The 56,163-nt window shown below is 70.7% G+C and carries 55 protein-coding genes and 3 tRNA genes (2 of these 58 only partly in view); 28 read left to right on the top strand and 30 right to left on the bottom strand.

The features are described 5' to 3' along the window. A protein-coding gene (gene purL, locus ABZT18_RS16370; protein WP_355251547.1) for a phosphoribosylformylglycinamidine synthase subunit PurL crosses the window boundary here: on the top strand, nt 1–764 show its 3' end. The gene continues 1,921 nt to the left of window position 1, outside the view; only the last 764 of its 2,685 coding nucleotides appear in the window; the start codon falls outside the window, past its left edge; the stop codon is at nt 762–764. Nucleotides 765–768: 4 nt separating this feature from the next. Further along, nucleotides 769–1,524 carry a 2-phosphosulfolactate phosphatase gene (locus tag ABZT18_RS16365; RefSeq protein WP_355251601.1) on the top strand — a complete coding sequence of 252 codons (756 nt, stop codon included), beginning with the start codon at nt 769–771 and terminating at the stop codon, nt 1,522–1,524. A gap of 124 nt (nt 1,525–1,648) precedes the next feature. On the opposite strand, the gene ABZT18_RS16360 is transcribed toward ABZT18_RS16365, so the two are convergent. Beyond that, entirely contained in the window at nt 1,649–3,658 is a 2,010-nt protein-coding gene (locus ABZT18_RS16360; RefSeq protein ID WP_354992833.1) for a hypothetical protein, read from the bottom strand. A gap of 161 nt (nt 3,659–3,819) precedes the next feature. Between ABZT18_RS16360 and ABZT18_RS16355 the strand changes: the two genes are divergently transcribed. The 5 genes from ABZT18_RS16355 to amcA all read left to right on the top strand — a co-directional run bounded on the left by ABZT18_RS16355 (nt 3,820) and on the right by amcA (nt 8,524). Next, complete coding sequence (locus tag ABZT18_RS16355) at nt 3,820–4,173, top strand: sterol carrier family protein (RefSeq protein ID WP_354992832.1); 354 nt, start codon at nt 3,820–3,822, stop codon at nt 4,171–4,173. Between the two features lie 167 nt (nt 4,174–4,340). Then, a complete protein-coding gene (gene purF / locus ABZT18_RS16350) occupies nt 4,341–5,879 on the top strand; it encodes an amidophosphoribosyltransferase (RefSeq protein ID WP_354992831.1) in 1,539 nt (512 codons plus the stop codon). A 59-nt stretch (nt 5,880–5,938) separates the two neighbouring features. After that, on the top strand, nt 5,939–7,093 hold the full coding sequence (gene purM / locus ABZT18_RS16345) for a phosphoribosylformylglycinamidine cyclo-ligase (RefSeq protein WP_354992830.1): 1,155 nt from the start codon (nt 5,939–5,941) through the stop codon (nt 7,091–7,093). 131 nt (nt 7,094–7,224) lie between these two features. Next, nucleotides 7,225–8,328 (top strand): cyclophane-forming radical SAM peptide maturase AmcB, encoded by a 1,104-nt coding sequence (gene amcB, locus ABZT18_RS16340; RefSeq protein WP_354993124.1) that lies wholly within the window; start codon nt 7,225–7,227, stop codon nt 8,326–8,328. Next, on the top strand, nt 8,297–8,524 hold the full coding sequence (amcA, locus tag ABZT18_RS16335; protein ID WP_354992829.1) for a multiple cyclophane-containing RiPP AmcA: 228 nt from the start codon (nt 8,297–8,299) through the stop codon (nt 8,522–8,524). Before amcB ends, amcA begins: the two co-directional genes overlap by 32 nt. Before the next feature lie 137 nt (nt 8,525–8,661). Here amcA and ABZT18_RS16330 read toward each other — a convergent pair whose 3' ends face one another. Then, a complete protein-coding gene (locus ABZT18_RS16330; RefSeq protein WP_354992828.1) occupies nt 8,662–8,874 on the bottom strand; it encodes a DUF3073 domain-containing protein in 213 nt (70 codons plus the stop codon). Nucleotides 8,875–9,174: 300 nt separating this feature from the next. Continuing rightward, nucleotides 9,175–10,257, bottom strand: coding sequence for a Glu/Leu/Phe/Val dehydrogenase (locus tag ABZT18_RS16325; protein ID WP_354992827.1), 1,083 nt, complete (start codon nt 10,255–10,257; stop codon nt 9,175–9,177). 192 nt (nt 10,258–10,449) lie between these two features. On the opposite strand from ABZT18_RS16325, the gene ABZT18_RS16320 reads away from it, so the two are divergent. Further along, nucleotides 10,450–11,289, top strand: a complete 840-nt coding sequence (locus ABZT18_RS16320) for a hypothetical protein (protein WP_354993123.1) — start codon at nt 10,450–10,452, stop codon at nt 11,287–11,289. A gap of 251 nt (nt 11,290–11,540) precedes the next feature. Continuing rightward, complete coding sequence (locus ABZT18_RS16315; protein WP_007073996.1) at nt 11,541–11,750, top strand: BldC family transcriptional regulator; 210 nt, start codon at nt 11,541–11,543, stop codon at nt 11,748–11,750. Nucleotides 11,751–11,836: 86 nt separating this feature from the next. On the opposite strand, the gene ABZT18_RS16310 is transcribed toward ABZT18_RS16315, so the two are convergent. Further along, nucleotides 11,837–12,226, bottom strand: a complete 390-nt coding sequence (locus ABZT18_RS16310) for a PPOX class F420-dependent oxidoreductase (RefSeq protein ID WP_354992826.1) — start codon at nt 12,224–12,226, stop codon at nt 11,837–11,839. Between the two features lie 54 nt (nt 12,227–12,280). On the opposite strand from ABZT18_RS16310, the gene ABZT18_RS16305 reads away from it, so the two are divergent. Further along, nucleotides 12,281–13,066, top strand: a complete 786-nt coding sequence (locus ABZT18_RS16305) for a class I SAM-dependent methyltransferase (protein WP_354992825.1) — start codon at nt 12,281–12,283, stop codon at nt 13,064–13,066. A 53-nt stretch (nt 13,067–13,119) separates the two neighbouring features. Here the strand turns inward: ABZT18_RS16305 and ABZT18_RS16300 are convergent, their stop codons facing one another. Next, complete coding sequence (locus ABZT18_RS16300) at nt 13,120–13,407, bottom strand: hypothetical protein (protein ID WP_354992824.1); 288 nt, start codon at nt 13,405–13,407, stop codon at nt 13,120–13,122. Between the two features lie 177 nt (nt 13,408–13,584). Between ABZT18_RS16300 and ABZT18_RS16295 the strand changes: the two genes are divergently transcribed. Then, on the top strand, nt 13,585–14,442 hold the full coding sequence (locus tag ABZT18_RS16295) for a 3-hydroxyacyl-CoA dehydrogenase family protein (protein WP_354992823.1): 858 nt from the start codon (nt 13,585–13,587) through the stop codon (nt 14,440–14,442). Between the two features lie 52 nt (nt 14,443–14,494). Further along, nucleotides 14,495–15,238: an enoyl-CoA hydratase/isomerase family protein gene (locus ABZT18_RS16290; RefSeq protein WP_354992822.1), complete on the top strand. Its 744-nt coding sequence runs from the start codon at nt 14,495–14,497 to the stop codon at nt 15,236–15,238. Between the two features lie 61 nt (nt 15,239–15,299). On the opposite strand, the gene ABZT18_RS16285 is transcribed toward ABZT18_RS16290, so the two are convergent. Next, on the bottom strand, nt 15,300–16,643 hold the full coding sequence (locus tag ABZT18_RS16285; RefSeq protein WP_354992821.1) for an ABC transporter substrate-binding protein: 1,344 nt from the start codon (nt 16,641–16,643) through the stop codon (nt 15,300–15,302). Between the two features lie 156 nt (nt 16,644–16,799). On the opposite strand from ABZT18_RS16285, the gene ABZT18_RS16280 reads away from it, so the two are divergent. Beyond that, nucleotides 16,800–17,189 carry a hypothetical protein gene (locus ABZT18_RS16280; RefSeq protein WP_354992820.1) on the top strand — a complete coding sequence of 130 codons (390 nt, stop codon included), beginning with the start codon at nt 16,800–16,802 and terminating at the stop codon, nt 17,187–17,189. A gap of 57 nt (nt 17,190–17,246) precedes the next feature. Here the strand turns inward: ABZT18_RS16280 and ABZT18_RS16275 are convergent, their stop codons facing one another. Next, a complete protein-coding gene (locus ABZT18_RS16275) occupies nt 17,247–17,687 on the bottom strand; it encodes a hypothetical protein (RefSeq protein ID WP_354992819.1) in 441 nt (146 codons plus the stop codon). Between the two features lie 127 nt (nt 17,688–17,814). Between ABZT18_RS16275 and ABZT18_RS16270 the strand changes: the two genes are divergently transcribed. Further along, nucleotides 17,815–18,519, top strand: coding sequence for a DUF2786 domain-containing protein (locus tag ABZT18_RS16270; protein WP_354992818.1), 705 nt, complete (start codon nt 17,815–17,817; stop codon nt 18,517–18,519). A gap of 14 nt (nt 18,520–18,533) precedes the next feature. Here ABZT18_RS16270 and ABZT18_RS16265 read toward each other — a convergent pair whose 3' ends face one another. Beyond that, nucleotides 18,534–19,061: an SRPBCC family protein gene (locus ABZT18_RS16265; RefSeq protein WP_354992817.1), complete on the bottom strand. Its 528-nt coding sequence runs from the start codon at nt 19,059–19,061 to the stop codon at nt 18,534–18,536. Nucleotides 19,062–19,227: 166 nt separating this feature from the next. Between ABZT18_RS16265 and ABZT18_RS16260 the strand changes: the two genes are divergently transcribed. Next, complete coding sequence (locus tag ABZT18_RS16260) at nt 19,228–20,103, top strand: hypothetical protein (protein ID WP_354992816.1); 876 nt, start codon at nt 19,228–19,230, stop codon at nt 20,101–20,103. A gap of 18 nt (nt 20,104–20,121) precedes the next feature. On the opposite strand, the gene ABZT18_RS16255 is transcribed toward ABZT18_RS16260, so the two are convergent. Beyond that, complete coding sequence (locus tag ABZT18_RS16255; protein WP_354992815.1) at nt 20,122–20,511, bottom strand: CrcB family protein; 390 nt, start codon at nt 20,509–20,511, stop codon at nt 20,122–20,124. A 5-nt stretch (nt 20,512–20,516) separates the two neighbouring features. Next, on the bottom strand, nt 20,517–20,915 hold the full coding sequence (locus ABZT18_RS16250; protein WP_354992814.1) for a CrcB family protein: 399 nt from the start codon (nt 20,913–20,915) through the stop codon (nt 20,517–20,519). Between the two features lie 179 nt (nt 20,916–21,094). Here ABZT18_RS16250 and ABZT18_RS16245 point away from each other — a divergent pair, with 179 nt between their 5' ends. Then, nucleotides 21,095–21,421 (top strand): hypothetical protein, encoded by a 327-nt coding sequence (locus ABZT18_RS16245; protein ID WP_354992813.1) that lies wholly within the window; start codon nt 21,095–21,097, stop codon nt 21,419–21,421. A gap of 183 nt (nt 21,422–21,604) precedes the next feature. On the opposite strand, the gene ABZT18_RS16240 is transcribed toward ABZT18_RS16245, so the two are convergent. From ABZT18_RS16240 to ABZT18_RS16205, 8 genes are all read right to left on the bottom strand, one after another. Continuing rightward, nucleotides 21,605–21,678 (bottom strand) — tRNA-Phe (locus ABZT18_RS16240). Between the two features lie 98 nt (nt 21,679–21,776). Beyond that, nucleotides 21,777–21,850 (bottom strand) — tRNA-Asp (locus ABZT18_RS16235). A gap of 31 nt (nt 21,851–21,881) precedes the next feature. Then, a tRNA-Glu gene (locus ABZT18_RS16230) sits at nt 21,882–21,954 on the bottom strand. Between the two features lie 154 nt (nt 21,955–22,108). Next, a complete protein-coding gene (locus tag ABZT18_RS16225; RefSeq protein WP_354992812.1) occupies nt 22,109–22,891 on the bottom strand; it encodes a polysaccharide deacetylase family protein in 783 nt (260 codons plus the stop codon). Nucleotides 22,892–22,966: 75 nt separating this feature from the next. After that, nucleotides 22,967–23,911, bottom strand: coding sequence for a MerR family transcriptional regulator (locus tag ABZT18_RS16220; RefSeq protein WP_354993122.1), 945 nt, complete (start codon nt 23,909–23,911; stop codon nt 22,967–22,969). Beyond that, nucleotides 23,901–24,521 (bottom strand): isopentenyl-diphosphate Delta-isomerase, encoded by a 621-nt coding sequence (gene idi, locus ABZT18_RS16215; protein ID WP_354992811.1) that lies wholly within the window; start codon nt 24,519–24,521, stop codon nt 23,901–23,903. The genes ABZT18_RS16220 and idi overlap by 11 nt, the downstream gene beginning before the upstream one ends. Continuing rightward, nucleotides 24,518–25,999, bottom strand: a complete 1,482-nt coding sequence (gene crtI, locus ABZT18_RS16210; RefSeq protein ID WP_354992810.1) for a phytoene desaturase family protein — start codon at nt 25,997–25,999, stop codon at nt 24,518–24,520. Before crtI ends, idi begins: the two co-directional genes overlap by 4 nt. A 28-nt stretch (nt 26,000–26,027) precedes the next feature. Then, nucleotides 26,028–27,170: a polyprenyl synthetase family protein gene (locus tag ABZT18_RS16205; RefSeq protein WP_354992809.1), complete on the bottom strand. Its 1,143-nt coding sequence runs from the start codon at nt 27,168–27,170 to the stop codon at nt 26,028–26,030. A gap of 65 nt (nt 27,171–27,235) precedes the next feature. Between ABZT18_RS16205 and ABZT18_RS16200 the strand changes: the two genes are divergently transcribed. Together ABZT18_RS16200 and ABZT18_RS16195 are read left to right on the top strand one after the other, a co-directional pair. Then, nucleotides 27,236–28,159 (top strand): phytoene/squalene synthase family protein, encoded by a 924-nt coding sequence (locus tag ABZT18_RS16200; protein ID WP_354992808.1) that lies wholly within the window; start codon nt 27,236–27,238, stop codon nt 28,157–28,159. Continuing rightward, on the top strand, nt 28,156–29,481 hold the full coding sequence (locus tag ABZT18_RS16195; protein ID WP_354992807.1) for a deoxyribodipyrimidine photo-lyase: 1,326 nt from the start codon (nt 28,156–28,158) through the stop codon (nt 29,479–29,481). The genes ABZT18_RS16200 and ABZT18_RS16195 overlap by 4 nt, the downstream gene beginning before the upstream one ends. An 11-nt stretch (nt 29,482–29,492) precedes the next feature. On the opposite strand, the gene ABZT18_RS16190 is transcribed toward ABZT18_RS16195, so the two are convergent. Continuing rightward, nucleotides 29,493–30,569 carry a serine hydrolase domain-containing protein gene (locus ABZT18_RS16190; protein ID WP_354992806.1) on the bottom strand — a complete coding sequence of 359 codons (1,077 nt, stop codon included), beginning with the start codon at nt 30,567–30,569 and terminating at the stop codon, nt 29,493–29,495. Nucleotides 30,570–30,660: 91 nt separating this feature from the next. On the opposite strand from ABZT18_RS16190, the gene ABZT18_RS16185 reads away from it, so the two are divergent. The 8 genes from ABZT18_RS16185 (at nt 30,661) to ABZT18_RS16150 (ending at nt 45,776) form a co-directional block, all read left to right on the top strand. Then, complete coding sequence (locus ABZT18_RS16185; protein ID WP_354992805.1) at nt 30,661–32,136, top strand: NAD(P)/FAD-dependent oxidoreductase; 1,476 nt, start codon at nt 30,661–30,663, stop codon at nt 32,134–32,136. A gap of 284 nt (nt 32,137–32,420) precedes the next feature. Continuing rightward, nucleotides 32,421–33,425, top strand: a complete 1,005-nt coding sequence (locus ABZT18_RS16180; RefSeq protein WP_354992804.1) for a LacI family DNA-binding transcriptional regulator — start codon at nt 32,421–32,423, stop codon at nt 33,423–33,425. A gap of 333 nt (nt 33,426–33,758) precedes the next feature. Continuing rightward, nucleotides 33,759–35,138 (top strand): extracellular solute-binding protein, encoded by a 1,380-nt coding sequence (locus ABZT18_RS16175; protein ID WP_354992803.1) that lies wholly within the window; start codon nt 33,759–33,761, stop codon nt 35,136–35,138. Nucleotides 35,139–35,225: 87 nt separating this feature from the next. Next, entirely contained in the window at nt 35,226–36,182 is a 957-nt protein-coding gene (locus ABZT18_RS16170) for a sugar ABC transporter permease (protein WP_354992802.1), read from the top strand. An 11-nt stretch (nt 36,183–36,193) separates the two neighbouring features. Next, entirely contained in the window at nt 36,194–37,081 is an 888-nt protein-coding gene (locus ABZT18_RS16165; RefSeq protein WP_354992801.1) for a carbohydrate ABC transporter permease, read from the top strand. Between the two features lie 101 nt (nt 37,082–37,182). Next, on the top strand, nt 37,183–38,847 hold the full coding sequence (locus ABZT18_RS16160) for a glycoside hydrolase family 13 protein (RefSeq protein WP_354992800.1): 1,665 nt from the start codon (nt 37,183–37,185) through the stop codon (nt 38,845–38,847). A 141-nt stretch (nt 38,848–38,988) separates the two neighbouring features. Beyond that, a complete protein-coding gene (locus tag ABZT18_RS16155; protein WP_354992799.1) occupies nt 38,989–41,871 on the top strand; it encodes a discoidin domain-containing protein in 2,883 nt (960 codons plus the stop codon). Nucleotides 41,872–42,062: 191 nt separating this feature from the next. Next, nucleotides 42,063–45,776 carry a discoidin domain-containing protein gene (locus ABZT18_RS16150; protein ID WP_354992798.1) on the top strand — a complete coding sequence of 1,238 codons (3,714 nt, stop codon included), beginning with the start codon at nt 42,063–42,065 and terminating at the stop codon, nt 45,774–45,776. A 30-nt stretch (nt 45,777–45,806) separates the two neighbouring features. Here the strand turns inward: ABZT18_RS16150 and ABZT18_RS16145 are convergent, their stop codons facing one another. Next, nucleotides 45,807–46,577, bottom strand: coding sequence for a crotonase/enoyl-CoA hydratase family protein (locus ABZT18_RS16145; protein ID WP_354992797.1), 771 nt, complete (start codon nt 46,575–46,577; stop codon nt 45,807–45,809). 190 nt (nt 46,578–46,767) lie between these two features. Here ABZT18_RS16145 and ABZT18_RS16140 point away from each other — a divergent pair, with 190 nt between their 5' ends. Continuing rightward, a complete protein-coding gene (locus ABZT18_RS16140; RefSeq protein WP_354992796.1) occupies nt 46,768–47,622 on the top strand; it encodes a Rieske 2Fe-2S domain-containing protein in 855 nt (284 codons plus the stop codon). A 439-nt stretch (nt 47,623–48,061) separates the two neighbouring features. On the opposite strand, the gene ABZT18_RS16135 is transcribed toward ABZT18_RS16140, so the two are convergent. Continuing rightward, nucleotides 48,062–49,735 carry a LysM domain-containing protein gene (locus tag ABZT18_RS16135; protein WP_354992795.1) on the bottom strand — a complete coding sequence of 558 codons (1,674 nt, stop codon included), beginning with the start codon at nt 49,733–49,735 and terminating at the stop codon, nt 48,062–48,064. A 14-nt stretch (nt 49,736–49,749) separates the two neighbouring features. Next, nucleotides 49,750–50,121 (bottom strand): hypothetical protein, encoded by a 372-nt coding sequence (locus ABZT18_RS16130; protein ID WP_354993121.1) that lies wholly within the window; start codon nt 50,119–50,121, stop codon nt 49,750–49,752. Nucleotides 50,122–50,240: 119 nt separating this feature from the next. On the opposite strand from ABZT18_RS16130, the gene ABZT18_RS16125 reads away from it, so the two are divergent. Then, nucleotides 50,241–50,693 (top strand): HIT family protein, encoded by a 453-nt coding sequence (locus tag ABZT18_RS16125; RefSeq protein WP_354992794.1) that lies wholly within the window; start codon nt 50,241–50,243, stop codon nt 50,691–50,693. Nucleotides 50,694–50,761: 68 nt separating this feature from the next. On the opposite strand, the gene ABZT18_RS16120 is transcribed toward ABZT18_RS16125, so the two are convergent. The 8 genes in view from ABZT18_RS16120 to ABZT18_RS16085 are tightly spaced (at most 24 nt apart) and all read right to left on the bottom strand, a layout consistent with a single transcriptional unit that may run on beyond the window. Continuing rightward, nucleotides 50,762–51,286: a pilus assembly protein gene (locus ABZT18_RS16120; protein ID WP_354992793.1), complete on the bottom strand. Its 525-nt coding sequence runs from the start codon at nt 51,284–51,286 to the stop codon at nt 50,762–50,764. After that, a complete protein-coding gene (locus ABZT18_RS16115; protein ID WP_354992792.1) occupies nt 51,283–51,729 on the bottom strand; it encodes a TadE family protein in 447 nt (148 codons plus the stop codon). The genes ABZT18_RS16120 and ABZT18_RS16115 overlap by 4 nt, the downstream gene beginning before the upstream one ends. A gap of 8 nt (nt 51,730–51,737) precedes the next feature. Next, a complete protein-coding gene (locus ABZT18_RS16110) occupies nt 51,738–51,947 on the bottom strand; it encodes a hypothetical protein (RefSeq protein WP_354992791.1) in 210 nt (69 codons plus the stop codon). Between the two features lie 24 nt (nt 51,948–51,971). Continuing rightward, on the bottom strand, nt 51,972–52,844 hold the full coding sequence (locus ABZT18_RS16105; protein WP_354993120.1) for a type II secretion system F family protein: 873 nt from the start codon (nt 52,842–52,844) through the stop codon (nt 51,972–51,974). 2 nt (nt 52,845–52,846) lie between these two features. Further along, nucleotides 52,847–53,749 (bottom strand): type II secretion system F family protein, encoded by a 903-nt coding sequence (locus ABZT18_RS16100; RefSeq protein ID WP_354992790.1) that lies wholly within the window; start codon nt 53,747–53,749, stop codon nt 52,847–52,849. Between the two features lie 4 nt (nt 53,750–53,753). Next, nucleotides 53,754–55,295, bottom strand: coding sequence for an ATPase, T2SS/T4P/T4SS family (locus tag ABZT18_RS16095; protein ID WP_354992789.1), 1,542 nt, complete (start codon nt 55,293–55,295; stop codon nt 53,754–53,756). Beyond that, nucleotides 55,285–56,085, bottom strand: a complete 801-nt coding sequence (locus tag ABZT18_RS16090) for a ParA family protein (protein WP_354992788.1) — start codon at nt 56,083–56,085, stop codon at nt 55,285–55,287. The genes ABZT18_RS16095 and ABZT18_RS16090 overlap by 11 nt, the downstream gene beginning before the upstream one ends. 2 nt (nt 56,086–56,087) lie before the next feature. Further along, nucleotides 56,088–56,163 carry the end of an SAF domain-containing protein gene (locus ABZT18_RS16085; protein ID WP_354992787.1) on the bottom strand. 590 nt of this gene lie beyond the right edge of the window, so 76 of the gene's 666 nt are visible here — the last part of the coding sequence; its start codon lies beyond the right edge, outside the window; it ends in the stop codon at nt 56,088–56,090.

The raw sequence follows: 56,163 nt of genomic DNA, 5'->3' as shown, positions 1-56,163 counted from the left end.
ACCACGACCAGCTCTACCTACTCGGCGAGACGAACGTGGAGCTGTCCGGCTCGGAGTGGGCCTGGGTGACGCACGAGCACCTGGGCGGCATCCCGCCGCAGGTCGACCTCTCCCGGGAGAAGGCGCTCGCCGACCTGCTGGCCGAGGCGGCCCGGGTCGGTCACCTGACCTCCGCGCACGACCTCTCCGACGGTGGCCTCGCCCAGAGTCTGGTCGAGTCCTGCCTGCGTCGCGGCGTCGGCGCCCGGATCGCGGTGCCGGAGCACTTCGCCGGCGGCTCGATGCCGTTCGTCTACCTGTTCAGTGAGTCCGCCGCGCGGGTGCTGGTGTCGGTGCCGCGTGGCCACGACAAGGCGTTCGCGGCGCTCTGCGCCGAGCGTGGGGTGCCGTTCGAGCTGATCGGCGTCACCGACCCGTCCGGCGGAGCACTTGAGGTGCACGGTCAGTTCCGGATCGGCCTGGACGAGCTGCGCACCGCGCACACCGAGACGTTGCCGCGCCTCTTCGGGGGCGCTGCCGCCGTCGAGGTGCCCGCGCCGGCCGCCGGCGTGGCGGGGGCGGTCGAGGCAGTGCCGCTGCCGGTCGCACAGGCCGAGCCGCTCGACCCGGCCGAGGTGGTCTCGGAGCCCATCGCTTCTTCAGGCCCTTCCCCGGAGACCGGCGCGGTCGAGCCGATCGGGTCGGAGCAGCCGAGCGTCACCGACCAGGACGGGTCGTCCGAGTCTGACACCGGTGTCACCGAGCCGTCGCCTGACGAGCGCTGAGGCGTTGGCGGCCGCCGTCTACGGCCAACCCGGTTCCGGTGCCCGATTCGACTGGGGCCTGACCGGGGCGGCCGAGCTCGGTCGGGTCTGCGCTGCGCTGGTGGTGGTGGACGTGCTGTCGTTCACCACCGCCGTGGAGGTGGCCGTCGCCCGTGGCATGCGGGTGCACCCGTTCCCCTGGGGTGAGCAGGCCGCCGAGTACGCCGTACGTGTCGGTGCGGTCGCGGCGGTGGGCCGACGGCGGACGACCACGGAGCATCCGTGGTCGCTCTCGCCCGCCGCACTGAGCACGGCCCCGGTGGTGGCGGACCTGGTTCTGCCCTCGCCGAACGGCTCCGCCATCAGCGCCGCCGCCAGCGCCACGGGCCTGCCGGTGGTCGCGGCGTGCCTGCGGAACGCGGACGCCGTCGGGCGTTGGCTGCGCCGCCAGGGGTACGGCACGACGGACGCTCCAATCGGTGTGATCGCCTCGGGGGAGCGGTGGCCGGACGGGTCGCTGCGACCGTCGGTGGAGGACCAGCTCGGCGCCGCTTCGGTGCTGGACTCCCTGTCCGGTGTGCCGGGCGGGCTCTCGGTGGAGGCGGCCATGGCGCTCGCCGCGCTGGCAAGCACTCCGGATGTGCCCGCCGCGGTGCGCGGGAGCATCTCCGGTCGGGAGCTGACCGAAAGTGGCTTCGCCAGCGACGTGGACATCGCCGTCCGGATCAGCGTGTCGGACGTCGTGCCGGTGCTCCACCAGGGCGTCTTCTCCGCGGCCTGACCGCGCCCCTGATCATCTCGGCTTCCGTGAAGTCACGACATCCACGCGTGGACCTTGCGACAGCGAAACGGCCACCCGCAGATCCGGATGGCCGTTTCGCCGTTGCTGAAGGCGCTGTGGTCGGTCAGTCGTCCAGCCAGTCGAGGCGTCGACCGCCCCGCTCGGTCGGCGGCGGGGTGTCCGGCCGGGTGCGGCCGGCGGCGGGCTGACCGTAACCGCTCTGGTCGTAGCCCCGGTCGTCGTAGCCTGCGCGCTGCTGTGGGGGCTCCTGGCCGTAGTTGGCCTGGTCGTACCCACCGGCGGCGGGCTGACCGTAGCCACCCTGGTCGTAGCCCCGGTCGTCGTAGCCTGCGCGCTGCTGCGGGGGCTCCTGGCCGTAGTTGGCCTGGTCGTACCCACCGGCGGCAGGCTGACCGTAGCCGGACTGGTCGTAGCCGCCGGCCTCCTGACCGCCGTACCCCGCGGTCGGCTCGGCAGCCCGACCGCCGTACGGGGCCGGGTCGGACTGGCCGTACCCGTGCCCCTGCTCCGGCTGGTAGACGCCGGTGGCGTACGGATCGGCCGGAGCCGGGTACTGGGTGCTGTCGCCGGTGTAACGGCCGGTCGGTTCGTCGTACCGCTCGCCGTAGGCCGCTCCGCCAGCGGGAGCCGGCGGGTAGGCGGCGGTCCCGGCCGGGGCGGTGTAGTCACGGCTGCCGTAGCCACCGCCGGAGGCCGGAGCGTTGCCGTAGCTGCCACCGGAGGCCGGTCCGGCGCCGTAGCCGGCGCCGGAACCGGGCGCGGCGCCGTAGCCGTCACCGGCCGCGCCAGCGCCGTAGCCGCTTGCAGGAGCGCCGTAGCCGCCGCCAGAGGCGGGGGCGTTGCCATAGCCGCCGGCGCCGTACCCGCCGGGTGCCGGCTCCTCGCCGTAGCCGGCGCCGCCCCAGCTCTGCTGGCCCGCACCGCCGTACGGCTGTGCAGGCGCGGCGTACGGGTCCGGTGGGACGTCATCGACCACTGGGCGGTGCATCATCGTCGGCGCCTCGCTCAGCGCCGCACCGCCGACCATGGTCGGGTCCGCGCCGCCGCCAGGACGGCCGCCGACCACCCGGGTCTGATCGTCGGGGCCACGGAACCCGCCCCGCGCCGGCGGGACGACACCGCCGCCACCACCGGTCGCCGGGTCGTCATCGTCGTCGCCGCTCTCCTTGCGCTTCATCCAGAGCAGCACGATCGTGCCGACACCGGCGGCCACCAGAAGACCACCGAGCAGAATGATCAGGTACGAGCTGAAACCGCCGCCGTCCTCGTTGTTCGCGGCGTTCGCCGGGGCACCGGCGGTGGCCTCCGCGGTGGGCTCCTCTTCGGTGCCCTCCTCGGTCGCCTCCTCGGTGGGGACGGCCTCGGCGGTGGCGGACGGCGTCGCGCTCGGCGTCACCTCGACCTTGATCGCGAGGGTGATCCGTTGGCCGGTGACGGACTGCCCGGCGTTGGCGTTGATGGTCTTCCGGCCAACGACGTTGTCGGAGCTGGCGCCCAGTTCGAGGCGGCCGGGGGCGATCGGGTTGTCGGTGGTGCCGGTGAAGCGGAAGTTGCCGCTGCCGTCGCTGATGGCGTCGTGGCGTTTACCACCGCTGTCCAGCAGCATCACCACGGCGTTCGGCACCGCATCGCCATTGGCCTGTACGACGACCTTGCCGGCGACTGACTTCACGGTCTGGTTCTGCGGCGGTGGCGGCGCTGCCTTGCCCTTGACCGTCAGCGAGAAGGTGGCGGTGCTCGGGCCCGATTCGGCCTCGACGGCCACGGTGACCGTGGCGGTGGCATCGCCCGCGTTGTCGTTGGCAGCGATCCGGACCAGTTGCGCCCTCGGCTGGTTGCTCAGAGCCGGAAAGTTGACGGTCCCGCACCCGCTGGCGCAGCTGACGCCCGACGGCAGCCCGGAGAGGCTGATCTTCGCTTCTCGGTCGCCATCACCGGGAGTGACACGCACCGTGACCGTGGCATCGCTGCCAGCGTTCACGGAGACTGAGTTCGGGGACACCTCGACCGTTGCGGCCATTGCTGGTGTGGCGGGGACGGCGAGCAGAGCGCCGGCGACCAGCGCTACGACCACACCGGCCCGCTGCTTCCAGGCACGTCGGTGTGTTGACACGTCCACCGCCTTCCGGGCTGACTTCCCTCTGACCGGCGGGGCGCCGGGCCGGGGATCATCACGGTTCGAATACGCCGTCGGCAACTATGCCTTGTCCGACTGGCTTGGCGCGACCCAGGGCCAACGTCGGATGCTCGGCCTGCGGGTCGTATCGTCCCGTCGTGTCCTCTCCGCACAGTAAGTCCGCTGCCGTAACGGCGGCGTTGTCGGCGCTCGACGAGGGGCGTACGCCCGAAAGGCCGGTGTTCCGGGAGGCGGTCCGGTCGTTGTTGGCCGTCCTCGCGGAGCGCGCCCCCGGCCGATCGGTGGAGGTGCGCGTCCCACCATACGGGGCCATCCAGTGCGTACCCGGACCTCGACACACCAGGGGAAACCCACCAAACGTGGTCGAGATGGGTCCCGACACCTGGTTGGAACTGGCAACCGGGAGAGTCGGCTGGGCGGAGGCGGTAGCCGAGGGTCGCGTCCAGATGAGCGGTGTTCGGGCGGACCTCTCGGCGTATCTGCCCCTCTAGTTGTCCCGATGTCCCACTCACCGTGACGCTGAGCGCAGAAATCGTGACTATCTGTGTCGACGGCGATTCGCGTACACTGTCAGGCGATGACAGTGGTCCCGGCAGAGGAGTGTGGATCCGTCCGTGATCCCGCCCGGCCGGTCCAGACCAGCATGAGGGAGCGGTAGGTGCCCCGAGGCGACGGCCGGCTGAGCCACGACCTTGACCCCCAACGACCTGGCCCCCAGGATGCCTGTGGCGTCTTCGGCGTCTGGGCCCCCGGCGAAGAGGTTGCCAATCTGACCTACTTCGGCCTCTACGCCCTGCAGCACCGCGGCCAGGAGGCGGCGGGCATCGCGGTGAGCGACGGCTCCGGTGTGGTGGTCTACAAGGACCTTGGCCTGGTGGCCCAGGTCTTCGACGAGCCCACCCTGGCGAGCCTGCGTGGCCACCTGGCGATCGGGCACGCCCGTTACTCGACGACCGGCGCGTCCAACTGGGAGAACGCCCAGCCGACGATCCGGTCGACCACCTCCGGCACGACCATCGCGCTGGCCCACAACGGCAACCTCGTCAACACGGCCGAGCTGGAGAAGGAGGTCGCCGAGCGCGGCCTCGTCGCGGACGGCTCGACCAACGACACCTCTCTGGTGACGATGCTGCTCGCCAGCCGACCGGATCTGTCGGTCGAGGCGGCCGCACTGGAGGTGCTGCCCCAGCTGCGCGGTGCGTTCAGCTTCGTCTTCATGGACGAGGCGACCCTCTATGCGGCGCGCGACCCGCACGGCGTCCGCCCGCTGGTGCTCGGCCGCCTGGAGCGCGGCTGGGTGGTGGCCAGTGAGACCGCCGCACTGGACATCGTCGGTGCCAGCGTGGTGCGTGAGGTCGAGCCGGGCGAGCTGATCGCGATCGACGAGAACGGGCTGCGCTCCACCCGGTTCGCCGCGGCGGAGCCGAAGGGCTGCCTCTTCGAGTACGTCTACATCGCCCGGCCGGATGCCACGATCGCCGGGCGTAACGTCCACGCGGCGCGGGTGCAGATCGGTCGGCAGTTGGCCAAGGAGCACCCGGTCGAGGCCGACCTGGTGATCCCGGTGCCCGAGTCGGGCACCCCGGCCGCGATCGGCTACGCGGAGGCGTCCGGCATCACCTACGGCGCCGGCCTCATGAAGAACACGTACGTGGGGCGCACCTTCATCCAGCCGTCGCAGACCCTGCGTCAGCTCGGCATCCGGCTCAAGCTCAACCCGCTGCGGGAGAACGTCCGGGGCAAGCGGCTGGTGGTCGTGGACGACTCGATCGTGCGCGGCAACACCCAGCGCGCCATCGTGCGGATGCTGCGGGAGGCGGGGGCGCTGGAGGTGCACGTCCGGATCTCCTCCCCGCCGGTCAGCTGGCCGTGCTTCTACGGCATCGACTTCGCCACCCGGGCGGAGCTGCTGGCCAACGGGTTGGACAACGACGGCATCCGGCGCTCCATCGGCGCCGACACGTTGGGTTACGTTTCGCTTCCTGGCCTGATCGCCGCGACCGAGCAGCCGAAGACCCGGCTGTGTCGGGCGTGTTTCGATGGGGAGTACCCGATCGAGCTGCCGGACGGCGACCTGATCGGAAAGCACGTGCTGGAAGGGGTGGGCCGACGGGTCGCCAACTCGGCGCCGGAAGCCCCGCACACCAACGGCTCGTTCGTCGCCACTCCGGGTGGCGTGACCGCAAACCGCCCGTAGCACCAACCGGCGCGGCCCGGCCATCGCCGGCGCGGCACCGAGAACCAAAGGGGAGAACCGTGACGCACGTGTCCGAGCGCAGCGGCGCAGGAAGCAGCCCGACCGGCGCCGGTGGCGACCGCCAGCCCTGGACGGCCGGCGCTGGCCGTCAGGCGCGCAAACGCTCGGTCTCGTACGCCGACGCCGGGGTCTCGATCGACGCGGGCGACCGCGCGGTGGAGATGCTCAAGTCGAAGGTGCGCCAGACCCGCCGCCCTGAGGTGCTGGGTGACCTCGGTGGCTTCGCCGGTCTGTTCCGGCTGGACACGAAGAAGTACAAGAGCCCGATCCTGGCGTCCTCCACCGATGGGGTGGGCACCAAGCTGGTGATCGCTCAGCAGATGGACATCCACGACACGGTCGGCATCGACCTGGTCGCGATGGTCGTGGACGACCTGGTGGCCTGCGGTGCCGAGCCGCTTTTCCTGCTCGACTACATCGCCACCGGCGAGGTCGTGCCGGACAAGGTCGCCGAGATCGGCGCGGGCATCGCCGACGGCTGCCGCTACGCCGGCTGCGCCCTGCTGGGCGGGGAGACCGCCGAGCACCCCGGCGTGCTCCGCCCGGACGAGTACGACATCTCCGCGACCGGTGTCGGCGTGGTCGAGGAGGCCGACATCCTCAGCCCCGACCGGGTCGAGGTGGGCGACGTGGTGATCGCCATGCGCTCCTCCGGTCTGCACTCCAACGGCTATTCGCTGGTCCGGCACGTGCTGTTGGGCGCGGCCCGGATGCGACTGGACATCGTGATCGACGACTTCGGTCGGCAGCGGACCCTGGGTGAGGAGCTGCTCACCCCGACCAAGATCTACGCCAAGGACTGCCTCAAGCTGATCGCCGAGGCCGAGGTGCGCGCGCTGGCCCACGTCACCGGTGGCGGTATCCCCGGCAACCTGGTCCGGGTGCTGCCCGAGAACGTCGACGCGGTGGTCAACCGGTCCACCTGGAAGCCGCAGCCGGTCTTCGACCTGATCCAGACGAAGGGTCGGATCGACGACCAGGACATGGAGTCGACCTTCAACATGGGCGTCGGCATGTTCGCGATCGTCTCGGCCGAGGACGCCGACCGGGCGCTGGCCACGCTGACCGGCCGTGGGGTCGAGGCCTGGCAGGCCGGCGAGATCATCGAAGGCACCGGCAACGTGCAGATGGTTGGTCAGCACACCCGGGGATGATCACGCTCTGGTGATCGTACGGGCACCTGATCAGGGCTTCACCCGAGTGGCCAATGCCGCTTAGCCTGAAGGGCACCCCTCAGGCTAAATGGAGGAGGGCGATGGCTGCTCGGGGACAGTCGTTCAGCGGGATGCGCGGTCTTGCCGCCGTCCCGTCGTACGTCGTCATGCAGCCCACCACCCTCTGCAACCTCGACTGCGCGTACTGCTATCTGCCGTTCCGTGCGGCCGACCGGCGGATGCCGGTGGCAGTGGCCGAGGCGGTGGCGGCAGCGGTCAACCCCTGGGCGGCGGCTGGCCGGTTCTCCGTGGTGTGGCATGGCGGCGAGCCGTTGGCGGCCGGCCGGGAGCACCTGGCCGACCTGATCGCGCCGTTCGGGCCTGAGGTCGAGCACCACGTGCAGACCAACGCCACCCTGATCGACGACGACTGGTGCGACTTCTTCGCCCGGCACGAGATGCGGGTGAGCGTGAGCGTGGACGGGCCCCGGGCGCGCAACGGCGACCGGGTCAACCGGGGCGGCCAGCCGGCGTACGACCGGATCCTGCGCGGCGTCACCGTGCTGCGCCGTCGGGGCCTGCCCTTCTCCGCGCTGGCCGTGGTGTCCCGGCCGGAGTCGGGGCTCGCCACCGAGCTGTACGACTACTTCCTTGAGCTTGGCTGCGACGTGTTGGGCATCAACATCGAGGAGACCGAGGGGGTCAACACCCGCGACAACCGCCACGACTCGTCGGCGGTGACCGCGTTCTGGGCGGAGTTGGTCGCGGCGTGGCGCCGTGAGCCGCGGATTCACCTACGCGAGATCGAGTGGTCGCTGCGCTACGCCGCGGCGGTGCTCGACAACTCGGCGGACGGGGTGCTGCCCCGCCAACTGGACCCGATCCCGACGATCGGACACGACGGCTCGGTGACCGTGCTCTCCCCGGAGCTGGCGGGCTTCACCGACCCTCGCTACGGCGACTTCAGCAGCGGCAACGTGCTGACGACCCCACTGGCGGAGATCCTGACCGGTGCGGCGGCGACGCCGTGGGTGGGTGAGTTTCTGGCTGGGGTGGAGGCGTGCCGGGCGTCCTGCCCGTACTTCGGCTTCTGCGGCGGTGGCCATGCGGCCAACCGCTACTTCGAGCTGGGGCGTTTTGACGGTACGGAGACCGAGCACTGCCGCAACAGCAAGATCCGCCTATTGGAGGGAGTGTTGGAGCATGCCCGAGACCACGAGTCACCGGCGGCCTGAGCGCGAAGTGGATGACGGAGTCACCGAGCGGGTGCGGGAGGCGGCTCCCGCGCTCGTCGCGTTGCTGCAGGAGGCCGAGGATGCGCGGCGACTGCGCTCGGAGGTGTCGGGCGGGGACGGCGCCAGCGCGGTCTGCGCCTGGAACCACTTCGAGAACATCCCGACGTTCTACAACTGGAACAATCGCCCGCGCTGAAGATAGCCGGGATCAGGGGCCTGTCGAGCGGCCAGAGTGTCTCCGGTCGCGCCAGGCCCCTGATCGTCGGCACCTGTATCGGTACCAGACGTGCGTGAGCACGCGGGGATCACCGCGTGCTCAACTGCATCGAGGGGTCAGCGGGTCGGACGAACCCAGGGATCCGGGTCGTCGTCCGCGTGATCCTCATCATCGTCGACGAACTCTTTGGAGTCGTCGTCGAAGTGGTGCTCAGACTTTCCAGCACCACCCAGTTCCCGCTGCAAGGCAGTGAGGTCGGTGTTCGGGGAGTGGTACTTCAACTCCCGGGCCACCTTTGTCTGCTTGGCCTTAGCACGGCCGCGCCCCATGGCTCGACCCCCTCGCACAGAATGCGGGGCAGCCCGAAGGCGGGCCCCGATGACGTCAGGCATCTCTCGTGGCTCTTACGGTACATGGGGATGCCACCGTTCGGCACCTCGGGTTACCGTCAGCCGGCTCTGCGCGTCGCGTCGATCCGGCCGTCACCCAGTGTACCGGGTAAGGAGCGGAACGGTTAGCGCCCGTGACACCGGACAAACTGCATCAAACTTGACCCGGCCTCAGCTTACCGAGCCAGGCCGGCACAGGAGGCCCGGAGGCGGATCCCGTCGATCCGCCTCCGGAAACGCTCAGCGCAGGTGGATCGCGCGCAGACGGCCGACATCCGCCATCCGCCGCTCCGCCAGCCGGTCCGCGGCCACCGCCGGCGGTACGCCCTCGGTGTCGGCCAGGCGCAGGATCTCGCGGGTGGTGTCGTAGATCCGGGTCGCCCGCAGCTTCGCCCGGTCGAAGTTGAAGCCCTCGATCTCGTCGGCCACCTGGATCACACCACCGGCATTGACCACGTAGTCCGGGGTGTAGAGGATGCCCCGGTCGGCCAGCAGCTTCTCGATGCCCGGGTGGGCGAGCTGGTTGTTCGCCGCACCGGTCACCACCTTCGCGCGCAGCGCCGGCACGGTGTCGTCGTTCAGCGCGCCGCCGAGCGCGCACGGGGCGTACACGTCGATGTCCGCGGCGATCAGCGCGCTGGCGTCGTCCACCAGGGTGACCTCGGGGTGGTTGGCGCGCGCCCAGGCCAGCGCCTTCGGGTTGACGTCGGTGGCGACCACCTCGGCGCCATCCTCCAGCAGATGCCCGGTGAGGTACTTGCCGACCTTGCCCAGGCCGGCCACACCGACCCGCCGGCCCCGCAGGCTCGGGGTGCCCCACGTGTGCTCGGCGGCGGCCCGCATGCCCTGGAAGACACCCCAGGCGGTCAGGATCGACGAGTCGCCGGCGCCGCCGTGCTCCACGCTGCGGCCGGTCACGTACCGGGTCTCGCGGGCCACGACGTCCATGTCCGCCACGTACGTGCCGACGTCGCAGGCGGTGTAGTAGCGACCGCCCAGCGACTCCACGAAGCGACCGTATGCGCGCAGCAACGACTCGCTCTTGATCTGCTCCGGGTCACCCCAGATGACAGCCTTGCCACCGCCCAGGTCCAGCCCGGCGAGCGCGTTCTTGTACGCCATCCCGCGGGACAGGTCGAGCACGTCGGCGAGCGCGTCGTCCTCGCTGGCGTACGGGTAGAAGCGGGTGCCGCCGAGCGCCGGCCCCAGCGCGGTGGAGTAGATCCCGATGATCGCCTTCAGGCCGCTCTGCTTGTCCTGGCAGAACACGACCTGTTCGTGACCGGTCGATACCGGGTCGTCGGTGCTCGCGAATACGCCCATGACTGCTCCTGGAGTGGTGTGCGTCCTTGTGGAACGCGGACCTGGTGGACCCCGGCGGGGATGCTGCCGGTGTGATCGAGCCTAGTATCGGCCGCCGTGCAGGCGCTCGACGCGCCGCCGCCGTCCCACGTGGCGGCGCGCGTGGTCCGGCCGCTGACCGCGTACGGGTGCGGTTCGTGGGAGGATCGCGCCGTGCCGTCGCTCTTCGCTTCTTACCTGCGCGTGTACGAACCGCTGCCCGCCTTCGATCGAGACCGGCAGAGCTATTGGCGCCGCTACGTCTCGGAGGGTCGGGCCGTGGCCCCGGTCGAGGGGCCGGGCCGGCAGCGGACGGCAGTGATCGAGGCACTGGGCGCTGGCTGGACCCGCCTACCGGACCTGCCGGAGGAGGCGTACGTCCTGGAGACGGACGACAGTCTGCTGGTCTGCCCCTGGAATCTGCGGATCCGGGTCGCTGAGGCGGCGCTCAGCGCCCGCGACGGGGTGCCCTCGGTGCTCGCCGACGCCTTCGTGCCGCCGGTGCTCGCCGGGCAGGCCAGGGCGGTGATCGACGATTGGCGCAGCGGCGCCCGGGTGCTGGAGCACGGAGTGCCCAGGGTGCACGAGCAGATCGCCACCTGGGGCGTGCCGCTGCGCTGGTTCGTACTCTTCGACCCCTCCGAGCGGGACCTGGTCACCGCGCCGGACCGACGGGCGTTGCGCTACCGGACGGAGATCTCCAAGGCCCGCCGCCGTTCGTCGCGCGCGCTGTCGGTGCTGCGCAAGTCGGTGGGCGAGGCGCCGATCACCGAAGCGGTGGAGGAGGCGGCCCGCTGGCTGGAGGAGTTCCATCCGCGCTCGGTGGTGGAGCTGGACTACGGCGGCCTGGTCGACCTGCTCTCCGACGAGACCCTCGCTGCGGACGACTCGCCTGAGTTGGTCGCCAGTGGTCTCGCGGGGCTGTCACGCGGTGAGGCCGAGGAGGCGTCGACCGCGTACGACAAGCTGGTGGCCCGATGGCGCGCGGTGCAGTTGCTGGAGCGGTGCAATTAGGGGCATTTCACCCCAGGAGCGCTCCCAAGGCGAGCGGTGCTCGTAGTTGACGCATCACGAACCGTGATCATGAGTCCGAATAAGGTACTTTCTGCCGTGTAAAAGTCGTAAAAATCGGGCATGGTTCATCCGTCCGTCTAGGGACCTTCATCCGTTCGGCCCATGTCGGACATCGGGGACTAGCCGGACCATGGGAGGCGCGTCGGCCGGCGGGACCCCGGCCGATGTCTATACACGTGGAGGAGTGACCGATGGCATCGCGAACGCACGAACCAGAGCCGCTACTCACACCGGCCGAGGTGGCGTCGATGTTCCGTGTCGACCCGAAGACGGTGACCCGGTGGGCCAAGGCTGGCAAGCTCAGTGCCATCCGCACCCTGGGTGGCCACCGTCGGTACCGCGAGTCGGAGGTCAGGGCGCTGTTGCAGGGCCAGATCCCGCAGCAGCGGCAGGGCGACTGAGCGGCAGCATATTTTCCGGTCAGGGGCGGTGGATCTCGATCCGCCGCCCCTTTCCATGTCCCGCCGGGCCCGACGTCAGCCCCGTCTCAGCGCTGTGCCTCGGCCAACGTCACCCGGATACCGACCGTGCCGCCCTCGCCGCGCCGCAGCCGGCTGCCCAGCAGGCTCAGCCGACCGAGCAGGCGGTACTTGTGCTTGAGCAGGTCGCGGACCCGGCCGATGTCACCGTTTTCGTAAAGCGTCGCGTGGGCTGACACCTCCGCCCCGTGTGGCCGGCCCCGCACGTCGCACGGCGCCACGGTCACCTCGCCGTTGCGGCGGATCCGCTTCACCTTGCCCGAGTCGGCCCGGGTCCAGACCGCCAACGCCTCGCCGTCGCGTACCGCCCAAACCGGGGTCGGCACCGCCCGACCGTCCTTGCGGAAGGTCGTGAGCAGGATGTATTTCTCGGCCGACAGCCGGTCCAACGTGGTCACGCCGCCAGGATACGGCTGCTGCGGGCCACTGAGTGGCCGGATAGCGTGAACGTCGTGATGGGCGAGCCTCAAATCGGTGACGTGATCGGTGAACTGCTGCGTGACACGCTCGCCGTGGCCACCGGAGTGGGCCCTCGACCGCTGGTCGGCGGGCGACTGCCTCGGCCGGTCATCGAGATCATCGAACGGGACGACGGTCTGATCAATGGCGCGCCGGCCGCGCACTACCTGGACGGGCCGGCGGACTGGCAGCCGTACGACCACCGGGCCGTGGACCGGGTCCGCGGCGAGACGCTGGACATCGGCACCGGCGCAGGCCGGATCGCGCTGCTGCTCCAGGAGCGCGGCGTACCGGTCACCGGGCTGGACACCTCAGCGGGCGCGCTGGCGGTGAGCCGACGTCGCGGTGTCCGGCGGCTGGTGCACGGCACCGTCGACACGCACGTCGCCGACGGCCAGCGGTACGACACGTTCCTGCTGCTCGGCAACAACCTCGGACTGTTCGAGGGCCGGGAGCGTGCACCCGGGTTCCTGGCGGCGCTCGCCGCGCTGGCCCGACCGGGAGCGCAGATCATCGCGCACGGCACCGACCCGTACGGCACCCGCGACCCGCTGCACACCGGCTACCACGAGCGCAACCGCCGTCGGGGCCGGCTCGGCGGCCAGCTCCGGCTCCGGCTGCGCTACCGGGAGCTGGGCACCGAGTGGTTCGACTACCTGGTCTGCTCGGCGGACGAGTTCGCCGCGTTGGTGCACGGCACCGGGTGGCGGCTGACCGATGTGGACGACCGGGACGCCCCCTACTACCTGGCCACCCTGCGCCTCGCCGACTCACCCTGATATCGGCGGAAGGGCCCCCGATCAACGCCAGGGGCCCTTCCGCAACCCAATTCTCAGACCTGGACGGTCGGGGGAAGCTGCTCGGGCGGGAAACCGCCGTCGCCGTCGACCACCTCGTCCGGGGTGCCGTCCTCGTCGATGTCGACCATGGTGATGTCCACCTTGCCGTCACCGTCGGTGTCGAACTGGAACAGGTCGGCCTTACCGTCGCCGTCGGTGTCCACCACCCACACGTCGGTCTTGCCGTCGTTGTTGGTGTCGGCGCGCAGCAGCTCGACCCGCTCGTCGCCCCGGGTCTCCACGATCTCCCCGCCGGTGACGCTCTCCGGTGCCTGGCTCATGTCGACTGGTTCCTTCCCTCGGTTGACGGGCCGTCATTACCCGATCCCGCGCTCCCCCACGCATGGGGCGGGTCGTGGTGCTGAATAGGGTCGCACCATGAGCGAGCGGAGCGGGCGGAACACCCGGGCCGGTGTGGCGGGAACCCCGCGCGTCGGCGGGTGGGACAGGGAGGCGTGATGAGCGATCGTTTCGTGGTCGTCGGTGCCGGCACGATGGGGCTTGGCATCGCGTACGTGGCGGCCGGAGCCGGGCACGCCGTCGAGTTGGTCGAGGTGGACCCCGAGCGGGGTGCGGCCGCGCTGAACCGGCTCGCCGAGCTGTGGGAGCGGGCGGTGCAGCGCGGGAAGCTGAGTGCCGACGAGGCCGCCGTGAACCGGCAGCGGGTGACGCTGCGCCCAACACTCGCCGAGGTCGCTCCCGCCCCCGAGGTGATCGTGGAGGCGGTGCCGGAGCGACTCGACCTGAAGCGGGCGGTGCTGCGTGACGCCGCAGCGCTGCACCCGGCCCTGCTGGGCAGCAACACCTCCAGCATCGCCATCGGCGAGCTGGCAGCCGGGCTGGACGCGCCCGAGCGCTTCCTCGGCCTGCACTTCTTCAACCCGGTCTGGGCGATGGCGCTGCTGGAGATCGTGGTCGGACCGGCCACCGCCGAGGAGACCACGGCCGCGGCCGTTGCGCTCGCCGGCCGGTTGGGCAAGGACCCCGTCGTCGTACGCGACCTGCCCGGCTTCGCCACCTCCCGGCTCGGGGTCACCCTCGGGCTGGAGGCGATCCGGATGGTCGCCGACGGGGTGGCCAGCCCTGCCGACATCGACAAGGCGATGGTGCTGGGCTACCGGCATCCGATCGGGCCGCTGGAGCTCACCGACCTGGTCGGCCTCGACGTGCGGCTGGACATCGCCCGCACCCTCCAGGCCGCGTACGGGGACCGCTTCGCGCCGCCCCCGCTGCTACTGGAGATGGTGGCCGAGGGGCGGTTGGGCAAGAAGTCGGGGCACGGCTTCTACCGGTGGGACGGCGGTGCGAAGCAGTGAGCGCGAGGAGTGAGCTTGCGAGCCCCGCAGTCGTGAACGGAAGGTGGGCACAGTGACCGGGCTTCGGATCGACGAGCGGCCGGATCGACTGGTCGTCACCCTGGACCGGCCGGAGAAGCGCAACGCCATCGACGCCGACCTGATCACCGAGCTGCACCAGGTCTGCGCCGAGCTGGAGGCGCGCCCCCGGCTGCTGCTGCTCACCGGTGGCGCGGCGGGCATCTTCGCCGGTGGCGCCGATATCGGCCAGCTCCGCGAACGGGGCCGCACGGACGCCCTCGCCGCGATCAACTCCGCCGCCTTCGCCCGGATCCGCGCACTGCCGATGCCGACCGTGGCCGCCGTCGACGGCCCGGCGTTGGGCGGTGGCGCGGAGCTGGCGTACGCCTGCGATCTGCGGGTGTGCACGGCACGGGCGGTCTTCGGCCAGCCGGAGGTGCGGTTGGGCATCCTGGCCGGCGCCGGCGCGACCCACCGGCTGCCCGCGTTGATCGGCGAGGGTCGGGCGAAGGAGTTGCTGTTCACCGGCCGGCGGGTGGACGCCGCAGAGGCGCTGCGGATCGGTCTGGTGAACCGGGTGGTGGACGAGCCCGGCGAGCTGCTGACGGTGGCGCACGGGCTGCTGGACGAGATCGCCCTGGGCTCGCCGCTGGCGGTCCGGCTGACCAAGCTGGCGGTGGACGCGCCCGCCGCCGCGCACCCGCAGCTCGATCTGGTCAGCCAGGCGGTGCTCTTCGAGGACGAGGAGAAGCAGCGGCGGATGACGGATTTCCTGGAACGCCGCCGGACGCGGTGATCCCACGAAACGAACGGCCGCACCGGATGCCGGTGCGGCCGTCGTGGGTCTGCGGTCGTACCTACTGCCGGATCGGCACCCCGGCGTCGGCCAATCCGCGGATCACCTGGGCGGACTCACCGAAGCCGATGATCAGCACGGCGTCCGCACCGAAGTCCTTGATCTCCTTCGCGCCGCCGCTGAAGTCGACCGGGGCTGCCTTGGCATCAGCCGGCGGCTCGTAGTTCATCAGCTTGAGGCGGTCACCGGCGATGCCGGCCTTCTCCAACTCCTCGCGGACGGTGGCCTGGAGGCCCTCGCCGTAGGAGTCCTTGCGGGCGACGATGACGATCTTCTGCGACCCGTCGCGGAGGATCACGTCGGCCAGCGCCCGGCCCTGCAGGCTGTCCGGCGGGGCGGTGCGGAAGTAGAAGCCGTTGTCCTCCACGTCGGTCAGGCCCGCATCGGTGTTGGACGGCGAGAAGAGAATCTTCCCGGCCTGCACCACGTCCGGCAGGACCGCCCGGGAGATGCCCGAGCCGCCGGCACCGATGATCACGCTGACGCTGTCGGTCACGTGCTTGGCCACGGTCGCCTTGGCCACTGCCGGGTTGGTGCCGTCGTCGCCATCCAGCCAGGTCACCGGCTTGCCCAGCGCGCCGCCAGCGGCGTTGACCTCCTTGATCGCCAACGCGGCACCGGCCGCCATCGGCGGGTAGGCGATCGACAGGTCACCGGTCTTCGGCAGCAGGCCGCCCAGGATCAGCGGCTGCTGGTCGGGGTCTCCGCCCGGGCGCTGCTTCTTCGGCTTCGGTGGAGTCTTGGTGCTCGCCGCCGACTCGATGCCAGCCCCGACGAACTCGGTCTTTCCGTCGTTGATCTGCTGCCCGTCGAAGGTCAGCGTGGCGTAGCTCGCGGTGGCCGGCTCACCCTTGTCGGTGAAGCCCGCCCGGGTCAGCGAGACGCCGCGGTACTCGATGTCCTGCCCGTTACGGGCCAGCGCGAGGCAACTCGCCGGGTCCTCGCAGCGCTGCCCGTCGTTGGTCACACCGACGATCTGCTTCGCGATGGCAGCGGGGTCGGTGCTCCCGGCCAACTGGGCGGCGAGCACGGCGATCACCGTCGCGTCGTACGACTCGGCGGAGTACACGAAGTCCGTCAGCGCCGGATCGACGGCCCTCAGTCGGCTCTTGAAGTCCTCGGGCAGCGGTACGAGTGGCGTGGTGCCCTTCATCCCGTCGACGAGACTCGCGCGTTCCTTCAACTCCGCAGGATAGGAGTTGAGCATGTTGCCGTCCGTGCCGTAGAGGCGCACCTGTTGAGTGCTTGCCTCTTCGGCCTTGTCATCCCCGCAAGCGCTTGTGGCGAGCAGGATCGTCGCGCAGGCAGCCAATGAGGCCACCCGCGAGCGGCGTGATACGAGCATGGTCGTCCTTCCTCCGGCGAAGGTCCGCTGCGCACATTAGCGTGCCTAGGCTGACGGCGGGACCGTGGAGGTGGCGTAAAGCGCAGGTAGCTCGCGTTGAACACGGACAGTGATGGTCGCTGAGAGGCCTTGACCGCCCGTCCTACTGTGCGCTGCGTGACGGACCTACCACAGCAGACGTTCGACGACGCGGCCGCCGTGCTCCACTCGGCGCTGAGCGGGGATGGAGACGCGGTGGTGGGAGCATTCGACGCGGTCGTCGACCGGGCCGGCCTGAGCGGCGCGTACGGGGTCGCCTGGTGCCTGGCCGCGACGATGCTCGGTGACGCGCCGGCGGCCAGCGGAGCGGCGCTGGACTTCCCGGGGATCGATCAGGCCGGTTACGACACCCGCTGGGTGGCCCGCTTCGTCAGCGCGTACGCCAACCGGGACGAACCGACAGGGGAGGCCCTGTTCGGCGCCGCGGCGGCCGATGGGCTGCTCCCCGACTGCCTGCTCACGCTCGCGGGCTCGACGATCGCCACCCTGCGCAGCCGCGCCGCGTGACACGCCGCCGGGTCGCGGCGTCCGTCGGGGGGCGGACGCCGCGACCGCGCCGGACACTCAGAACGCGTGGTACGCGATCAGCGGCTCGTACTCGTACCGCAGGTTCTCGAAGCGGACCCGGAAGTTGACCCCGTCCCGGACGTTGGTCGCCACCGTGATCCAGCCCGAGTTGGCCGGTAGGTAGGTCCAGTAGTTACAGGCGCTTGTCTTGTCGACGAAGATCACGCACGCCTCGGTGGCGTACACGCTCGCGTTGCGGACGTTGATGTCGCGGCAGCGGGTCGTGGTGCGGAACTGGCCGGCCTCGCCGCCGTAGCGGCCGGCCGCGAAGTACGACCGGACGGCCCCGCCGTAGCAGGTGGCGAGCGGGGCGAAGACGTTCGTCCCGGGGGTGGTCGGTGCGGCTGGGGCGGCCTGAGCGGCCTGCGTGGGCGTGCCGGCGAAGAGCAGTGCGGTGGCCGTGGCGACGGCGAGCAGGCGAGCGGTCGGGGATGACATGCGTGCCTCCGGAAACAGGTGATTGACCGTCCGTATCGAATTGATCATCCGACCGTGACGATGATACTGATCGATCAATGGCGGCGCGGCCCCTGTTGTGTCCGGCCCATGTGGTAGCTCTGTAGGCATGTCCGAGGCCATGCTCAGCAAGGTTCGCAAGCTGCTGGCCCAGGCCGAGGACCCGGCCTGCACGCCCGCCGAGTCGGCCGCGTTCACCGCCAAGGCGACCGAGTTGATCGCCCGCTACGGCGTCGACCGGGCGCTGCTCGCCGCCCGCGACCCGACCACCGACCCGGTCGGCGACCGGGTGCTGGACATCGTCGCCCCGTACGCCCGCGACAAGGTCGGTCTGCTCGCCGCGGTCGCCGAACCACTGCGCTGCCGCTGCGTACGCCGCCGGCAGGGCAACGGCTTCGCGCTGCACCTGTTCGGCTTCGCCAGTGACCTGGAACGGGTCGACCTGCTCTTCACCTCACTGCTCGTGCAGGCGGCGCACGGCCTGGCCGCCACCGCGGTGCCTGCGGACGACCATCCCGCCGCCTTCCGCCGCTCCTGGTTGGCCGGGTTCGCGCAGGTCATCGGGGGCCGGCTCTGGGCGGCGGAGACAGCGGCGGCCAGCGAGTCGGGCACGGCATCGGTGGAGCTGGTGCTGGCCGACCGGTCCGACCGGGTGCAGCGACGGCTCGTCGAGGAGTACCCGCGGCTGCGCACCGCACCGCCACGGCGGCTGGGCGGCACCGGCTTCGGCTCGGGAGCGGAGGCCGGTCGGCACGCGAACCTGGGCGGTCGGGACCTTGGCGGCTCCGCTGTTGATCGGCGGATCGGCCGCTGATTCGGTGTGGTCGGTCAGGCTGGACTGGTGGGGCGGTGCCGCGACACCGTGGCGACGTAGCGGGTGAGCAGCTCGTGCCAGCCGGCGGTGAGCGCCTTGCGGTATCCCTCGGCAGCCTCGCCGTGCCGGTCGAAGTGCCGGTGCTCCAGCTTGACCGCAGTGCGCTCAGGCCCCTCGGGAAGGAACAGCACCTCGACCTCGCTCGCGCGGGCCGGGTCCGGCACCGGCATCCGGTCCGGGCCGATCTGCCAGACGAAGACCAGTCGGCGCGGCGGGTCCCAGGTGAGCACCCGACCCCAGTCGGCGCGGAAGCCGTACGGGCCGAGTTCGTAGAGCATTCCGCCAGCCCGTGGCTCCATGCCCAGCTCCGCGAGAGCATCGGGGCCGGACCAGGTGTACTCGGCTACCCACCAGTCGGTCAGCTCGTCGGTGAAGACCGCGAACGCGTGCTCGGCGGAGGCGGGGACGAGGAGGCTGCACCGTAAGGAGAACCGGTCGATGTCCTGCCGGATGTTGGCCGGATCGATCATCTCCTGTCCCATAGGCCCGGACCATACCGGCTGATGCCCGGGTGTGCAGCTTCGCGCGGTGCCCGGTTCCGGACAGTGGGTTGCCGAGCTGTTACGGACGGGATGCCCCGCCGGAAAGCGGGTAACCGCGCCGAACGGCCCGGACAGCCGGGCCGGTGTGCAGGCGGGGTGGGAGAGCATGAGCGAGAGCGCGCAGCAGCGAGAGTCGGACAGAAGGGTCGACAGCGGGGATCCTGACGTCCTGCTCGACATTCCGAAGGTCTCCGTCGACTCGATCCGGCTGGCCGTCGACGGCCTGGACGCCGACCTCTCGCTGCGGGCCCGGGTGGCCAATCTGCTTCAAATCGACGCCGGGGTGCGGGTGCACCTCAGCGGCGGCGAGCTGGACCTCAACGGGGTGCACGCCGAGGCGGAGCTGCGGGTGCGGTTGGAGCAGCTGACCAGGATCCTGGGGCGCGCGCTCGACACGCTCGACAACAACCCGCAGATCATCGAGGCCCTCGCTCGGACGGGCGGCACCGCCATCGACGATGTGAACCGCAGCGCGCAGCAGTTGGCCGCGGGGGCCGCGCAGGTCAGGGCCTCGGCGCGGCGCTCCGACGGCGTACTCGACGAACTGGGCCAGAAGGTGGGCGCAGCCGGCGCCGACCGCGCCCGACCAGGTCCCGGCCGACCAGGGTCAGGTTCCGGCGCCGAGAGTTCCGGGCCTCCTGCCGGAGGTCCAGGGCCTGGCGCTGGCGGACCCGGGCCTCGAGCCGGGGGCCCTGGGCCAGGTGACCAGGTACGACCGGAGTCCGGCGGCGCTGAGGGGCCAGCGGGGTCACCGACCGGGCAACCCCGCAACCGACCCGAGTCGCCCGCCCCCGGTCCCAGCACGTCCGGAGATGGTGACGGCGGCGGCGGTCTGCCGGCCGGGGCGCAGGCCGCGGCGCAGAGCGCGGCGCAGCTCGCCGAGCAGGCGGGGGAGACCCTGCGACAGGCCGGGCGCAGCGTGTGGGAGGCGATCCAGGGCGGTATGGCGCAGCACCGCCAGCAGGGGCGCCGAGATCAGTGACGGCCGGCAGGCCATGGACTAGATCAGCGAGCCGAGCCACAGGCCGAACGCGGCCAGCGTGAGGCTCGCGCCGAGGCTGCCCAACACGTTGAAGGCCTCGACGGCGCCGTTCTTACGCAGCAGCCCCATCGTGTGCCACTCCTCGGTGGAGAAGGTGGTGTAGGCGCCGAGGAAACCGACCCCGACGATCGCCGCGAAGTCCTGTGCCCCACCGGTGGCGTTCTTCACGGCATAGCCGGTGACGATGCCGAGCACGAAGGCACCGGAGACATTGATCAAGAAAGTGCTCGCCGGGAAGGCCTGGATGGACCCGCTGACCCGTGCCTTCCACCATGGTTTCACCAGCGCGTCGACCCCGGCGCGGCTCAGCGCCCCGAGCCCGCCGGCCAGGAACACCCCGATGCCCACCCACATCAGCGTCGCCCCTCCGCAGGACGCCCCACTCGGAGTTCTGCGAGGCGGGCGCCGAGAGCGGCGGCGATCACTCCACCGACGATGCTCACGACGAGGTAGATGATGCCCACCCCACTGCGTCGCGCCCCGATCAGTTGATCGGACTCGACGATGAAGTGCGACCACGTGGTGAAGCCGCCGATGAGACCGGTCGAGAGGAACGGTTTGCCCCACGGTCCCGGCAGCCGGTGCGCCGCGAGCAGCGTCATCACGGCCCCGAGGGCGAAGGCACCCACCATGTTGATCATAAAGGTGACCCAGGGGAAGTCCGGTGGCGTGGATGGGGCGAAGCCGAGCCCCAGGACGTACCGCAGGGTGGCGCCGATGCCACCGCCGACGATGATCGCTAGGACTGTCACCCACCCATTTACTCATTGGCTTAGGCCGTAGAGCTCAGGTTGGAAAGGCCTCACCCGTTCGGTCGGGGTGGGCCGCCGTCAGAGAGGGCCGCAGGCCTCGGCAGGTGAGGAAGCCGGCGGAGGCTGCCGTGCGATCTGTCGTGCGATTGCGCGCTTGACGCCCCTCCGATGATGGGCGCATGAGCCTGTATGACGAGGACCCGGTCACGTTCGCATTGCGGGTGGGAGTCGTCGTCCTCAGCCTGGGCGCTGTTGTACTCGGGGTGCGTGTGGCCGTGTCACGACGATTTCCCGCAGCCTGGGTTCGGCTTGCACGCCTGAAGCCGGGAGAGCGGTCCCAGCCCGTGCAGGTGGGCATGGCCCAGGCCATGATCGGTGCGGGCCTTCTGGTCCAGCAGGCACCGTTCTTCATCTCCATGCCCCTGGCGCTTGGACGGGCCCTGTTCGCGGCATCACTGCTGTTGCTGCTGACGGCGGCGGGGGCGTTTTCGCTGCTCCGTCGCTAGCTGCGCATGGTGATGTGCCGGGGCAGCCGTGCGGCATCACCGTGCGCCGCGAGGCGGCGGCCATCAGAGGCCAAGAGGGGTAAGTCACGGGCAACGCCGTTAGATGCCTGATGACAGCACACAGCAAGATCCCCACCTGCGTTTCCGCTGGTGGGGATCTCTGTAGCCCGGCGAAAGGCTATGTGGCCAGGGGCGGGGTCGAACCGCCGACCTTCCGATTTTCAGTCGGACGCTCGTACCAACTGAGCTACCTGGCCGTATCGCTCGGCTCATGCTACCCGTCAACCGGATGAACCGACGGCAGGTGACATGCTCCGATACGCAGAACGCCGCGCGAGGCGCGGCGTCAGCGCTGCGGTCCTGACGGGACTTGAACCCGCGACCTCCGCCTTGACAGGGCGGCGAGCACTCCAACTGCTCCACAGGACCTAGCTTGTGTTGCTCCGGCTTGCGCCGGTCGTGCCCCCAACGGGATTCGAACCCGTGCTACCGCCTTGAAAGGGCGGCGTCCTGGGCCGCTAGACGATGAGGGCGGCCCCGCCATCATTGCACATTCGCAACTTCAAGCGGACTTGCTCCCATCCGGCCCCGCCGGAGGCTTGGAAAGCATACGTGATGCCCGGTCGGTCGACAAAATCGGTATCGGCAGGGGCTTGGACCGGCGCATAACCGCAGGTCAAGGCCGTTTTAGTGGAGTCGGGTGATGCCGAAGCGTTGCTTCAGGTCGGCGATCAGGTGGGGGCAGGCGGCCAGCGTCGCGGCCCGGTCGCCGCCCCCGTCGTGCAGCAGCACGATGGCGCCGGGGCGGGTGGCGGCGTGGACTCGCTTGCCGATCGTGGCGGCGTTCGGCTTGTCCCAGTCCTGCGGGTCCACCGACCAGTGCAACGGGCGCATGCCGAGTTTCTTCGCCACTCCCAGCACCTCCGGCGTCCACCGGCCGCCCGGCTGCCGGTAGAAGGACACCTTCGCGCCGGGAGCCGCCGCCCGGATGGCCTTGTTGGTGCGGGCCAGGTCGGCCTGAATCTCGGCGACAGGTCGCCGGGCCAGGTCGAGGTCGTGCCGCCAGCTGTGGTTGCAGAGTTGGTGTCCCTCGCGGACGATCCGCCGGACCAGCTCCGGGTGGCGCTGCACTTCGCGACCGACGACGCAGAAGGTGGCGGTCACCTTGGCGGCCCGCAGTTGGTCGAGCACCTTGGGCGTCCAGGCCGGGTTGGGCCCGTCGTCGAAGGTCAAGGCGACCGGGCGTACGCCGGTGGTGCGCCGTAGGCCGGCCGGGAGCTTGTCCGGCAGCGGCCGCAGCGGAGGCTTCGGCGGCTTCGTGAGGGCGGGCTGCGGCGACGGGGTGGGTGACATGGTCGATTCCACCGGCAGCGGGGCGCCGGCGGGTGCGATGGTGCGGTCCGGCTGGGCACAGCCGGACAGGACCATCGCCATGGCGAGGACGGACGCCATGGCGGCGCGGGCTTGCATCTGCTCGCTCCCGGGGGGGTCGGGGTAGGCGGACGCCCCGACGCTAGTTCACGCCGTCAGCGGGCGACAGTGCGATCAGTCACCCGTCGACTGTTCCAGGGAGTCGCGGACCGCGACGGCGAGCGAGACCGCCTCGGCCAGGTCGACCGGTCGCACCACCCCGGCGGGCAGCGTGTCGGCTCGCCAGCCGGGGCCGGCGGCGAGCACCAGCAACGGGCGGCGGGGCGCCGCGAGCAGCGCGCTGAGCTGGGCCGGGTCGGCGGTGGCCCGGGTGTGCGACCAGAGCACCACGGCGGCCGGCCCGGTCCGGTTGACCGCCTCGACGAGGGCGGTCACGGGCACCCTGGCGCCGAGCATCCGGTAGCTGACCCCGGCCTCCGCGAGAGTGGCGGCCAATGCCTCCAGCGGCAGGGTGTGCTGCTCCTCGTCTGCGCAGGAGAGCAGGATCCGGGCCGGCCCGGTGGGCACCTTGGCCCGACTGGCCGCTGAGAGAGCCTCCGACACGCAGCGGGACACCAGGTGTTCCACCTCGATCAGGCCGGCGGTGGCGGCGTGGCGTTCGCCGATGCCGGCGAGTACCGGGCGGAGCAGGCCCTCCCAGGTGGCCACGACCCCGCCAGCAGCCAGGGCGTGCGCGATCGTCTCGCTGATCGCCGCCGCGTCCAGCCGCATGGCTGCCCGGGCCAGCCCGCGGGCTGCCGGGCCGGCGCGACCCACCGGGATGGTTCCGCCACCGTCGCGGCCGGGTGGGAGGGCCCGCCTCCCGGCGACGGTGTCGGTGGGCATCGGATCCGGAGCCTGGCGCGCCCAGCGGGCGGCCTCGGCGGGGCTCACGCCCTCGGCCGTGAGCCGCCGCATGATCTCGAGGCGGGCCAGGTCGGTCGGCGTGTACCGGCGGTGGTGACCGGGGATGTGCTCGCTGGGCCCAAGCCCGTAGCGCTGGTGCCAGGTGCGCAGGGTCGTCACCGCGACCCCCAGCCGGCGTGCGACCGCGCCCGCGCTCAGCGCCTCATCGGCCACCCGACCGCTCCGCCGTGTCATCGGCCGACGATCCGGTCGGGGTCACGGCCCGGCGGGATGCGCCGGACATCGGCCCCGAGGGGCGCAGCAGCCGGTTCACCACCCCGCCCAGCCAGGGCGCGTACGACCGGGGGTCGACGTCCAGTTCGGCCTCCAGCGCGGTGGGATCGGCCCACCGCAGCTCGGCCACCTCGTCCGGGTCCGGCAGTAGCGGCGCCGCGGGCAGGAACTCGCCTCGCAGCACGTGGTCGTACTCGAATTCGACCCGACCGGTGGCCGGGTCCTCGGCGTAGTACACGTAGACGCCGACCTCGGTCAGCTCGACCGGGCCCGCACCCAACTCCTCGCGCAGCCGACGGTTGGCCGCCTCGGCGAGCGACTCGCCTGGACGGGGGTGGCCGCAGCAGGAATTCGCCCAGCGCAGCGGGAACCGGGTCTTGACGGCGGCCCGCCGCTGGAGCAGCACCTGGCCGTCCGGGTCCACGAGCAGCACCGAGAAGGCCCGGTGCAGCTGCCCCGGGGGCTGGTGAGCGGCCGCGACGGTCGTCTCGCCGTAGGCCCTGCCGGTGTCGTCGACCAACTCGACGAGGTGCTCCTCGCGGCTGCTCATCGGCCTTCCCCAGTGATCCGGTTCGCCGCGAGCTTGCCGGAGATCAACACCATCGGTACGCCAACACCGGGCTGGGTCCCGGAGCCGACGAAGACCACGTTCGACAGGCCGCGGTGCAGGTTCGACGGCCGGAACGGACCGGTCTGGAAGAGGGTGTGGGCGGCGGCGAACGGAGTGCCGGCGGCCATCCCCTGCTCCTCCCACTCGGCGGGGGTGATCGTCCGCAGCACCTCGACCCCGGCACCGAAGCCGACGTAGCCGCGCTCCTCCAGGGTGCCGATCAGCTGGTCGCTGTAGCGCTGGGTCAGGTCGCCGCGCCACTCGAACGGGGCACGGTGCAGGTTGGGCACCGGGGCGAGCACGTAGTAGGTGTGCCGGTCCGGTGGGGCCACCGAGGGGTCGGTTCGGCTCGGGTTCGTGACCAGCAGCGACGGGTCGCTCATCAACTCGCCCCGCCGGATGACCTCATCGAAGGTGCCCTTCCAGGCGCGGCCGAAATGGATGTTGTGATGGGCGATCTTTGCATATGGCTGTCGGGAGCCGACGTGCAGAACGACGCAGGACGGCGAGTAGGTGAGCCGGCGCTGAGAATCGTTGGGGAGCAGGTCCCGGTAGGCGATCGGCAGGTCGGGGTTGAGCACCACCACGTCCGCCGGCACCAGTTCGCCGTCGGCGGTGAGTACACCGGTGGCTCGGCCGTTCGCGGTCTCCACCCGGGTCACCGTGGTGTCGTACCGGATCTGCACGCCGTGCTTCTCGGCCGCGCCGGCCATCGCCTTGGACACCGCGTGGATGCCGCCGCGCGGGAAGTAGACCCCGGCCACCGAGTCGATGTATGCGATGACCGCGTAGATGGCCAGCGCGTCGTGCGGCGCGAGGCCGGCGTACATCGCCTGGAAGGAGAAGATCCGCTGGGTACGGGGGTCCCGGAAGAACTGGTTGATCTTCGTCTGGAGGCGGCGGAAGGCCCCGCCGGTGAGCAGTTTGAGCAGGTTGCCGGTGATCAGGTCGGTCGGCGCGTCCAGGTTGCGCTCGATGAAGTCGGCCCGCTCCAGGCGCCACAGCTCCCGCGCGTAGTCGACGAAGCGCAGGTAGCCGTCGGCCTCGCGTGGCCCGCAGACCCGGGAGATCTCGGCCGCCATCCGAGTGGTGTCGGTGAGCACGTCGAGGGTCGAGCCGTCCGGGTAGTACGCCCGGTAGGCAGGGTCGAGCGGGGTCAGGTCGAGCCAGTCGTGCAACTCCTCACCGACCGCGCCGAGCGCCTCGGCGATCAGATCGGGCATGGTGAGCACGGTCGGGCCGGTGTCGAACTCGTAGCCGTCCACGGCGAGCCGGCCGGCTCGCCCGCCGGGCACCGGCTCGCGCTCCAGCACGGTCACCTGTCGGCCGCTGCCCGCCAGGTGCAGCGCGCAGGCGAGCCCGCCCAGCCCGGCCCCGACGACAACCACCCGGTCCGTCCGTCCTGTCACCGTCCGCACGTGACCACCTCCTTGAAAAAGTCGTTCATCAGGCCCGCCGGTTGGTAGCGGCAGTGGCCAGCCCGGTCAGCGCGGTCCGCGCCGTCCGGTCCACGGGTGCGGCGTCGAGCGCGGCCAGCGCGTCGCCCACCCGCTCGGCGATCATCCGCTCCACCCTGGTCACCGCGCCGGTCTCGGCGACCAGTTCGGCGAACCGGTCGACCGGCCCGTCGCCGGCCAGCTCCAACGCTCTGAGCTGGGCAGGCGTGGCCAGCTCCCGGGCCACCATGAGCAGCGTGGTCGGCTTGCCGGTGCGGAGGTCGTCACCGGCCGGCTTGCCGGTGGTGGCCGGGTCGCCGTACACGCCGAGCAGGTCGTCGCGGAGCTGGAACGCCTCGCCGACGGCCAGGCCATAGCGGGTGTACGCGGAGACCAGCGAATCGTCGGCGGGCACCCCGGCCAGGCAGGCGCCCATGAGCATCGGCCGCTGGACGGTGTAGCTGGCGGTCTTGTAGCGGGCCACCCGCAGCGCCCGGTCGACCGACCAGCTGGCCGGGTCGTTCTCGCCGAGCACGTCGAGATACTGCCCGGCGACCGTCTCCACCCGCATCTGGTCGTAGCAGCGGCGGACCTCGAACAGTCGGGCCGGCGGCACCGCGGCGTGGGCCAGCAACCGGTCGGCCCAGACCAGGCAGAGGTCGCCGATGAGCACGGCGACAGCCTCGCCGAACCGGTCGGGATCACCCCGGTGGCCTGCGGCGATGTGCTGTTCGGCGAGCGCGATGTGCGCGGTGGGCCGGCCGCGGCGGGTGGTGGAGGCGTCCATCACGTCGTCGTGCACCAGCGCGAAGGCGTGCAGCAACTCCAGCGCTGCCAGCGCGGGCAGCACGGGCGGCAGGGCCTCGGTGCCGCCGACCGCCCCGCGCCAACCCCAGTAGGCGAACGTGGGCCGGATCCGCTTGCCGCCGGCCAGGACGGCCTCCCGCGCGGCGGCGGCGAAGCCGCCCATCGCGGCGTCCATCTCGCTGAGGGAGTCGACCTCGGCGGTGAGGAAGGTGGTCAGGGTGTCGTCGACCGCCGTGATCAGGTCATGGGTGTACGCGGCCAGCACGGCGCGGACCGGATCGTCCCTGTCGCCCGGCCCTGTCGGCGCTACACGGGTCGCATTGCCCGCAACTGCGTCGTTGGCCATGCGACTGAGCGTACCCTAGGCTACGAGTTGCGTCGATTGCTGCGTCGATAAATGAGGAGGGGCCGGTGGACACTGATCTCACCGCTGCCTATGACCGGTGCCGTGAGCTGCACCGACGTCATGGCCGCACCTACTATCTCGCCACCCGACTGCTTCCCGCTTGGAAACGGCGACATGTGCACGCCCTCTACGGGTTCACCCGGTACGCCGACGAAATCGTCGACCGCACCGAGGACCTGCCGCCCGCCGAGCGGGCCGCCCGCCTCGACGACTGGGCCAGCCAGTTCGTGGCCGGCCTGCACGGTGCGCCCGTCGACGACCCGCTGCTGCCGGCCGTGCTGCACACGATCGCCGTCTTCGATCTCGACCGGGACGACTTTGCGTCGTTTCTGAAGAGCATGGCGATGGACCTGACCGTCACCGCGTACCCGACCTACGACCACCTGCTCGACTACATGGAGGGCTCGGCGGCGGTCATCGGCACCATGATGCTGCCGATCCTGGGCAGCTCCGACTCGGCTGCGGCACGGGAGCCGGCGCGGCAGCTCGGCTTCGCCTTCCAACTCACCAACTTCATCCGGGACGTCGCCGAGGACCTCGACCGGGGCCGCACCTACCTGCCGGACGAGGACATGGCGAAGTTCGGGGTCACCCGCGACGAACTGGCCGAGGCACGCGCCCGGGGGCGCGGTACGCCCCGGATCCGCGAGCTGATCGAGTACGAGGTGACCCGTGCCCAGGCGCACTATGCCGCCGCCGCGCCGGGTGTCACCATGCTGGCGCCGGCCTCGCAGGCCTGCATGCGCACCGCGTACGCGCTCTATGGCGGCATCCTCGACGAGGTGGCCGCGCAGGGCTACGACGTCTTCGCCCGGCGGGCGCTGGTGCCGCAGCGGCGACGGATGGCGGTGGCCGCACGGGCCCTGCTCAGCTCGACCGGTACGCCGGTCACGATCCCCGGGCCGACGGCCCACCCGGCGGGCCGGTGACCGCGAGCACCGCGATCGTCCTTCTCACCCGCGACCTGCGGGTGCACGACCACCCGGCGCTGGCCACCACCTGTGCCGCCTTCGACCGGGTGGTGCCGTTGTATGTGCTCGACCCGGAGCTGGCCGGTCTGTCGGCCAACCGCACACGGTTCCTGCACCAGGCCCTCGCTGACCTGCGCGCCGAGCTGCGTGACCGCGGTGGAGACCTGGTGGTGCGACGCGGCGACCCGGTGGCCGAGACGATTCGGCTGGCCGACGAGGTCGGCGCCACCGCCGTCGCGCTCTCCGCCGATGTCAGCCGTTACGCCCGCCGGCGGGAGCGGCGACTGCGCGCCGAGTGCGAGCGGCACCGCCTGCATCTGCGACTGTTTCCCGGGCTCACCGTGGTGGAGCCGGGCGCGTTGCGGCCCGGTGGCGGCGGTGACCACTACCGGGTGTTCAGCCCGTACCACCGGGCCTGGGCGGCAAACCGGTGGCGCGAGGAGCTTGCCGCGCCGCGCCGGGTGGCGCTGCCCGACGGCGTGAGCGCGGGCCAACTGCCGGCGCTGCCGACCGGGGACTCGCCGGACGCGGCGGTCGGCGGCGAGCGGGTCGCCCGGCAGCGGCTCACCGACTGGCTGCCCGACCTGGGCCGGTACGACGACCAGCACGACGACATGGCCGGCGACGACACCTCCCGGCTCAGCCCGTACCTGCGCTTCGGCTGCGTGTCCCCGCTGGCGGTGGCCAACCGTGCCGGCGACCGGTCCGGGCCGTTCGTCCGGCAGCTCTGCTGGCGGGACTTCTACTACCAGGTCACCGCCGCATTCCCGGAGATCTCGACGTCGGCGTACCGGCGGGGCGTCACCGAGCAGTGGCGCTACGACGATGATGCCTTGGCGGCCTGGACGGAGGGGCGTACCGGGATGCCGATCGTCGACGCGGGGATGCGGCAGATGCGGGCGCAGGGCTGGATGCACAACCGGGCCCGGCTGATCACCGCCGGCTACCTGAGCAAGCACCTCGGGCAGGACTGGCGGCCCGGGGTGGCGGTGTTCTTCCGGTGGCTGCTGGACGGGGACGTGGCGAACAACTCCGGCAACTGGCAGTGGGTCGCCGGCACCGGCAACGACACCAAGCCCTACCGGGGGTTCAACCCCGTCCGGCAGGCCGAACGGTACGACCCGGCCGGCGACTACGTACGCCGGTGGGTGCCGGAGCTGGCGGGGGTGCAGGGCAGGGCGGTGCACCAACCGTGGCGACTGCCGGACCAACTCCGCGGCACCCTGGACTATCCACCGCCGCTCTCCGTGCCGGGCACCGACCCGGTCTGGTTGCGCTGAAAGCCCTTCCGTCAGAGGCAGGAGTGCAGCGCCTCGGCCAGCTCATCGACCCGATCGTGCTCGGCCAGTCGGGCGGTGGCGTACGCGAAGGTGTAGCCGCGCTCCGGGTCGGCCCACGCACTGCTGCCGCCGAGGCCACCCATACCCCAACTGCCGTCCGGCTCCCACTGCATGCCCAGCGTCCACCGGGCCGTGCGGTCCAACACCAGGTCCGGCCCGTCGTACTGGACCCGGGTCGCCTCCGCCACCAACTCCGGGCTGAACAGCCGGACGCCGTCCAGGACACCACCGGCGAGCAGACCGGCGTAGAGCCGGGCCAGGCCGGACGCGGTGGCGTGCAGGTTGACCGCCGGCATCTCGACGCCCCGCCAGAGCGCACTGTTCAGCACGGCGAGATCCTGACCACCGGCCGGATTGCCCATCGCCCGTGCCCGTAGTGAGCCCGGCTCGCCGAGCGCCCGGGTCGGCCAATCCGGGTCGCCGTACCGCAGATCCGCGCAGCGCCGCTGGTCCGCCTCGGCCAGCCCGAAGCCGAGGTCCAGCCGCCAGGGACCGGCGATCTCGTCGGCCAGGAACCGGCCCACCGACCGCCCGTCGACCCGGCGGAGCAGCTCGCCCACCAGGTGCCCGTACGTCCAGGCGTGCTCCCCGGCCACCGAGCCCGGCGCCCACTCGGGGTCGGCGGCGGCCAGGTCGCCGGTGAGCAGCGTCCAGTCGGCGATCGCGGTGGCCGGCCGGGGCACCGGGAAGGTCGGAAGCCCTGCGGTGTGCGACAACACCTGACGCACGGTGGCGGGGGTGCGGAACTCCGGCCAGTACCGGTCGACGGGCGCGTCGAGGTCGACCTTCTCCCGGTCGACGAGCGTCAACAGGCAGAGCGCGGCCACCGGCTTGCCGACCGAGTAGACGTTGGCCAGCGTCTCCGGCAGCCACGGGTCGCCGCTTGACCCGTCACTGGTCCGGGAGCCGCCGACCAGGTCGACGACGGGCTGCCCGTCGTACCAGATGGACAGGCTGGCACCGGTCTCCCGGCCGGAGGCGAGCAGGTCGTGGAAGCAGTCCCGGACCGGGGCGAAGCGTGGGTGCATCCCGCCACGGTAGGCGGGCCGGCCCGGTGAGCGCGCCGACTTTTCTCCGGCCCTGGTGGTCGGGGCGGTGGCGCTGGGGGATGCTGTTCGAGTGGCGGAGCCGGAGCTGGTGGATGTGGTCGTGGTCGGGCTGGGCGTCGGCGGCGAGGAGGTGGCCGGGCGACTCGCCGAGGCCGGCCTGAGCGTCGTCGGCATCGAACGGGACCTGGTCGGCGGGGAGTGCCCGTACTGGGGCTGCATCCCGAGCAAGATGATGATCAGGGCGGCCAACGCGCTCGCCGAGGCCCGCCGGGTGAATGGGCTGGCCGGGACGGCGCAGGTCCAGCCGGACTGGGCGCCGGTGGCGAAGCGGATCCGCGAGGAGGCCACCGACACCTGGGACGACACGGCCGCGGTGGAGCGGTTCACCGGCAAGGGCGGCCGGTTCGTCCGGGGCAGCGGCCGGCTCGACGGCCCGGGCCGGGTCCGCGTCGGTGACCAGGTGTTCCAGGCCCGGCACGGAATCGTGCTGGGCACCGGCACCCGTCCGTCGGTGCCCCCGATCGACGGCTTGGCTGACACTCCGTACTGGACCAACCATCAGGCGATCGAGGTCGAGGAGCTGCCGGAGTCGCTGCTGGTGCTCGGCGGCGGCGCGATCGGCCTGGAGCTGGCGCAGGTCTTCGCCCGCTTCGGGGTCCGGGTCACCGTGGTGGAGGCGCTGGACCGGGTGCTGGCCGTCGAGGAACCGGAAGCGTCCGAGGTCGCCGCCGCGGCGCTGCGCGCCGACGGAGTGCAGATTCACACCGGGGTACGCGCCGAGCGGGTCGAGCACGACGGAACCCGGTTCACCCTGCGCGGTGGCGAAGGGGCGCAGTTCACTGCCGACCGGCTGCTGGTGGTGACCGGGCGCAAGGCTCACCTGGACGAGTTGGGGTTGGACACGATCGGCCTGGACGCCAGCCAGCGTTACCTGCCGGTCGACGACCGGTTGCACGTCTCCGGCGACGTCTGGGCCGTCGGTGACGTGACGGGCGAAGGCGCTTTCACCCACATCGCGATGTACCAGGCGGGGATCGTGGTGGCCGACATACTGGCCCGCGCCCGGCAGGCCAAAGCGGGGGCGGACGCCAGCGGGACCTCCAGCGTGGTCGGCGGCGCGATGGGAGCGTCCAGCTCGCTGGCCGCCAGCGGGTCGAGCGGGTCGGCCGGCACCGTCCCGCGTGCCGACTATCGCGCGCTGCCCCGGGTGACCTTCACCGATCCCGAGGTTGGCGCGGTCGGGCTCACCGAGCGGCAGGCCCGCGACCGCGGCATCAACGTGCAGGTCGGTTTCACCAAACTCGGCAGCTCGACCCGGGGCTGGATCCACCAGGTCGGCGACGAGGGTTTCATCAAGCTCATCGCGGACGCTGACCAAGGCGTGCTGATCGGCGCAACCTCGGTCGGCCCGGCCGGCGGTGAGGTGCTCTCCGGGCTGGTGGTGGCGGTGCACGCGGCGGTGCCACTGAGCCAACTTCGGCACATGATCTACGCCTACCCGACCTTCCACCGGGCCATCGAGGACGCGCTGCACAACCTGTCCTGACGGCCGCGCTGGTTCACCGCCGGCATCACTTTCCACAGCGCGCCCGTGCCTCGCGCCCGTGCCTCGCCCGCGCCCTGAGATGCGTTATGACTGGCAGGCATGTTTATGCCTCACAGTCATAACGCTCAACGGGGTGACCAGGCTCCATCCGGAGAAGCATGCTCTCGTCGACCGGCGACCACGTGTCGGAATGTCGGGCGGTGGGCAGAATGCGGCAGCGACCAAGCAGATGATCGGCAGTTTGCTGTTCATTTCTTTCAGTGTGGTGACGTAGGATTGCGACCGTGACCAAGCGGTTGACTGAAGTTGCCAAGAAGGCGGGCGTCAGCGAGGCCACCGTCAGCCGGGTGCTCAACGGCCGTGACGGAGTCTCCGAGTCGACCCGGACCGCCGTGCTGACCGCGCTGGACGTGCTCGGTTACGAGCGGCCGACCAAACTGCGCGGCGAACGCGCCCGGCTGGTCGGGCTGGTGTTGCCAGAGTTGCAGAACCCGATCTTCCCGGCGCTGGCCGAGGTCGTCACCGGGACACTCGCCCAACGTGGCTACACCCCGGCTCTCTGTGCCCGGACCATCGGTGGTGTGTCCGAAATGGACTACGTGGAGATGCTCCTCGACCACCAGGTCTCCGGGGTGATCTTCGCTGGTGGCTCGTATGCGCTCGCCGACGCCCGGCACGATCACTACCGGCGGCTGACCGATCGGGGTCTTCCGGTCGTGCTGGTCAACGCGGGTGTGGACGAATTGGGTTTTCCCCGGGTCTCCACGGACGACGCGGTGGCGGTGGAGCAGGCGTACGGGCATCTGCGCTCACTCGGGCACGAACGGATCGGGATGGTGCTCGGCCCGGAGGGGCATGTGCCGTCCCGGCGCAAGCTGAACGCGATGATCCAGGCCGCGGGCTGGGGCGATGACGACGTTGAGTACGTCGAACGTTCCAGCTTCTCCATGGAAGGGGCGCGGGTAGCCGCGACCAAGCTGGTGGAGCGTGGCGTGACCGGCATCATCTGTGCCAGCGACGTACTGGCGCTGGGCACGATCCGTGCGGCCCGGCGGCTGGGTCGCTCGGTGCCGACCGACGTGTCGGTGGTGGGCTTCGACGACTCCGCGTTCATGACGTGTACCGATCCGCCGTTGACCACGGTGCGGCAGCCGATCGAGACGATGGGGCAGGCGGCCGTGGACCTGCTGGTCACCCAGATCGAAGGTGCCGGCGTGCTGCACGACGAGTTGCTGTTCGAGCCCGAGTTGGTGGTACGCGGCTCGACCGCACCCGCTCCCCGCCGCTAAGGACCACGCCAAACGACGCTTCGGCCGTCGACCGCTTCTCGCGGTCGGCGGCCGTTTTCGTCGTTGCTCACAACGAGCGGCATCGACCTGAATGACTGACCGACCATAAGGGATCAAACAGCAATAATCCGGGCTGCTTTCACAGTCTTGCCAGCATCTGCCGTAATCACGTCGTGTCCTTTCGGAACAGGGTCGATACCTTGCCGAAATGAGTCCTCCTCGCTACAGTGACTCCACTCACACCTGGCTCCGACGCAGCTACTGGGCGTCAGGTCGCATCACCGCAGATCAGCGAAGGTCACTGGAGTCACCCGTTCCCGAAGGGATGGACAGATGTCCGTACCGCAATACCGAAAGGCTGCGGCGGTTGCGCTCGTGGCCGGTCTGGGGCTCAGCCTCACGGCATGCTCCACGAAGAGCGACGACAAGGACACGAACGCCGCCGGCAAGGTCACCATCACGGTTGACTGCCAGCCGGTCGGCGCGCAGAAAGAGCTGTTGAAGAACTGGAACGACGACGTCACCGAGTTCCAGCGGCTGAACCCGGACATCGCCATCAAGAGCGTGAGCGTCGGCGAGCAGTGCAACAACCCGCCGGACTTCACCGCCCGCCTCGCCGGCGGCACCGTGACCGACGTCTTCTACGGGTACATGACCGATCTCCAGCAGGTGCTCGACTCCGGTCAGGCCATGGACATCAGCCAGTACGCCAACAAGGACACGATCCCGACCTGGGACAGCGTCGACCCGGCGCTCAAGGGGGTCTTCACCGACGGCGGCAAGCTCTACGCCGTCCCGGTGAAGAACTACTCGATGGGCCTGGTCTACAACAAGGTCCTCTTCCAGCAGGCCGGGCTCGACGTGAACAACCCGCCCAAGACGTGGCCCGAGGTCCGGGCCGCCGCCAAGAAGATCTCCGCGCTCGGCAACGGCATCGCCGGCTACTCGGAGTACAGCGCCGGCAACACCGGCGGCTGGCACTTCACCTCCCTGCTCTACTCGCAGGGCGGCCAGGTGCTGTCGGAGGACGGCAAGAAGGCCGACTTCAACAACGCCATGGGTAAGCAGGTCCTGCAGAACCTCAAGGACATGCGGTACGGCGACAACAGCATGGGTGCCCGCCAACTGCTGCAGTGGGGCGACCTGCTGACGAACGCCGGCGCGGGCAAGGTCGGCATGTTCATCGGTGCGCCGGACGCCACCCAGGCGATCGTCAGCCAGTTCCAGGGCAAGTTCCAGGACTGGGCGATGAGCCCCCTGCCCGGCCAGGACGGCGCGGCGAAGGGGACGCTCGGCGGTGGCGAAGGCTACTTCTTCAAGAAGGACCTCACTCCCGAGCAGGTCAAGGCCGGTCTGAAGTGGATCGCGTACCAGAAGCTGACCCCGGGCAAGGGTCAGTTCGACTACGTCCGGGCCAAGCCGCAGAACTACCCGGTGGGTCTGCCCCAGCCGCTGCTCTTCGCCAACGGCAGTGAGGTCCAGAAGCAGGAGCTCGAACTGCGTAAGGCGAACGCGAACGTCGACACGACGAACTTCGCGCTCTTCGAGGCGACCCCGGTCCCGATCAAGGGTGAGCCGCGCAATGCGCAGGCGGTCTACGCGGTGCTCGACGCCGCGGTATCCGGTGTGCTGACCAACCCGAACTCGAACATCGACGCGCTGCTCAAGACCGCCGAGGAGAAGGTCAACCAACTCCTCGCCGCCGAGAGCTGACCGATCGTGTGGGGGCCGGGACGCCGACCCGGCCCCCACACCATCCGCACCGCATCGTCGACGTCGCCGACTGACCCAGGAGTTGCCTTGGCGATCACCACCGTCCCGGAGACCCCCAGGAAACCGGGCCGTCCGCCGTCGCCGTACTCGGCGAGGCCGCAGCGAACCAGCCTCGGCCGCAAGGTACGGGACAACCTCACCGGTCACGCTTTCCTGATCGGCGCGGTGCTCTGCTTCGTCGTCTTCTCCTGGTACCCGATGATCCGCGGCATCGTGATGAGTTTCCAGCGCACCCGGCGCGGCGAGACCACCTGGGTTGGTTGGGACAACTACTCGCGCATCATCGCCGACCCCAGCTTCTGGACGGCCTGGCAGAACACCTTCTACTTCACGGTGCTCGCGCTCGTCCTCGGGTACGTGGTGCCGTTCTTCGTGGCGATCCTGCTCAACGAGTTCCGGCACGCCAAGGGGTACCTGCGCATCCTGGTCTACCTGCCGGTGATGCTGCCGCCGGCCTCGGCGCTGTTCCTCTTCAAGTTCTACGCGTACGACCCCAGCGAGGCGGGGCTCTTCAACGCGATCCTCAAGGCACTGCACCTGCCCACCTCGCAGTGGATGCAGTCGCCCGGGATGACGATGCCGGCGATGGTGGTCGCGTCCACCTGGATGAACATGGGCGGCGCGGTGCTGATCTACCTGGCGTCGTTGCAGAACATCCCCGGTGAGCTCTACGAGGCGGCCGAGCTGGACGGTGCCGGGATCTGGCGGCGGATTCGGCACGTGACGATTCCGCAGACCCGGCTGATCCTCGCGCTCCTGGCGATGCTGCAGATCGTCGCCACGATGCAGCTCTTCATCGAGCCACTGATCCTCGCCAACGGTGCGGGCGCGGAGGACTCCGCGACCTCGGTGGCGTACCTCATCTATCAGCACGGGTTCTTCCAGAACGACCTCAACGGTGCCGCCGCCCTGGGCGTGATCATGCTCGTGGTGCTGGCCGGCTTCTCCGCCGTGTACGTGCGGCTGACTGCGAAACAGGACTAGGACGGCGAGGAATGGCACAGGATTCCGGAACCCGGACCCTCATCTCTCATGCCCAGCTCAGCCGAGGGCGCGGCCGGGTCATCTACTGGACGCTGCTGGTCGTCGTCGTGGCGGGGTTCACGCTCGTCTTCCTCGGACCGCTCTACTGGATGGTCACCGGCGCGCTCAAGTCCGGCCAGGAGATCGCGCAGACCCCGCCCTCGCTGTTCCCGAAGGACCCCCAGCCGCAGAACTACATCGACGCCTGGAACAACCTGGCGCTCGCCAAGCTGCTGTTCAACACCTTCTACTACGCGGTTGGCGCGGTGCTGTTCCAACTGGTCTTCGACACCGCCGCCGCGTACTCGTTGTCCAAGCTTCGGCCGATCTTCGGCAACGTGATCCTCGCCCTGATGCTGGGAACGCTGATGATTCCGGCGATGGTGCTCATCGTCCCGCAGTACGTGACCGTGATCGACCTGCCGATCGTGCACATCAACCTGCTCGACTCGCCCTTCGCGATCTGGTTGCCGCTGGTCGCCAACGCGTTCAACATCTTCCTGTTGAAGCGGTTCTTCGACTCGATTCCGGAGGAGTTGATGGCGGCGGCCCTCATGGACGGGGCGACGCCGCTGCGCACGCTCTGGTCGATCATCCTGCCGCTGTCGCGTCCCATCCTCGGCGTAGTCTCGATCTTCGCCGTGACAGCGGTCTGGAAGGACTTCCTCTGGCCGAAGCTGGTCATGCCCTCGCCCGAGACCCGGACGGTCAGCGTCGGCATCTACGCCTTCGCCGGTGGCACGCCGATGAACGTGGTGATCGCCGCCTCGGTGATTGCCGCGATCCCGACCGTCATCATCTTCCTGATCTTCCAACGGAACATCATGTCCGGTCTGACCGCGGGCAGCGTCAAGGGATAGCCACCACCGCGTTCATCCGCGCGGCGAACAACGACCGTTCGCCCGACACATATCCAGGTCCGGCGAACCCGCCGACGTACTGACGCAGAAAGCAGGTGCTCGTGTCCACAGCTGACAGAAGTCCGTGGTGGCGGGGAGCCGTGATCTACCAGGTGTATCCCCGGAGCTTCGCCGACGGCAACGGCGACGGCATCGGCGACATCGCCGGCATCCGGTCCCGGCTGAACCACCTGTCCGCGCTCGGCATCGACGCGATCTGGTTCAGCCCCTGGTATCCCTCCCCGATGGCCGACGCCGGCTACGACGTCTCCGACTACCGCGACATCGACCCGGTCTTCGGCACCCTCGCCGAGGCGGAGGCGCTGATCGCGGAGGCACACGCGCTGGGCATCCGGACCATCGTCGACGTGGTGCCCAACCACTGCTCCGACGCGCACCCCTGGTTCCAGGCCGCGCTCGCCGGCGGCCCCGGCGCGCCCGAACGGGACCTGTTCTGGTTCCGACCCGGCCGCGGCCCGAACGGCGACGAGCGACCCACCGACTGGGTCGGTGAGTTCGGCGGGCCGACCTGGACCCGCACCACCAACCCGGACGGCACCCCCGGCGACTGGTACCTGCACCTGTTCGCCCCCCAACAGCCGGACCTCAACTGGGACCACCCCCGGGTGCGGGAGGAGTTCGAGGACATCCTGCGGTTCTGGTTCGACCGGGGCGTGGACGGCATCCGGATCGACTCGGCCGGGCTCCTGGTCAAGGACGGGACGCTACCCGAGGTCCGGGAGGACCAACCGCACCCGTTCCAAGACCTCGACGGGGTGCACGACATCTACCGGGGCTGGCGTCGGGTCGCCGACGAGTACGCCGACCGGGCGCTGATCGGTGAGGTGTGGTTGCCGGACCGGCAGCGGTTCGCCAACTACCTGCGCCCGGACGAGCTGCACGCCGCGTTCAACTTCGACTTCCTCGGCTGCGCCTGGGACGCCACGGCGCTGCGGGAGAGCATCGACGGGACGCTGAGCGCGCACGCGCCGGTCAACGCGCCGGCCACCTGGGTGCTCTCCAACCACGACGTCACCCGGCACGTCACCCGTTACGGTCGGGCGGACACCAGGTTCAGCTTCGCCGCCAAGCGCGAGGGGACCCCCACCGACCTGGAGCTGGGCACCCGCCGGGCCCGGGCCGCCGCGTTGCTCTCGCTGTCGCTGCCCGGCGCCGCCTACGTCTACCAGGGCGAGGAGCTGGGCCTCTACGAGGTCGAGGACATCCCGTACGCGATGCGGCAGGACCCGATGTGGGAGCGTTCCGGCCGGATCGACCCGGGTCGGGACGGCTGCCGCGTGCCGCTGCCCTGGGCCGGTGACGAGCCGCCGTTCGAGTTCAGCCCTGCCGGTGCCGCAGCGCCCTGGCTGCCGCAGCCGGCCGACTGGAAGGACCGGACCGCCCGCGCGCAGACCGGTGACTCGGCCTCGATGCTGGAGCTGTACCGGTCGGCGATCCAGGCTCGGCGGGCCGACCGGGCGCTCGGTGACGGCGAGTTGACCTGGCTGCCCGCCCCGGCCGGGGTGCTCGCGTTCAGCCGTGGCGGTGGCTTCAGCTGCCTGGTCAACCTCTCCGACACACCTGTTCCGTTGCCGGCCGACGGGGAGTTGCTGCTGGCCAGCGGGCCACTCGACGACGGGCTGCTGCCGTCCGACACCGCGGTCTGGCTGCGTACCGCCGAATCGGCGAACGGGCCGCGCGCGGCGGGCGGACCCGGCCTGACCTGACTCTGATCGCCGTGGTGCCGGCGGCCCGTCCCGGCCGCCGGCACCACGCACCCGAGAAGAAAGGAGGAACGAGGGGGAACGCGCTACGCCGCACCGACACGGGGGGATCTGGCCTGCCTGACGAAAGGGAGAGCGCAGCTCATGGCCAACCACACCACCGGCACCCCGCACCACCTTCGATACCCGACCCGGGCAGGGTTGGCCGCCATCGCCGCCACCCTGCTCGCCGCCACATCGTTGACCGCCCTCGCGGTCACCGGCACCGCAACCCCGGCCTCGGCCGCCGGGCTGTCCCCCTTCGACATCCCCGGCCGCGGCGCGACCGTCCCGTTCGTCGAGCAGGAGGCGGAGGAGGCCGCCCACAACGGCACGAAGATCGGCCCGGACCGGCACTACGGCACGCTGCCGTCGGAGGCATCCGGCCGGGAGGCCGTCACCCTCGACGGCGTCGGCGAATACGTCGAGTTCACCCTCACCGCGCCGGCGAACGCGGTCACCTTCCGGTACAGCCTGCCGGACAGCCCGGCCGGCACCGGCCGGGACGCCGCCATCGACCTACGAGCCAACGGGACGCTGCTGAAGTCGGTCCCGGTGACATCGAGGTACGGCTGGTACTACGGCGGCTACCCGTTCAACAACAACCCGGGCGACACCAACCCGCACCACTTCTACGACGAGACCCGGGCGATGTTCGGCGGCACCCAGCCTGCCGGCACGAAGATCCGGTTCCAGGTCTCCTCGACCGCCCAGTCGCCCTCGTTCACCATCGACCTGGCGGACTTCGAGCTGGTCGCCCCGGCGATCACCAAGCCCGCCGGTGTGCTCGACGTGGTCACCGACTTCGGCGCGGACCCGAGTGGCGCGACCGACTCGACCGCGAAGTTCCAGGCGGCGGTCGACGCCGGAAAGGCCCAGGGCAGGGCGGTCTGGATCCCGACCGGCACCTTCACCCTCTGGGACCACGTGGTGGTCGACGGGGTGACCCTGCGCGGAGCCGGCCCCTGGTATTCGGTGCTCGGCGGCCGGCACCCCACCGAGCGGAACAGGTCCGTCGGCATCTACGGCAAGTACGTCCCCGGTGGCGGCTACACCGGCCCGGTCCGCCCGCACGAGGCGAACGGGCCGAGCCGCAACGTGACACTGCGGGACTTCGCGATCATCGGCGACATCCGCGAACGGATCGACGACGATCAGGTCAACGCCCTGGGCGGCGCGATGACCAACTCGGTGGTCGACAACCTCTGGTTGGAGAACACCAAGGTCGGGGCGTGGATGGACGGCCCGATGGACAACTTCACCATCCGCAACAGCCGGATCCTGGACCAGACCGCGGACGGGGTGAACTTCCACACCGGCGTGACCAACTCGACGGTGACGAACACGTTCGTCCGCAACACCGGCGACGACGCGTTGGCGATGTGGGCGCAGAGCGTGCCTAACGTCAACAACTCCTTCACCCACAACACCATCGGCGTGACCCTACTGGCGAACCACCTGGTCAGCTACGGCGGTCGGGACATCAAGATCACCGACAACGTGACTGCCGACTCGCTCACCAACGGCGGCGGCATCCACGTCGCGAACCGCTACCCGGGCGTGCAGGGCGCCACCGGGGTCCAGGGCACCTGGACGATCGCCCGGAACACGTTGATCCGTAACGGCAACTCGGACTACAACTGGAACTTCGGCGTCGGCGCGATCTGGTTCTCCGCCCTCAACGAGGCGTTCCAGAACCCCACCATCAACATCACCGACACCGACATCCTGGACAGCTCGTACGCGGCGCTGCACTGGATCGAGGGTCAGACCAACGGGATCAACCTCAACAACGTGCGGATCGACGGTGCCGGTACGTACGCGCTCCAGGTGCAGGCACCCAGCCAGGTGTCGTTCACCAACGTTCGCGCCACCAACATCGCGCAGAGCAACCCGATACACAACTGCGTCGGCGGTGGTTTCCAGATCACCCAGGGTGCCGGCAACTCCGGCTGGTACACCCCGACCCCGTACTGCGGCCCGTGGCCGAACCCGCAGTGGGGTGGCGGACCCACCTCGCCGCCTCCCACCACGCCACCTCCGACCACTCCGCCGCCGACCACGCCACCACCGACCACCCCGCCCCCGACCAGCGGAAACCTGGCGCTGAACCGGCCGGCGACCGCGACCAGCACCAACCAGAGCTACACGGCGGCGAACGTGGTGGACGGCAACGCGGCCAGCTACTGGGAGAGCGCCAACAACGCCTTCCCACAGTCAGTCACCATCGATTTGGGCTCGGCCCGGTCGGTCGACCGGGTGGTGCTCAAGCTGCCCGCCGGCTGGGAACGCCGTACCCAGACGTTGTCGGTACTCGGTTCCACCGACAACTCGTCGTACGCCACGCTGGCGGCGTCCGCCGGTCGGGTCTTCGACCCCGGCACGGGCAACGCCGTGTCGATCGGGCTGCCCGCCGGTGACCGCCGCTACATCCGGGTGACCGTCGCCGGCAACACCGGCTGGCCGGCCGCGCAACTCTCCGAAGTCGAGGTGTACGGCGGCACGCCCACCACGCCGCCGCCGACCACGCCGCCGCCCACCACGCCACCCCCGACCACGCCGCCGCCCAGCGGCAACCTCGCGGCCGGGCGGCCGGTCACCGAGACCAGCCACTCCGACGTGTACGCCGCCCCCAACGCAGTGGACGGCAACCCGAACACCTACTGGGAGAGCGCCAACAACGCGTTCCCGCAGTCGCTGACCGTGGACCTGGGCGCCAACCGGTCGGTGTCCCGGGTCGTGCTGAAGCTCCCACCGTCGTCGGCCTGGCAGACGCGCACGCAGACGCTGTCGGTGCTCGGCTCCACCAACGGCTCGACGTTCACCACCCTGAAGGCGTCCGCCGGCTACACCTTCAACCCGTCCAGCGGCAACACGGTCACGGTGACCTTCGCGGCGACCAGCCAGCGGTACCTGCGGCTGACCGTCACCGGCAACAGCGGCTGGCCGGCCGGTCAGCTCAGCGAGTTCGAAATCTATTCCAGCTAGGGCCGGATGCCCCCGCCCGCCCAGGGCGGGGGCCACCCGGTCCGGGCAGTCCGGCGCAACGCAGCCCCGGTCGTCCGACCCCGCCCCCAACCCGCACCGTCCCCCACCTGTCGCGGAACGACGGGCGTACCCCTGCACCCGTCGCCGGGCAACGCACCCACACCCACCCCCGAAAGAGGTGTAGCGACCCCATGTCCAGAAACGGCACCAGACGAGGCACGCCGCCGACCGGCGCGCCCAATCCCGTCCCCGGCACCACCCGCACGGGCCACCGACGGCTGCTCGCCGGCGTGCTCGCCGGCGTGCTCGCCGGGATGCTCCTCGTCACCGCCCCGGTCGTCACCCCCGCGGCCAGCGCGGCACCGAAGGTGGACCCGTCGGCAGCCACCGCACGCGTGGCCATGCTTGCCGGGCTCTCCGCCACCATGACAGCCAGCAGCTACAACCAGAACTACGTGGCGAGCAACGCCAACGACGGCAACGCGGACACCTACTGGGAGAGCGCCAACAACGCGTTCCCGCAGTGGATCCAGGCCGACCTGGGTGCCACGGTCAACGTCGACCGGGTGGTACTCAAACTGCCGCCCGCGTCGGCGTGGCAGACCCGCACCCAGACGCTGTCGGTGCTCGGCTCGACCAACGGCTCGTCCTTCACCACCCTGAAGGCGTCCGCCGGCTACACCTTCAACCCGGCCACCGGCAACACCGCGACCGTCAGCTTCACTGCCGCGAGCACCCGCTACGTACGAGTGCAGGTCACCGGCAACAGCGGCTGGCCCGCCGCGCAGTTCTCCGAGGTCGAGGTCTACGGCGCCGTCGGCAGCCCCGACACCCAGGCTCCCAGCGTCCCCGGCAACCTGGCGTACACCCAGCCGGCCGCTGGGCAGATCCGGCTCACCTGGTCGGCGTCCACCGACAACGTCGGGGTGACCGGGTACGACGTCTACGCCAACGGCGCGCTGCGCGGCAGCGTCAACGGCTCGACGCTGACGTACACCGACAGCCAGCCCGACAGCGCCACGGTCTCGTACTCCGTGCGGGCCAAGGACGCGGCCGGCAACCAGTCGGCGAACAGCAACACCGTGACCCGGACCGGCACCGGCAACCCGCCGGTCGGCACCAACCTGGCGGTCGGCAAGCCGATCACCGCCTCCGGGTTCGTGCACACGTTCGTGGCCACCAACGCCAACGACAACAACGTGGCCACCTACTGGGAGGGCAACGGCAACCCGAGCACGCTGACCGTGCAGCTCGGCGCGAACGCCAGCCTCAGCCAGGTCGTGCTGAAGCTGAACCCGGACTCGGCCTGGGGTGCGCGTACGCAGAACATCACCGTGCTCGGCCGCGACCAGGGCTCCTCGACCTTCACCACTCTGGTCGCCGCGGCGAACTACACCTTCAACCCGGGCAGCGGCAACACGGTGACCATCCCGGTCTCCGGCGCGGCGGCCGACGTGCGGCTCTCGATCGCCTCGAACACCGGCGCCCCGGCCGGACAGGTGGCCGAGTTCCAGGTCTTCGGCACCCCGGCACCGAACCCGGACCTGACGGTCACCGGCATGTCGTTCAGCCCGTCCGCGCCCGTGGAGACCAGTACCATCACGCTCTCCGCGACCGTACGCAACGCGGGCTCGGCGGCGTCCGGTGCCACGAACGTCAACTTCTACCTGGGCTCCACCCGGGTCGGCACCGCGTCGGTCGGCGGCCTCGCGGCCGGCGCCTCGACCACGGTCACGGCCAGCATCGGCACGCGTGACTCGGGCAGCTACCCGCTCAGCGCGAAGGTCGACGAGTCGAACACCGTCGTCGAGCAGGACGACACCAACAACAGCTACACCAACCCCAGCCCGCTCGTGGTCGGCGCTATCGCCAGCTCCGACCTGGTCGCCTCCGCGGTCGACTGGTCACCGGGCAACCCACCGCCCGGCAGCACCGTCAACTTCTCCGTGTCGATCCGCAACGCCGGCAATCAGGCGTCCGCGTCCGGCACGCACGGCATCACCCTGACCGTCCTCAACGAGGCCGGCACCGTGGTCCGTACCGTGACCGGCTCGTACTCCGGCGTGATCAACGCGGGGGCGACGGTCGGCCCGATCAGCCTGGGCACCTGGACCGCCGCGAACGGCAAGTACACCGTCCGGGTGGTGCTCGCCGTCGACGGCAACGAGCTGCCGGTCAAGCAGACCAACAACACCAGTGACCGCCCACTCTTCGTGGGGCGCGGCGCCAACCTCGGCTACGACATGTACGAGGCGGAGGATGGCACCACCGGCGGTGGCGCCGGGCAGGTCGGGCCGAACCGGGACATCGGCAACCTTGGCGGTGAGGCGTCCGGACGTCGAGCGGTGACCCTGAACAGCACCGGCTCGTACGTCGAGTGGACCACCCGGGCGGCGACCAACACCCTGGTCACCCGCTTCTCCATCCCCGATTCGCCGGGCGGCGGAGGCATCGACTCGACGCTGAACATCTACGTCAACGGCACCCTGCACAAGCCGATCAACCTGACCTCCAAGCACATCTGGCTCTACGGTGCGGAGGCTGGCCCGAGTGACTCGCCGAGCGCCGGCCCGCCTCGCCACCTGTACGACGAGGCGAACGTCATGTTGAACTCGACCATCCCGGCCGGCAGCAGGATCCGGTTGCAGAAGGACCCGGCCAACACCACCACGTACGCGATCGACTTCGTCAACCTGGAGTTGGTCGCACCGCGGGCCAACCCGGACCCGGCCCGATACCGGGTGCCGACCGGCTTCAGCCACCAGGACGTCCAGAACGCGCTGGACGCCGTGCGGATGGACACCACCGGCAACCTGATCGGTGTCTACCTGCCGGCCGGCACGTACGAGACCGCGCAGAAGCTCCAGGTGTACGGAAAGCCGATCACGGTGGTCGGCGCGGGCATGTGGTACACCCGTTTCCAGACGCCGACCAACCAGCAGAACACTGACGCGGGCTTCCGGGTGGAGTCCTCGGCCAGCGGGTCGACCTTCTCGCACCTGGCCTTCTTCGGCAACTACACCAACCGCATCGACGGGCCGGGCAAGGTCTGGGGTGAGCTGAAGGACGTCGACAACATGACCCTGGACAGTGTCTGGGTCGAGCACACCGTCTGCGCGTACTGGGGTGTGAGCGTCAGCGGGTTGACCATCCGCAACAGCCGCTTCCGGAACACCTTCGCCGACGGTGTGAACCTGACCAACGGCAGCACCAACAACCTGGTCACCAACACCGAGGGGCGGTCGAACGGCGATGACGCGTTCGCCCTCTTCTCGGCCACCGACCAGGGCGCCTCGACCTCCAACCACGGCAACGTGTTCGAGAACCTCTCGGCCACGCTGACCTGGCGGGCGGCCGGGCTGGCCGTTTACGGCGGCTACGACAACGTCTTCCGCAATCTGTACATCGCGGACATGCTGACGTACTCGGGGATCACCATCAGCTCTCTGGACTTCGGCTACCCGTTCATCGGGTTCGGGGCCAGCCCGCCGACCCAGTTCCAGAACATCTCGCTGATCCGGGCCGGCGGGCACTTCTGGGGCTCGCAGACATTCCCCGCGATCTGGGTCTTCTCGGCCTCGAAGGAGTTCCGCGGCATCCGCGTGTCCGACGTGGACATTGTCGATCCGACGTACACGGGGATCATGTTCCAGACCAAGTACAACGGATCCCAGCCGGAGAACCCGATCACCGACACGGTCTTCACCAACGTCTCCATCAGCGGCGTCCGTAAGAGCGGTGACGCGTTCGACGCGAAGTCGGGCTACGCGATCTGGGCCAACGAGATGCCGGAACCCGGTCAGGGCCCGGCGGTCGGCTCGGTCACCTTCAACAACCTGCGGCTGACCAACAACTACCAGGACATCCGCAACACCACGACAACCTTCACCATCAACCGCAACTGATCTGGCCCGCACCGGGTGCCGCCGGGAGGTTCACCCTCCCGGCGGCATCGTGCCGTGCCGACCCTCGCCGGCGGAGAACCGTGCCGCGCCGGCCGCCGCGTCGGTGGCCAGCGAGTTCATCCCGTACGCCAACTCGGTCGCCAGCGCCTCCGGCTCGGGCCGCCCGGCGCCGGCCAGCACCGCCGCCCGATCGTTGCGCAGGCAGGTCTGCGGGTGCCGGGCGATCTCCGCCGCCAGTTCCTCGGCCGCGGCCCGCGCCTGGCCGGGTGGCACCAGCCGATTGACCAACCCCATCGCGTACGCCTCATCGGCCGGCACCGGGCGGCCCGTGAGGATCAGGTCCATCGCCCGGCTCTCGCCGATCAGCCGGGGCAGCCGAACGGTGCCACCGTCGATCAGTGGCACTCCCCAGCGGCGGCAGAACACCCCGAGCGTCGCGTCGGACTCGGCGACGCGCAGGTCGCACCAGAGCGCCAACTCGAGCCCGCCCGCCACCGCGTACCCGGAGATCGCCGCGATCACCGGTTTGCTGAGCGCCATCCGGGTCGGACCCATCGGGCCATCTCCCTCCGGCTCCACCCGGTTGCCGCTCGGCGTGCCGATCGCCTTGAGGTCGGCTCCGGCGCAGAAGGTGCCACCGGCACCCCAGAGCACAGCCACCGCCGCGTCCGGGTCGGCCTCGAAGGCTCGGAAGGCGTCCGCCAGCGCCCGGGCGGTCGGTCCGTCAACGGCGTTCCGAGCCGCCACCCGATCCAGCACCACGGTGGTTACCGGCCCGACACGCTCCACCCACACACCCATCACGTCAGCATGCCGGCCGAGCCCTGCCACCCGCAATCCCCGTCGATCTTGCACTTTCGGTCGCCAGTACGAGGCGTTTCTGCCGTGTTGTCGGGGCAGGAAAGTGCAAGAGCAGCGGTTGATCACGTTGCGCTGCAGGTTTGTCACCCTTGGTCGGTTTGCGACCTCGTTTGCCGGGAAGTCGGTACTCGTGCGAGAACTTCTGACGAAAGTTGAGCAGGCATCCAGCCTCGACCGGACCGGTGACCGCTTGCAGCGGGCGGTCCTCAGCACGCTGCGTCCGCGGCGGCTGCGGGACCTGCTGCACGGGGTGACCCTGGGCCACCCCCTGCACCCGGCGATGGTGCAGGTGCCGGTGGGTGCCTGGATCAGCGCCGCCGTGCTGGACCTGATGCCGGGGCAACGCCGACCCGCCACCATGCTGGTCGGCCTGGGCACCATCAGCGCGGTGCCGGCGGCCATCGCGGGGCTGAACGACTGGGCGGCACTCGCGCGGGACCAGCGCCGGGTCGGCCTGGTGCATGCCGCCGCCAACACCGTCGGCATGACGCTCTACGCCGGCTCGCTGGCCGCACGGCTCTCCGGCCGGCACGGCGTCGGCCGGGCACTCGGGTTTATCGGGCTCTCCGCCGTGAGCCTCGGGGCGTACATCGGGGGTCACCTCGCGTACAAGCAGGGGGCGCAGGTCAACCAGAGCATCTCCGAGCTGCATCGCATGACCGACGGCTGGCACTCGCTGGTCGACATGGCGACGCTGCCGCAACGCACCCTGATCACCCGAGAGGTGGACGACGACATCTCGGTGATCCTCTACCGGCACGATGACGAGGTCACCGTGATGTTGGAGCGTTGCCCGCACCAGAGCGGGCCGCTCGGCGAGGGTGAGGTCCAAGAGATCGACGGTCATGCCTGCGTGGTCTGCCCGTGGCACGGCAGCGCGTTCCGACTCAACGGCGGCGAGGTCGTGCAGGGCCCGTCCGGCAACGATCAACAGATCCTGCCCACCCGGATCCAGGACGGAGTGCTCCAGACCCGCCTGCCCTGACAGTCACGACCGTAGTGGCACCCTGACAGTCGCGCAGTCGCGCAGTCGCGCAGTCGCGCAGTCGCGCAGTCGCGCAGTCGCGCAGGCGCGCAGGCGCACGGCGACGCAGCCATGCGATCGGGCCCGCTGACGGCGGGCGCCTCCGGCGTCGCGGTGGGCCGCCCGACACCGATGCTCCCTGCTGCGGAGGCGGTGTTGCTTATGACGATGATGCCTCTGAGTCATATTTATGCCTCAGAGTCATGACGCCCTCCGAACACCTTGCCCCCGAGCTTCGGCATAGTCCGCTGCCGCTGCCGCTGCCGCTGCCGCTGCCGCTGCCGCTGCCGCTGCCGCTGCCGCTGCCGCTGCCGACTGCCGACTGCGGTGACCAGGCCATTGCCTCTGCGTTCCGCCGGTCGCCGCAGGCGGCCGAGAGCAAACTCGGGCTGGGTCCGGATCAACTGCGTCGGTGTCGGCCGACCGGCGGTCCGTCCGGCACGGAGTCCAGACCGTGCCCGCCAGCGAGCAGGCCGCCTCCGGCGCCATCGCCAGCCCAATCGTCGTCACCATCCCAGCCCGGTGCACCGGCGGGTGCCATCCCGCTACCGGGAGGTGCCATGCCGCCGCCGGCGGGCGCCATGCCACCGGGAGGTGCCAGCCCGCCACCGGCGGGCGCCATACTGCCGGGAGGAGCCATCCCGCTGCCGGGAAGTGGCATTCCGCCGTCGCGAGGTGCCATGCCGGTGCTGATCGGTGCCGTGCCGCCGTTCAGCGTTCCTGGGGCTTCGATGGCCGCGGCCGCCCGGCTGGCGGCCCACGCGGCACCGCTTCCGGCGGTCCCACCGCTGGTCCGCAGGGTGGCGCTGTTGGTCTGGCCGGTGCCGTCAGTACCCCGGTTCGTGCTCCCGCCGGTCCGGCCGCTGCTTCTCCCGGTCCAGCCACTGCTCGCGCCGGTCCGGCCAGTGCTTCCGCCGGTCCGGCCAGTGCCGCCAGTGCCGCCGGTGCTCCGGCCCGCGCCGCCCCGGGGCGTGCGGGAGGACGTGGCCAGCCGGGGAGCCGCTCCGGCGGTGGCGGGACGGCGGCGCAGCCCGAGTACCGCGCCGATCTGAGCGCCGACGATGCTCGCCACGGCCAGCACGGCGGATACCGCCAGCGGTCGGTTCACCCGGTCGGTGGTGCTGGCCCGGGCTGCGCCGACGGTCATCGCGGGCGGTTGACCTGCTGACTCCGTACCGCTGGGTGGTGCCGTGTCCGCCGGCTCCGGTGCCGCCCGCTCGGGTGCGGCCCGCTCCGGTGCCGCCCGCTCCGGCGCCGGCCGGGGCGCAGGCGGCTTCGGCGCTGCGGGCCGGTCGACCAGCCGGCCGGTGGCGTGCTGCCGGGCCCCCTGGTCGGCGGCCTCCGTGGGCAGTCGGAGTAGTTGGCCGGGGCGGATCCGGTCCGGGTCGTCGAGCTTGTTCAGCTTGGCGAGCTGGCGGTAGTCGCCGAACTCGTCCAGGTAACGCTCGGCCACCTCGCCGAGGTAGTCGCCCCGCGCCACCCGGTATACCGGCTCAGCCTCGTCGTTCCCTGCGGAGCCACCGGGTGCGGCGAGCCCGGTCCCGGCCAAGCCGAGTAGCCCGCTCCGGGTCGGCGGGGCAGCCGTATCGAATGTCGCGCCTGCGCGGCTCGGCGCGGCGAGGGTGGCGACGGCTGGTGCGTCCGGATTCGCGTACGCCGGGGCGCCGTAGACCGCCGCGGCGCTGGCGGCGGCCGGGCTGGCAGCGAGGATCAGCGCGACCGAGCCGACCAGCGCGGCGGCGGCCTTCTGCTGGCGACCCATCCCGGGCAGCTTCGGCGCCGGTCGGCGCAGGCTCTGCGCCCCCAACTCGACGAGGACGGAGAAGGCGAACGTGGCCCAGCCGAACCAGCCGGCCACAGCCAGTGCCCGCAGGAAGAGCTGACCGTCGTCGCGGCTGGTCAGAGCGGTGCCCACCTCGCTGATCGTGGGGAGGTGATCAGGCAGGGGGTTGCCGGCGAAGGCCAGCAGCGCGATCGGCGCGCCGGCCAGCAGCGCGCAGAGCACGGCCAGCGCGCCGATGCCGGTGAGGACCCGTCCGGTCCGCCGTACGAGGGACCCACCCGATACGGGCATGGCTGCCTTCCTTCCTACGGTCCTGCGGTGATGGCTCGCGCGGTCGCCTCGCCGGTGACGGTGACCGTGTTGTCGAAGCCGAACAGCCCGAGCATCGAGCGCTGGTAGGTGATCGTGACGGTTACCCGGATCAGGGTCTCCCCGCCGATCTGCGGGAAGCTCACGGTGTGGCCGGTGGTGCCGGCGGAGGTCAGGTAGTTGGCCACGGCCACGGGGGCCTCCTGCTGGTCGATCCGCTTGGGCCCGCCCTCGATCGCGGCGGCCCGGTCGATGGCCTGACCGCCGGCGCGGGCCGCCTCGGCAGCCAGGTTCTCGGCACGTTGCAGGGTGCGCAACTGCCCGGCACCATCGAAGGAGAGGCCGATGATGGCCAGTACGCCGATCATCGTCACTGCCAGGAAGATGCTCACCCGGCCGTGCTCGCCGTGCGAGCCCCCCGCCCGACGCCACGGTCCTGACCCTCCGAGAAGCCCAGTCATCGGAGACCACGTACTAACATTCGACAATGGACTGTCTCGCCTGCCAGCACAACGAGCGGATCGACTCGCTGCCGCCACGGGAGCTCGTCGCGGCCGACGATTACTGGCGGGCCGCCCACGCCTTCGACTCGGCCTTGCCGGGCTGGCTGGTGCTCGTCCCGCGCAGGCACGTGACCTCGATCGCCGACCTGACCGATGCCGAAGCGGCGAGCCTCGGCACCTGGCAGGTCCGGCTCTCCCGGGCCCTGGGTGCCGTGACCGGATGTGCGAAGACGTACCTGGTGCAGTTCGCCGAGAAGGAGGGCTTCGCCCACGTTCACTTCCACGTGGTGCCACGAATGCCCGATCTCCCTGAGGACCGCCGCGGCCCTCGCGTTTTCGCCTACCTGGGTACACCGCAGGAGCAACGCGTCGATGAGCAGCAGCAGGACGAACTCGCGGCGGCACTCCGTGCACAGCTTGATCACGTCGGCGGATAGGACCGGGCGTCTTTCGGGAAAGCTCCCACCGGGGCTGGATCTGGAACGGTGTCTGATCCGTATCCTCATCACGCGCCACCCGCACTCGTGTTCACCGCGGAACCCGCTCCCGTGATCCCGGACCCGAGGGCTCTGCTCCGGTAGCGGTCCAGTGGCGAGGTGAAGCTCGCCGTGATCCGCTTGTCGGTCGGCATGCCGGGCAGGATGTCGAGCGTGATGTCCTTCAAGGACACCAGGCAACTGATCTCCACGGTCACCGTGGCGTCCATACCGACCGGGCTGCTGAAGGCGTCGTCGAAGCTGGTGGACGTGCCGGCCACCGAGCCGGTGAACCTCGGGTTCAGGTCGTTGGTGCAGGCCAAGCCGTGCCAGTCCAGTTGTTTCTGGGCGGCATCCAAGGCTGCGGTTCGGGCGTCGCCCGCGTCCCGGGAGATCGAGGCGGCGCGGGCAGCGTCGTGCGCGGCGGCACCGATCGCCTCCGCCGCCACCGCGCTGCGCCCGACCACGCCGGCCAGCACCATCAGCGCGATGAAGGCGGGCGCGAGGACCGCCACCTCGATGGAGACCGAGCCCTGCTCGGCGGTGCGGTTCATGGCGGGGTCACCCTTTCCACCGTCCCGTGGGCGGTCTGCCGCACCGCGAAGTCCACGCCGGGCACCACTGACAGGGACCGGCCGCTCACCGTGCAGGTCACCTCGACGTCGTCGGTGGTGACGCAGCTCGGGCCGGCCTTGTCCCAGCCCACCAGCCAGCCGCCGGCAGCCTCCAGGAAGTTGGTGGCGCGGTTGACCCCGGCGCCGTCCCCGGCCTGGTGCAGCCGTTGGGCGTTGACGCCGCTCTGGGCGGCGTTCAACGCGGTGGAGCGGGCGAGGAAGACGGCCGCGACCTGGATCGAGGCGAAGAGCAGCACCAGGATCAGCGGCATCATCACGGCCAGCTCCACCGGGTTGGCACCCCGTTCCCGGTCACCGGCCGCGAGGTGGCGCCGGGCGGCGTTGACCGCCCGGTGCCACCTCGGGATCGGGGCTCGACTCATGCCGGCTACTACGGGGCCGTGGGGTTCGAGAAGGTCGGGATGTTGGTCATCCAGTTGTTGGCCCTGCTCAGGGCCAGGCCAGTGACGATCGTGGCGACGAAGACCAGCCCAAAGATGATCACTGCGGTCGGCACCGGGCTGTCACCGCGCTCGCCGTCGTGGCGCAGCTCGGCCAGGCGCGTCGTCAGCGCGACGTGCAGGTAGCTCAGGATGGACATGGCGTGCTCCTTCAGGGGATGAGGTCAAATACGGGCGATGAACGGATAGACGACAAAACCGAGCAGCACGAAGACGAGCAGTGCGCCCGGGATATCGAGTCGGCTGGTCACCCCCTCGGCGCGGGCGAGGTTGTCGGTGCGGATCTGGTCGCGTAGCGAGTCGGCCCGGCTGCGCAGGGTCTCGTGCACCTGCGCCCCCTCGCTGCCGGAGGAGCGCATGATCGCGCCAACGTCGCCCAGCTCCGGAATGCCGATCTTGTCGGCGAGGTCGCGCAGCTCGTCCCAGGGCGCGTGCATCTGCATCTGGGCGATCCGCAACGACTCCTGGAGTCGGTCGAACACCCAGCCGTCGCAGACCGCCGCCGCCCGCTCCAGCGACTGCACCGGCCCATGCGCGGCGGAGAGCTGCAACGCCACCAGGTCCAGGTACGTGCAGACGGCCTGGCGGAACTCGTCTCGGGCGGCATCGGCCTTGGTCAGTACGGCCCGGTGTGCCAGCAACCCGCCCATCAGTGCCAGGCCGAGGCTGCCGAGCACCGGTATGACAAGCGGGAACGAGACGCCGAGCACCAACAGCGCCACCCCGAGCACGGTCGGCGTGGCGAGCCCGATCAGCGCGGAGAGCAGCACCGACAGCGCGTACTGCTCGGGGGTCTGGCCGATCAGGGCGAGCTGCCGGTGCGGCGGACGCAGCCAACGGGACAACCCGGCCAGCCAGTCCAGCCGTCGGGAAGCGGGAGTGGCGACCCGGCCGGTGCCCGGCGGCTGGTGCAGCCGGCGCAGCGCCGGCCCGAGCGCCGGAGTCGCCGGCACCAGCTCGCGGACCACCAGGAACACGCCCAACCCGATGGCCGCCCCGCCGCACACCGCGATGGCCAGGTGCACGTTCAGGACCACGCTCACGCGATCACCTCGCTCGGGTCGGGCGCCGGCAGGAACCGGGCTGGCCGCTGCGGCTGGCTCATCGACCGCACCCAGGCCAGCAGGCCGATGAAGGCGGCGCCGAGGGCGGCCATCACCACCTGACCCACCGGCGTGCCGTACGGCTTGATGTACTCGGTGTTGATCAGCCCGTACGCCAGGGTCGCCAGGGTCATTCCGGTGAGGAAGCGGACCGCGAACCGGGGCTGGGTGCGCTTGGCCTCGATCTCCCGGCGGGTCGCCACCTCCGCGGATGCCGCGCCGGCGATCGAGCCGAGCACGTCACCGAGCCGTTCACCCCGGTCCGAGAGGTGCAGGATCAGCGCCGCGACCACCTGGTCGCAGACCGGGTCCGCGATCTCGTCGGCGAACGCCAGCAGCGCCGAACGGGCCATCCAACCGGCCTGTAGACGGGCGGCGAGCAGCCGTACCTCGTCCTCGATGCCGGGTGGCACGCTGCTGATCGTGCCGATGATCGACTGTTGGAGGCCCTGCCCGGTGCCGGAGACGTCCTTGAGCCGGCGGGTCCACTCGCCGACCGCCTCGATTCGGGCGATCGCCCGCTGCTCGGCCTTGCCCACCCCGAACAGCCACGGGGTGCCGGGCACCGCCACCGCCACCAGCAGACCCACCACCGGCAGCCCGGTCAGGAGGAAAGCCAACGCGCCAGCGACCAGTGCGGCGACCAGCAGTGCCTGGTGGGCCCGCTGTTCGGCCGGGGTGGTGCCGGGTCCGCGCCACAGTCGACCAAGGCCCGGCCCGCCACCCGGGCGCGGCCCGGGGGGCCGACGGGTGCCGACCAGCGCGACCACGGCGAGCAGCAGCCCGGCCACGCAGGCTGCCCCGGAGACCACCGCGACCAACTCCAGGCTGTTCCCCATCAGGTCACCGCCGGGTCAGTCGGGTCTGCCGGGGCCGCCGCCAGGCACCAGCTCCGGCCTCGATCCAGCGGGTCAGCAGCCGCACGTCGTAGCCGACCCGCAGCAACTGGTCGCGGACCCGCTCCGGCAGGTGCCGGGGGACCGCGCGGCCGTCCGGGCCGGGCCCGAAGACGGTGGTGGTGGTGATCCGGCCGGCTTCGCCCGCACCGATCACCTCCTCCACATGGGAGACGAACCGGTGCTTACGCCCGCCGATCGCGGTTTCGTCCTCGACGGTGACGTAGACGATCAGGTCGAGGGCGTTGCCGGCCATCCGGCGGGCCTGGTCGACGGTCATCTCGCGGCCGTGCGCCAACGCCAGCTCGACGATCCGTTCACCGACCCCGGAGGCCGTACGGGCGTGGATGGTGCACATCGAGCCCCGGCTGGTGGTCATGGCCTGGAGCATCGGCACGATCTCCCGGGACCGGACCTCGCCTACGATGATCCGCAGCACGCCCATCCGCAGCGAGAGCGGGATCAGGTCGGCGATGGTCACCTCGCCCGCCGGTCGGCCGTCGAAGCCGCGCTCGCCGTGCCCCTCCCGGGCCTCGAAGCTCATCACCGCCCGGTGCCGCTCCCGGCGGCGGGCCGGTAGCAGCTCCCGGCTCTCCTCCAGCAGCACGTACGGCTCGTCGGGCGGGATCTCGTTCATCAGTGCCCGGACGATCGTGGTCTTTCCGGCTCCGGCCAGCCCGGCGACCATGATGTTCAACCCGGCGCGCATCGCCGCACGGAGGAAGTCGCGCAGCAGTGGGTCGATCATCTCGTCCAGGTCACCTCGGGTGCCCGCGACATCGTCGAGGCTCACGTCGAGGGTGTTGTGCTTGCGGATCACCGCGTACGGGCGGTGGCTGACCAGGAACACCGCGGCCAGCCGGCTGCCGTCGGGCAGTTGCAGGTCGAGGGTGGGCTTCACGGTGGACAGGGACCGCTCGGTCGCGCCGGCCCGGCGGGCCGCCGCCTGGAGGATCTCCACCAACTCGGCGTCGCTGTCGGCGATCGGCTCGGCCCAGTCCACCCCACCGCCGTGCCGGGTGATGCGGACCTGGTCGCAGCCGAGGATGTGCACCTCCTCGATGGTGTCGTCGACCAGCAGGGTTTGTAGCCGGCCGAGCCCGACCAGCTCGGCGGTCACCTGGTCGAGCAGCAGGCGTTCCTCGTCGGCGGCCATCGGCGTGCCGGCCCGCCGGACGGCGTCCGCGTACTCGGCGACCACCGCGACGGCGAGCCGGGCCCGCTCGGTGTCCTCCTCGTCGACGGTGAACTCCCGGCCGCGCTGCCACAGGGTGAGCCGTTCGGTGAGTTCCCGGCGCAGCTCCCGGACCACCTGGAAGTCCATCCGGGGCCGGGGTGCCGACTCCGGCGGCGGTGTGGCCGCGGGTAACGCCTGCGGCATCGGCACCGACTGGTGGTGTCGGCCGTTCGGCACGGCCAGTGGCGGCGCGGTGGAGGTGACACCCGGCGGCTGTTGGCGCGGGTCGGCGGAGACCGGCTCAAACCGCATCCGGCACCCCCTGCTGCACGGGCCACGTGAGCCGGGCTCGCCGCCGCTCAAGGAGTGCCCCGACCGGCACCTCCAGCGAGGCCGCCGCGCGCATCAGCGGCCGTCCGGTCCGCACGGTCCCACCCAGGGCGAGCACCCCGGCGGTACGCGGGTCGTGCGGCAGCCGTGCGATCACCGGCAGCTTCAGGGCGCGGCTGATCTCGGCTCGCCCGTGCCCGTCGCCGATCAGTAGCAGCCGCAGGGTGCCCGGCGGCACCCGGTGCTCGGCGAAGTCCCGTTCGATCGCGGTGACCACCGCCCTGGTGCCGGAGAGGTCCGGCAGTTGCGCCCGGGTGACCAGCAGCACCACCGAGGCGGCCCGCAGCACCGGCCACGGTGGCCCGGTCACGTGCAGCCGGCCACAGTCGACCAGGACGTCGTAGCCGGGGGTGCCGCGATCCAGGGCGTTGAAGTAGTCGGCGAAGCGTTGCCAGAGCGGGGTGACGCTGCCGCCCTGTGTCGGATCGACGAGCCCGGGCAGCAGCAGTCGTTCCCGGCGGGGCGCGTCCAGGTCGACGAGCTGCGACCAGAACGCGGTTTCCAGGTTGCCGTCGCGGAGCTCTCCGACGGCCAGCTCCCCGATGCCGCGTGGGCCGTCCAGTTGGCCGCCGAGGTAGCCGGCGAGGATCGAGCCGCCGGCCGGGTCGCATTCGGCGAGCACCAGCCGTCGGTGCCAGGCCAGTGCGCAGGCCAGCGCCGAGGTCGTGACGCCGGGCGAACCCTTCGCTGACACCAGCGCGATGATCGCCATGCTCAGGCCGCCTCGGTCAGCACGACAGCGATCCGTCCCTGCGCGGTGAGCGCCACCACCGCGGGCACGTCCCGGGTG

Source organism: Micromonospora sp. NPDC005291 (assembly GCF_040607415.1).
Lineage (GTDB): Bacteria > Actinomycetota > Actinomycetes > Mycobacteriales > Micromonosporaceae > Micromonospora.
The sequence above is the reverse complement of the archived record's forward strand: the minus strand, read 5'-3'. Positions and strand labels throughout refer to the sequence as shown.

Excerpts from the sequence above, each read along its gene's own strand:
- ABZT18_RS16115 (WP_354992792.1), bottom strand. The coding sequence starts at position 51,729 with ATGAGTCGAGCCCCGATCCCGAGGTGGCACCGGGCGGTCAACGCCGCC.
- ABZT18_RS16100 (WP_354992790.1), bottom strand. The coding sequence starts at position 53,749 with ATGGGGAACAGCCTGGAGTTGGTCGCGGTGGTCTCCGGGGCAGCCTGC.
- ABZT18_RS16300 (WP_354992824.1), bottom strand. The coding sequence starts at position 13,407 with ATGAGCCAGGCACCGGAGAGCGTCACCGGCGGGGAGATCGTGGAGACC.
- ABZT18_RS16130 (WP_354993121.1), bottom strand. The coding sequence starts at position 50,121 with ATGATCGGCGTACTGGCCATCATCGGCCTCTCCTTCGATGGTGCCGGG.
- ABZT18_RS16245 (WP_354992813.1), top strand. The coding sequence starts at position 21,095 with ATGAGCCTGTATGACGAGGACCCGGTCACGTTCGCATTGCGGGTGGGA.
- ABZT18_RS16110 (WP_354992791.1), bottom strand. The coding sequence starts at position 51,947 with ATGTCCATCCTGAGCTACCTGCACGTCGCGCTGACGACGCGCCTGGCC.
- ABZT18_RS16315 (WP_007073996.1), top strand. The coding sequence starts at position 11,541 with ATGGCATCGCGAACGCACGAACCAGAGCCGCTACTCACACCGGCCGAG.
- ABZT18_RS16090 (WP_354992788.1), bottom strand. The coding sequence starts at position 56,085 with ATGGCGATCATCGCGCTGGTGTCAGCGAAGGGTTCGCCCGGCGTCACG.
- ABZT18_RS16095 (WP_354992789.1), bottom strand. The coding sequence starts at position 55,295 with ATGCGGTTTGAGCCGGTCTCCGCCGACCCGCGCCAACAGCCGCCGGGT.
- ABZT18_RS16205 (WP_354992809.1), bottom strand. The coding sequence starts at position 27,170 with ATGGCCAACGACGCAGTTGCGGGCAATGCGACCCGTGTAGCGCCGACA.
- ABZT18_RS16225 (WP_354992812.1), bottom strand. The coding sequence starts at position 22,891 with ATGCAAGCCCGCGCCGCCATGGCGTCCGTCCTCGCCATGGCGATGGTC.
- ABZT18_RS16295 (WP_354992823.1), top strand. The coding sequence starts at position 13,585 with ATGAGCGATCGTTTCGTGGTCGTCGGTGCCGGCACGATGGGGCTTGGC.
- ABZT18_RS16165 (WP_354992801.1), top strand. The coding sequence starts at position 36,194 with ATGGCACAGGATTCCGGAACCCGGACCCTCATCTCTCATGCCCAGCTC.
- ABZT18_RS16125 (WP_354992794.1), top strand. The coding sequence starts at position 50,241 with ATGGACTGTCTCGCCTGCCAGCACAACGAGCGGATCGACTCGCTGCCG.
- ABZT18_RS16325 (WP_354992827.1), bottom strand. The coding sequence starts at position 10,257 with ATGGGCGTATTCGCGAGCACCGACGACCCGGTATCGACCGGTCACGAA.
- ABZT18_RS16270 (WP_354992818.1), top strand. The coding sequence starts at position 17,815 with ATGTCCGAGGCCATGCTCAGCAAGGTTCGCAAGCTGCTGGCCCAGGCC.
- ABZT18_RS16330 (WP_354992828.1), bottom strand. The coding sequence starts at position 8,874 with ATGGGGCGCGGCCGTGCTAAGGCCAAGCAGACAAAGGTGGCCCGGGAG.
- amcB (WP_354993124.1), top strand. The coding sequence starts at position 7,225 with ATGCGCGGTCTTGCCGCCGTCCCGTCGTACGTCGTCATGCAGCCCACC.
- ABZT18_RS16285 (WP_354992821.1), bottom strand. The coding sequence starts at position 16,643 with ATGCTCGTATCACGCCGCTCGCGGGTGGCCTCATTGGCTGCCTGCGCG.
- idi (WP_354992811.1), bottom strand. The coding sequence starts at position 24,521 with ATGAGCAGCCGCGAGGAGCACCTCGTCGAGTTGGTCGACGACACCGGC.
- ABZT18_RS16190 (WP_354992806.1), bottom strand. The coding sequence starts at position 30,569 with ATGCACCCACGCTTCGCCCCGGTCCGGGACTGCTTCCACGACCTGCTC.
- amcA (WP_354992829.1), top strand. The coding sequence starts at position 8,297 with ATGCCCGAGACCACGAGTCACCGGCGGCCTGAGCGCGAAGTGGATGAC.
- ABZT18_RS16150 (WP_354992798.1), top strand. The coding sequence starts at position 42,063 with ATGTCCAGAAACGGCACCAGACGAGGCACGCCGCCGACCGGCGCGCCC.
- ABZT18_RS16155 (WP_354992799.1), top strand. The coding sequence starts at position 38,989 with ATGGCCAACCACACCACCGGCACCCCGCACCACCTTCGATACCCGACC.
- ABZT18_RS16120 (WP_354992793.1), bottom strand. The coding sequence starts at position 51,286 with ATGAACCGCACCGCCGAGCAGGGCTCGGTCTCCATCGAGGTGGCGGTC.
- ABZT18_RS16260 (WP_354992816.1), top strand. The coding sequence starts at position 19,228 with ATGAGCGAGAGCGCGCAGCAGCGAGAGTCGGACAGAAGGGTCGACAGC.
- ABZT18_RS16145 (WP_354992797.1), bottom strand. The coding sequence starts at position 46,577 with ATGGGTGTGTGGGTGGAGCGTGTCGGGCCGGTAACCACCGTGGTGCTG.
- ABZT18_RS16135 (WP_354992795.1), bottom strand. The coding sequence starts at position 49,735 with ATGCCCGTATCGGGTGGGTCCCTCGTACGGCGGACCGGACGGGTCCTC.
- ABZT18_RS16265 (WP_354992817.1), bottom strand. The coding sequence starts at position 19,061 with ATGGGACAGGAGATGATCGATCCGGCCAACATCCGGCAGGACATCGAC.
- ABZT18_RS16275 (WP_354992819.1), bottom strand. The coding sequence starts at position 17,687 with ATGTCATCCCCGACCGCTCGCCTGCTCGCCGTCGCCACGGCCACCGCA.
- ABZT18_RS16175 (WP_354992803.1), top strand. The coding sequence starts at position 33,759 with ATGTCCGTACCGCAATACCGAAAGGCTGCGGCGGTTGCGCTCGTGGCC.